Below are 57,671 nucleotides of genomic sequence, written 5' to 3'. Positions count from 1 at the left end.
ACGACCGTAGCTCCAACTATGTTGATGGGGATCGAGGATACGGATGTCGCCCTGACATGGGCGTCGTTCGGGATCTCGGATAATGCGTCTACCGTCCGGATTTCTGGTAATCAGGATGGCACCGGCATCATCAAATATCTTGATTCGACAGGGCAATACAAGGTGCTGGGCCAGAACGAAACCAAAATTTTCAGCAAGGTTGATATCGACAGCGGTAAGGTGAAATTTGACCCAGCTGACAATATGTCTGGGGCGGACATCTATGGCCCTGGCCAAGGTTTGGGCAACAAAGGCAACGACCTTACGACAATCAGATTCGATGTGTTGCAGGGCGCTGATGCGATTGCTACCGGCAAGAGTGTTGTGGTGGATCTGACTCCGGTGGCCGACAAGCCGTTGTTGTCGTTGTCCGGTTTCCAGAGTTTGGCTGCGATCAATTTTGAAGATGTCAAACTGGGTTCGGCAACCTGGAGCGACAACATTGACCTGAACACCGTACAAGGCGCAGGAACCATTGGTATCTGGAAAACGGCTGATGGTGGAAACCGTATCGAGGTTGGCAAAGAATCGGTTTATGTGGGTGGTGGTAGCAGTAACAATCAGGTGATGGAGATCGAAGGAAAATCGGGAGTGAAGACGCTTTATGCTGACTTCAACTGTGAAGGGGGGCGTTTCTACCAGTTGGGGTTCGATATTGCTGCGCGTACCAGTTCGATATCTTCCAGTGCGTTGACGGTCAAGTTCGTTCAGCTGGATGTCAATGGTGTGCCGGTTGGCGGTACTGAGCGCGTGTTGTACAACTTTAATCCGACAGATGACAGTTGGAAGCTGAATCAACTCGTGGGTCTGCCAGTAGACACCACAGCAAAATACCGCCTGATATTCGAGTCGAATGATTCTGATTCGTACGGTGCAATTCTGGATAACATCAAGTTCCAGGCGGTGGACAATAAAGGTTACGAAGACTCATTCATCAAGCTCAGTGCCATCAACTCCGCCCTCGTGGACATTGACGGTTCCGAAACCCTGACGGTCGAGATTAGTGGTCTGCCGAAGGATGCCGTGTTGAAAGATGCGGCTAACCACAGTATTACCGTGGATGCTACTGGTAAGGCTTTGGTTAGTGGCTGGAGTCTGTCGACATTGCAATTGAAGGTGAATGACCCGGGTAACTACAATCTGGTGGTCAAAGCAACGGCAACCGAAGTGACCTCCACTGGCAAGGTGTTGGATACCGTTTACAGTGAGGTTTTCCTGCCGGTTCAGGTACTGGCTGCCAACGTGGCCCCGGTGATTACTGCTGCGTCGGTTGCCGTCTCCGAAGAAGGCTTGGCCAGTGGCTTAGTGGATACCACCGACTTCCGTGGTCAAAGTACGAATCTGGATAGTACAAATGACATCTCGGTTTCTGGCAAGTTGGCAATCAGTGATGCTAATGGCGATACCATCCAATCAGTTAAACTGGTCGCGCCGACAGAGAGCTTCACTTCCGGTGGTAGCCCGATCAAGTGGAGTGTCTCGACTGATGGCCTGATGTTGACTGGTAAGGTGGGTGATAACGGCCCGACTGCCGTGACGGTCACCATCGACAAGCAGGGCAATTACAACGTCAATCTGTTCAAGCCGCTGGATCATGTCAATGCAGACAATGTGGAAGGGCGCTTGGCGATCAATGTCGGTGTGGAGGTCAGCGATGGTAAGCTAACCGGAACCGGCACGTTGACCATCCAGGTTGAGGATGATCGTCCGGTAGTGGTCACACCTCAGACGGCGCATATAGAGGGTGCCGGTATTCAGACCAATCTGATGTTGATCGTCGATGTATCAGGTTCTATGACTTGGGGTTCTGGTGTACCAGGCAAGAGCCGCCTAGATATTGCCAAGGAGTCACTCCTGACATTGCTGAGCCAATATGACTCGTTGGGAACAACAATGGTGCGTATTGTTCTGTTTAATGACTCGGCAAAGACCCTTGGCGATGGTTGGTTGAGCGTATCGGATGCCAAGAAGCAAATATGGGATCTGCAGATAAAGGACAACCAAGGAACTGAGTATGATGATGGTATCAACAAGGCGATGGATGCCTTCCTGACACAAGGTAAACTCACCGGTAGCGGTGTCCAGAACGTTAGTTACTTTATCTCTGATGGTGACCCTGCATCTGGTCATGGCGTACCGGAGCAATCTTGGGTGGCGTTTACCAAGCAGCATGACATTAAGGCGTATGCGTTGGGGATGGGCTCTGATATCAAGGATCCGAACTCACTCCACTTGGCTGCCTATGATGGTGTGAGTGAGAAGAATACCGATGCCATCGTCGTGACAGATATGAGCAAGCTGGAGCAGGTCATCAGTGGCACGGCTCAGCGCAGCGTCAGCGGAGATCTCTTTGGTCAGGTTGGTACGGGGACTGGTGCCGATGGCGGTGCCATCCGCACTGTGCGTATCGATGGTCACATCTACGCCATCGAGAATGGGCGTCTTGTCAGCGGTGCCGATCAGGGGGGCAGTTATGATGCGCGGAGCCAGCAGTTGGTGATTACCCTTGGCAATGGCGACAAGTTGACAATTGGTTTGGTGACTGGTGAATACCTTTACCAAACCTCTCAACATGGAGCCCAGAGCAAGAGTATTGGCTTCGAGCTTGTAGATGCTGATGGAGACAGAGCAACAGGCTCTTTGAACCTGACAATAGAGCCATCCGATAACGGAAGAACTTTCGTTGGCAACGATGGTGATGATCATCTGACAGTGCTAAATGCCAGCCAAGTGCATATTGCCTTGGGTGGTGTGCATGGTGGTGGTCCTCAGGTCACGCTCGAACAGAATATTGACACTCGTTCAGGGGTCACCCTCTACGGAGGTAAGGGCTACGATCATCTTACCGGTGGTCTTGGCGACGATATTCTGAGTGGTGGCACCAATGGTCATGGTTCTTCTGGCCCGATCAACGTAGATGGCAAGCTCTACTACGGGGATGTACTGACAGGAGGGGATGGAGCCGATACCTTCCAGTGGCAACAGGGTGATGCCCTGGAGCAGGGTTCCAACAATGCCACAATGACCCCTGATCACGCCATCGACTATATTACCGATTTCAAAGTGGAGCATACGTCAGGCTGGCAACAGAGCAGCAACAGTTGGAATGACTTCAAGAATGTGGACATCGCCCACTCTGACAAGCTGGATCTCTCCGATATGCTGGATCACAGCGGCAGCAATTTGGAGGGGGATCTGAGCAAGCTGCTTTCGGCCTTCGAAGCTCACGATGGTGTGCATCTGCAGGTGAAGTCAGCGGGGAATAATCAGGTCAGTCAGGAGATTGTCTTGCTTGGCAGTACCTTCGAGTCCATAACCGGAGATATTAGCAATCATGTTTCTGGTTCTCCGGAATCAGCATCCCAGCAGGTAATCAACTATATGTTGCAAAACCACTTGCTTGATATCGATAAGTAAGCCCAATTCGGGGCAGTAAAAAAGCGGCAGAGCAATCTGCCGCTTTTTTTATCTTTGCAGGGAAGCGAAATCAGTTGCCGAGGGTGGCAAACAGACTCTGCTCCAGAGAACCGCGGGAGACGCAGACCGGTTTGATGGAAGGGGCCGCTACCCGCTCGCCTGAGGATTCAACGAAGAACAGCTCGGTGTTGCCCTTGACGTTGACGGTCGCCACGCTGCTATTGCCGCTTTGGGTGATGATCAGGTTGATCTGCAAGTTCGGGTTGCCCAGTGCAACTTTGGAACCCATGGTACCGCAATCGAGCCACTCCAGCCCATCGGCTGAGTGGTTGACGTTGGCGGTCATCAGGCCGGCACCACGCTGGCTATTTTCGATGGTGAGGCCGTGATCAGTGAACCACTTCTCGGCACGTGCCCACACCAGATCTACCGGGATCGCCATCTCCTGAGTGTTGTTGGTAGCCTTGGCAATCGGCGGGTTGTAGCGATACTCTTCACCGCCGTTATTGTCACCCGCACAACCAGCCAGCAGCAGCGCCAGCGCACTTCCCATTATTTTTTTCATTGTGTCTCTCTCGTCCATATCACCTGGCCATAGGCCAACCGGCACCTATTATCGCCGGAGCGACAACCTCTGTCAGCAAGCATCCTGAAACGGATGTCATGGGAGGGGATCGGGGCGCTTTACAAAATAGGTTTGCTATCATAGATTTGCTCGAAATTCCTCCATAAGCGCCGCCGTGACCCACATGCTCACTCCAGATCTGCTGCAGCAGATCATCGACCAATTGCCTATGAGTATCTTTTGTCGGGATAGCCATGGGCGCTATCTGTTCGCCAATCGGATGTTTGTGCTTGAGGCGCAAATGGAATCCTCTGCCGAGGTGGTCGGCAAGACGGATGCGGATATGCCTTGGGGAGATGTCTTTCGCGGCGAGGATGAGCAGGTGCTGGCAGGTAGAGTTCCCTTGCTCTATCAGCAGTTGCACTGCAAGAGTGGCGGCAATACCTGTTGGGTCGAGATCCACAAGGTGCCGCTTTATAACACCCAGGGTGAGGCATATGCGGTGTTTGGGGTGGTCAACGAGATTGCCCAGCGTAAAAACCTCGAACAGACAGTCAAACAGCAGCAGCTACTGCAGCGTTTTTTGCTCGATGCCATTCCTGATCTGATCCGTTTTGATGATCACGACGGTGTGTTGCTGGAGTGCAATCAGGCGTTCCTCGACTTTATCGGTCAGGGGGTGGATGAGGTGCTTGGTCGGCAGCTGCCGTTCCGGCTGGCAGCGCCGCAGGGGATGGGTAATGGCGAGTGTTGTCTGCTGGATGCCAGAGGGCAGGGGCGACACATGGAGATCACCCGGGTCGATGTGCCTGATGGTGATGGCCACTCCCTCGGGGTTTTGACGCTGGGCCGCGATATCACCGGCCTGCGCACCACTCAGGCCCAGTTGCAACAGGAGCAGCACTACGACAGCCTGACCGGGCTGCTCAAACTCTCCCGTTTCTTGCAGACCTGCCGTCATCTGGGGGGACGCAACGCCACCCTGGTGCTGGTCGATCTGCACCATTTTCGCGAGATCAATGATCGCTTCGGGATCCGGATTGCCGATCGCCTGCTCAGCCAGGTAGCCAAGCGGTTGCAGCAGTTGGTTCCGCCGCGCTCCCTGCTTTGCCGGGTGGCTGCCGATGATTTCAGTCTGTTACTGCCAGACTTGAATGAACCGCTTCAAGACTGGAGCCAGCATCTGCAGCAGCAGTTGATGGAGCACTATCAGGTGGAAGAGCATCGTATCCAGATCCCGGTATTTTTGGGGCTGGCGCAGGGGAAGGCAAGCGATGCCGAACGGTTGCTCAGCCATGCCGAGGCGGCGCTGGCCCAGGGCAAGCGGCAGCAGCAGTACTGCACTTTGTTTGATCCCGCGCTGCATGCCCGGCTCAAGCGGCGTCAGCTGATCACCGCCCAGTTGCCGCTGGCCATCAAGTCCGCCCAGTTGGTTGCCGTCTATCAGCCCATCATCTGTACTCGCACTCACCGGCTGCATGGTGCCGAGTTGCTTTGCCGCTGGCCTCATCCAGAGCTTGGGATGATCTCCCCCGAGGAGTTTATTCCGCTGGCGGAAGAGATGGGGGTGATTGGTCAGCTGGGTCAGCTGATGCTGGAGCAGGGTTGTGCCCAGTTGGCGCAGTGGCAAAACATCCAGCCAGAGATGGTGCTCTCCATCAATCTCTCTCCTTTGCAGTTTCGCGATCCGGCGCTTTGTGAGCGGGTATCCGCTTGTATCGCCCTGCATGGGCTCAAGGCTAGTCAGCTGGAGCTGGAGATCACCGAGGGGGTATTGATGGAAAATGCCGACGAGATTGAGACCAATCTCGACAACCTGATCGCCGCGGGTTTTCAGCTGGCCATCGATGATTTCGGTACCGGTTACTGCTCGCTGGCCTATCTGCCACGTTTGCAGGTGGCGACTCTCAAGCTGGATCGCAGCTTCACGCAGGGGCTGGCGAGCAATACGGCGACCACCGCCATCGTGCGTTCGGTGATCGGTCTGGGCCACGAGTTGGGTATCTGCATCACTGCCGAAGGGGTGGAGACGCCAGAGCAGCAGCAGTGGCTGACCGAGGCGGGCTGTGATCGGTTGCAGGGCTATCTGTTTAGCCGCCCGCTGCCACCTGCCGAGTTTGCAGCCAGTTATCTGGAGTGAGAGGTTCGCCGCGCTGAGGTGCGCAACCGAGGAGTGCAACCTCAAGGGTGAAAAACAATGAGGCCACCGATAAGGTGGCCTCATTGTTTATTGCAGCAGCGGATCAATCCTGGAAGTAGGTGCCCCAGCCATCGTAATCCACCCCGTATTTTTCGAGGATAGGTAGCATCTTGGCGATATCGGCAACGATAGCATCGACATTCAGCTTGCACTCGATGGTGGCGTCGAAGCAGAAGATAGTTGCGCCGTCATCCAGCTCCATCTCTTCGGCATCAGTCACTTCAAAACCCGCCTTGAACAGGTCAACCGCGGCTTTTTCCAGACGGTCGAAGTCCTGGCAGGCGAAGTGGTGCTCAATTTCGTAATCTGCTTCAGGATTGCTACCATCGGCCAGCAGTTCGTTAACGATCTCGGCGGCTTCGTCGCGCCACTCTTGCATATTCAGACTCATGTTGCCTCCAGGCGGTATCATTGCGGCAAAGCATACTCGCAGAGTGGATTTGGCTCAATGCGGCTGAGCGACGGAGCTGCTATTTTCCATGAGATTGGCAGCGTATATATGCCGAGCAACCACAGCTAAGGCTGTGAAATGATAAGGTTTTGGTGAATAAATGGCCTTGACGTTCAGTTGTTGAGCGAACGCATTTTTTATCGTGGCATCTTGTTGACACCGTACCGCAGAAAGGGTTTAATGCGCGCCGTTGCCCAGATAGCTCAGTCGGTAGAGCAGGGGATTGAAAATCCCCGTGTCGGCGGTTCGATTCCGTCTCTGGGCACCAAATTCCTCCTTAGTTCAGTCGGTAGAACGGCGGACTGTTAATCCGTATGTCACTGGTTCAAGTCCAGTAGGAGGAGCCAAATTCGAAAAGCCCGCTCAATCGAGCGGGCTTTTTTTCATCTGTTAATTCCCGTTGCAGGCAGCTAAAAACAGGGTCGCCCCGCAGGTGGCGCTGAACAGCAACATACCTGTTTGCAACATGCTGCCTGGGCATGCTTTTTTCTCTCTCTTTCTGGCCCTGACCCACTTTGGCTTCATCACATTCCCTTATCCGTTTTATGGCCTGAACACCTGAACTCCTGTTCAGGCAGGCCATCTTTGTTGAATGGCTGCATGGCGTCAATATCTCCCGAGAACAATTAATTCAGCAGCCGCGAACCGCAGTTTGTCAGGCCCCATATTGGTGTTTAAACCCTTGTTAATATTTTGAAAAACCGGAGTGACCCCGCTTTTGGCCAAGGTTATGATGGGGTGAGAGATGTTCCCATCCTGACGGAGAGATCCCTGATGAACAGCCCCTTGCGCTATGTACTGGACGGCATCCACTGCGAGCCGCACTTTTTTACCGTCCCCCTTGATCATGATGATCCGGATGGTGACAGCATCACCCTGTTTGCCCGTACCCTTTGTCGCAAAGACAAGCTCGATGAGTCGCTGCCCTGGCTGCTGTTTTTACAAGGGGGGCCTGGGTTTGGCGCGCCGCGTCCGACCGCCAACAGTGGCTGGCTCAAGCGGGCGTTGCAGGAGTTCAGAGTATTGCTGCTCGATCAGCGTGGCACCGGCATGTCGAGCCCCATTCACGCCCATGCGCTGGCCAAGATGACCCCCGTTGAGCAGGCGGATTACCTCAGCCACTTTCGCGCCGACAGCATAGTGCAGGATGCCGAGTTCATTCGACAGGAGCTCAGTCCCAAGCATCGCTGGAGCCTGTTGGGTCAGAGCTTTGGCGGGTTCTGCTGCCTCACCTATCTCTCGCTCTATCCCGACAGTTTGCGGGAGGTCTATATCACCGGCGGTATTGCTCCCATTGGTCGCAGCGCAGAAGAGGTTTATCGCGCTACCTATCAGCGAGTGGCAGACAAGAATTGCGCCTTCTTCGCCCGTTTTCCCCACGCTCAGGCCATCGCTAACCGGCTGGCCAACCATCTCCACCTGCATGATGTACGACTGCCCAACGGTCAGCGGCTGACGGTGGAGCAGTTGCAGCAGCAAGGACTGGATCTGGGGGCCAGCGGTGCGTTTGATGATCTTTACTATCTGCTGGAGGGGGCATTTATGGGTGACAAGCTGAACCCGGCCTTCCTTTATCAGGTGCAGAGCATGCAGCCATTCAATACCAACCCGCTGTTTGCCATCCTGCATGAGGCCATCTACGCCGAAGGAGAGGCAACCCGCTGGGCCGCAGCGCGGGTCAGAGAGGAGTTCCCTACGCTGAACTGGGCGGCGGGCAAGGATTTTGCCTTCACCGGCGAGATGATCTTCCCCTGGATGTTCGAGCAGTTCCGCGAGTTGCTGCCTCTCAAGGAGGCGGCTCATCTGCTGGCCAACAAGGCGGACTGGGGGGCGCTCTATGACCCTGCCCAACTTGCTCGCAACAAGGTACCGGTGGCCTGCGCCGTCTATGCCGAGGATATGTATGTGGAGTTTGACTACAGCCGGGAAACCCTGCGGGGCCTTGGCTGCAGCCGTGCCTGGATCACCAATGAATATGAGCACAACGGCTTGCGTGCCGATGGTGAGGTGGTGCTCGATCGACTGATCGCCCTGAACCGGGATCGCTGAGGCACGGCGCGAATGTGCCAGGCAGGGGCTGCCGTCATGAGATAGCAGCCCTTTGCCATTGGGCGCACACCATCTGCCGGATAGCCACAATCGACGATAAACATGACCGGGGATGAAATGAGAAGAGGCGGCCGATTGGCCGCCTCTTGCGTTATTACAGACCGATGGGCGTTAAGCCTTACAGCTGCTCGATACCTGCGATATGCCAAGGTGCATTATCTTTGGCCAGGTTACGCTCGAGGTGCCATACCTCTTTGATGTCATCCTCGACCTGCTCCTGGCGGTCCATGTAGCGGCCGCTGAAGCGTACGCTCACCTGGGCCCAGTCGCTGCCATAGTCAGCACGTACCAGCTGGGTATCCACATACATCACTTCGGTATGCTGGTCGCCGGTCAGTTCGGCGCGCTCGGCTTTGAGCTGTTCAAACAGCTCTGGGCTCACGTACTCGCGTACTTTTTCCAGATCGTTCTTGTTCCAGGCTTCTTGCAGGGTGCGATAGTGATCGCGGGCCCCGGCCAAAAAGCCGTTCATGTCAAAGCCGGGCGGCAAGCGGAACGGTACATCGCTGTCAGCAAAGCCGGTGGCTTGCGGTGCGCTGTTGCTCTGCTCGAACTGCTGCGGGGCAGCGGATTGCGGTGGTTGATAACCCGCATAGGCTGCCTGCTGCGGCTGTGGCGTCGCGACCTTGCCCCGGCGCAAGGCGCGCAGCAGGAACACTGCACCCAGCGCCAGTGCGGCGATCAGCAGCATATCCATGCCTTGCAGACCTTCAAAGGCACCGCTACCCAGCAGGTAGGCAAACAGACCACCAGCCAACAGGCCACCCAGCAGGCCACCCATCATGCCGCTCTTTTTCGGCGGAGTCTGGGCGCCCAGGGCCGGATTCTTGTTGTCGACCGGTTTAGCCGCTGGTTGGGCCGGCGCAGTTTTGTAACTTTTACCAAAGGATTTGCCGCCACCAAATTTCTTGGCTTCGGCGTGAGGTGCCCCCAGGCCAATGGCCAGGATCATGGCAAACAGGGTCAGCATCTTTTTCATTTTGACTCTTTTCACTCTCGTCTGTGGGTGGGGCATGCTCTGCTTTGGCAAGCTCAGCAAGGCGCATTGCAGGCTGCCTGTCCCTAAATGTGTCGCAGCCTGTATTGATCAATATCACCATTGGCATGAATTATTCATGAACGAGATCGTTTGTGGTTGGCGTCAACGATAGGGAACACGTAGCATGAAAAACAGACGATTGAGTCGCAAGGCACGCAAAATGCGTAGCAAAATCAAAACTGCTAAAGAGGAACAAGCCCTCATTTGGCCCTTTATGATGGTATGAGCCGCCAGATAGGGCTCGCCGTCTCTGGCTTTCTTTTGTAAAATTCCCGTCCCCTTCCCGCTGCGGTTTTTATGTGTATGGCAGAGCAAGTGACGGCGAAAAAAGACGCCAAGACACAACAGCTGAAAGTTCCTCCCCACTCTTTTGAGGCCGAGCAGTCCGTTCTGGGCGGTTTGATGCTGGATAACGACGCCTGGGATCGGGTCGCAGAGCGGGTGATCGACAAGGATTTCTACAGCCGTCCGCATCGGTTGATCTTCCAGGCCATGACTCGCCTCTCCAATGTGGGCAACCCCATTGATCTCATCACTCTGCAGGAGGAGCTGGAGCGCTCCGAACAGCTGGAGGAGTCAGGTGGCTTCGCCTATCTGGTGGAGATCGCCAAGAACACCCCAAGCGCCGCCAATATCAACGCTTACGCCGAGATCGTGCGTGAGCGGGCGGTAGTGCGGGAGATGATCTCGGTCGCCAACGAGATAGTCGAAGCGGGCTACGAGCCTCAAGGGCGCACTTCAGGTGACCTGCTCGATCTGGCAGAGAGCAAGGTATTCAAGATTGCCGAGCAGCGCACCAGCGCCAATGAAGGGCCCCAGCCCCTCAAGGTCATTCTCGAGCAGACCGTCGACAAGATTGAAGAGCTGTTCAAGACCCCCCACAACGGCGTGACCGGGGTGTCGAGCGGTTACGGCGATCTCGACAAGATGACCGCCGGTTTGCAACGTTCGGATTTGATTATCGTGGCGGCCCGTCCCTCCATGGGCAAGACCACTTTTGCCATGAACCTGTGCGAACATGCAGCCCTCACCGCCGACAAACCAGTGCTTATCTTCTCGCTGGAGATGCCCTCCGAGCAGATCATCATGCGTATGCTCGCCTCGGTCGGTCGTATCGATCAGACCAAGGTGCGGACCGGTCAACTCGATGATGAGGATTGGGGGCGGCTCTCTTCCACCATGGGCTTGCTGCTGGAGAAGGGCAAGATGTATATCGATGATGCCTCCGGCCTGACGCCGACCGATGTGCGCTCCCGCGCCCGCCGGATTGCCCGTGAGCACGGTGGCCTCTCGATGATCATGATCGACTACTTGCAGCTGATGCGAGTCCCTGCATTGTCTGATAACCGGACCCTGGAGATCGGCGAGATCTCTCGCTCCCTCAAGGCCTTGGCGAAAGAGCTGCAGTGCCCGGTGGTGGCGCTCTCCCAGCTGAACCGAAGCCTGGAACAGCGGGCCGACAAGCGTCCGGTCAACTCGGATCTTCGTGAATCGGGCTCCATCGAGCAGGATGCGGATTTGATCATGTTTATCTATCGTGATGAGGTCTATCACGATGACAGCCCGGACAAGGGGATTGCCGAGATCATCATCGGCAAGCAGCGTAATGGCCCTATCGGGCGGGTGCGGCTCACCTTCCAGGGTCAGTTCTCCCGCTTCGACAACTATGCCGGCCCGGCGTTTGATGACGACTATTGATGTAAACCCAAGGTGATGGCGGCTTAGCCATCACTACAACTGCCCTGACCGATAGCCCTAGCAGATAGTGGCCGACCGTCAGGGCTTGTTTTCCCGGTTCGACAATTATGCCGGTCCGGCCTTCGACGACGATAAGTGAGTGGCGGTCTTCGGCCCGATGAGGGGGAGACCATTTGTGCCCTCGTAAGGGAAAACCATGAAAGCGGCTACTGCCCAAATCAACACTGCGGCCTTGCGCCACAACCTCGCCGTGGTCAAGCGCCACGCTCCCGCTTGCAAGATCATCGCTGTGGTCAAGGCCAACGCCTATGGCCACGGACTGCTACCGGTCGCCCGCACCCTGGTGGATGCGGATGCCTATGCGGTGGCCCGGATCGAAGAGGCGCTGATGCTGCGCTCCTGCGCCGTGGTCAAGCCCATCGTGCTGCTGGAGGGCTTCTTCTCCGCCGACGATCTGCCGGTGCTGGCGGCCAACAACCTGCAGACTGCGGTCCACACCTGGGAGCAGCTCGAAGCGCTGGAGCAGGTCGAGTTGCCAGCCCCCGTGGTGGCCTGGCTCAAGCTCGACACCGGCATGCACCGGCTCGGGGTGCGTGCCGACGAGATGCCCGCCTTTATCGAGCGACTCGGCAAGTGCAAGAACGTGGTGCAGCCGTTCAACATCATGACCCACTTCAGCCGCTCCGATGAGCTGGAGCAGCCCACCACCCGCGAGCAGATCGATCTCTTCAGCCGTCTGACCACCCCGCTGGCGGGCGAGCGGGCCATGGCCAACTCGGCGGGCATTCTGGCCTGGCCGGACTCCCACTGTGACTGGGTGCGCCCCGGCGTCATCCTCTATGGCGTCTCGCCCTTCCCCAACACGGTGGCGGCCGATTACGATCTGCAGCCGGTGATGACCCTCAAGACACAACTGATTGCAGTGAGGGATCACAAGGCGGGCGAGCCGGTGGGCTATGGCGCTAACTGGGTGTCCGAGCGCGATACCCGACTCGGGGTGATCGCCATCGGCTACGGTGACGGCTATCCGCGCATGGCGCCCAACGGCACTTCTGTGCTGATCAACGGCCGCATCGTGCCGTTAGTCGGACGTGTCTCCATGGATATGAGCACCGTCGATCTTGGGCCCGGCGCTACCGACAAAGCGGGTGACGAGGCGGTGCTGTGGGGCGAGGGGCTGCCGGTGGAGCGGGTGGCCGACGAGATTGGCACCATCCCCTACGAGCTCATCACCAAGCTCACCTCCCGCGTCTTTATGGAATACGTCTGATGTGGCAGCAGTGCCTGTTGACCCTGAAGCCCCGTTCGCGGGGCTTTCATCTGGTGACCGACGAGTTGTTAGCCAAGCTGCCGATGCTGGCGGATTACCGGATCGGCATGGTCCATCTGCTACTGCAACACACCTCCGCCTCGCTCACCCTCAACGAGAATTGCGACCCCAGTGTGCGCAGCGATATGGAGGCCCATCTGCACCGGCTGGCGCCGGAGGATGCCCCCTACTATCGCCACACCTATGAGGGGCCGGATGACATGCCCGCCCACATCAAATCCTCCCTGCTCGGGGTGAGTCTGCTGCTGCCGGTCCGTGACGGTCAGCTGGCGCTCGGCACCTGGCAGGGGATCTGGCTTGGCGAGCATCGCGTCGATGGCGGTGCCCGCAAGGTGCTGGTGACCCTGCAGGGTGAGTAATCAGGCTGCAACTAGCCGAAATACGATGATAAAAAAGAGGGATGGTGCTGAGCCATCCCTCTGTCGTTTCTATGTTGTTGTGAGCTATCCGCTTGCCAGTGGCACGGCGCTCTGCGTGGCTTAACCGACCTTGAACGGCGTCAGCTCGGCCAGCGGGCTCGCGTCCATAAAGGCTTGCGGTTCCTGGCCATGTTTGAAGATCTTGAAGTCCTGATCGCGGGCGCTCCAGTACTCAACGGTGTCGCCGCTGATCTGAAGCAGGCTCGCTTCGCGCAGAGCCACCACGTATTCGCTCTGGTTGATGGCGCAGAATTCGGCCAGACGCTCGTCGCGGGTTTCGCCCATGTGGCCGCTGATGCTGGCATCCAGATAGTGCGGGTTGATCTGCAGCGGGAACAGGCCCAGCGCTGGCAGCACGGCGGCGTTGCAGACCGGCATGTCGTTGGTGGTGCGGATGCTCGGGGTCGCCACGTTGCAACCGGCGCTCCAGCCCACATAGGGGACGCCACGTTCGCGCACGGCGCGCTGGATCGGCACGATCAGGCCATTTTCATGCAGCAGCTGATTCAGGCGCCAGGTGTTGCCACCGCTGATAAAGATGGCGTCGGCCTGATTGATGGCATCGACCGGATCATCGAAGTGGTGAATGCTGATGGTCTCGATCCCGAGGCTCTCGGTGAGATCGTTGGCGCGGGCATCCCAGTCGCTGCGGATCACCGCATAGGGAATGAGCAGAATGCGCTTGACCGGTTTGCGGGCCAGCAGGTTCTGCACCCGGTCGCGGGCCCAGCCGAGCAGCCCCGGAAATTCGTTGGCTTTACCATTGCTAAGCAGAAGCAGTTCCATCAGATACGTCCTCAAAAGTGAAAGCGGAGGAGGGAGGGCCACCGGATCCGCGGTGCGGCCGGATGGCAAGAGGAGGCATGCTACCACCATTGGCGCGGCGGTTCTGTGATCGGGGGGCCCATTCAACGGCTATGGATGGATAACTCAATGCCAAGTGGTGGATTAATGAGCCGCGGTCAACTCGCCAGCCAGCACCAATAAAAAGACCCCGCCGCAGCGGGGTCATGTCAGGGGTAAAGCAACTTGCCCATCAGGAGGCCGTTGCTTCCACCACCTTGTAGGAGGGCTGCTGGCGCAGCTTCCACAGCTCGCTCCATTTGCGCAGGGCGGAGAGCAGGATCAGCATCCCCAGCACCAGCATGATGAGGGAAATGATGCCGTTCATCGGGTTGTAACCCTTGGCCGCGGCGTTGAAGTAGACGTTGCTCATCATCCAGTAACCGGCGTAGTTGACGGTGACGAACAGGTAGGCCAGCGGGATCAGGCAGGTCAGCATGTAGCGGCGCTTGCTGGCCAGTCGCAAGATGATGGTGGCACCGATAATCAGGCCGACCGAGGCCATCAGCTGGTTCGATACCCCGAACAGCGCCCACACCGAGCCGATATCGCCGGACATCAGCAGATAACCCCACATCACGCAGGCGAGCACGCTGGCCCCGATGGCGCCCGGCATCCAGTCGATGCGTTTGAGGGGCGGGTAGAACTCGCCGAAGAAGTCCTGAATGAGGTAGCGGGAGACCCGGGTACCGGAGTCGACAGCAGTCAGGATGAACACAGCTTCGAACATCACCACGAACTGGAAGAAGTAGGAGGCGAGGTTACTGAACCAGGGCACCTTGGTGAAGATGTAGGACATGCCCACCGCCAGAGTGACGGCTCCGCCGGTGCGACCGTTAAGATCCATGCCGATCTCCTGGGAGAGGAAGGGCAAGTCCACCACCTGCATCCCCAGTTTGGCGAAGGCCTCCGGGGTGGCGTTGATGGCGAAGTAGTCAGCCGGGTGCAAGGCAGTGGCGGCGATCAGCGCCATCACGCCCACTACGCACTCGGCCAGCATGGCACCGAAGGCGACCGGCAGAATGTCGTTCCACTTGTCCACCAGTTTCGGGGTAGTGCCTGAGCCGATAAAGGCGTGGAAGCCGGAGATGGCGCCACAGGCGATGGTGATGGAGATGAAGGGCCAGACCGGGCCGCCCAATACCGGGCCGCCGCCGTGGACAAACTGGGTCATGGCGGGGAACTGGATCTCCGGGTTGATGCAGATAACGCCGATCACCAGCGCGCCGAACACGCCGATCTTCATAAAGCTGGAGATGTAGCCGCGCGGGGTGAGCAGCAGCCAGACCGGCAGCGCAGTGGCGAAGAAGGCGTAGATCGGTAGCGCCAGACTGATGGTCTCGGCACGCAGGGTCAGCCAGGCACCGAAGGCGCTCTCCTGCACGTAGGGGCCGAAGAAGACACAGGCCAGCACGGCGGCAAATCCGACCCAGGAGGCGGCTTGCAGGTTGCCGGTCAGCTTGTGCCAAATTCCCACCACCATAGAGATGGGTATGGTCATAAACACCGCGAACACGCCCCAGGCGTTACGCTCCAGAGCGTGTACCACCACCATGGAGAGACCCGCCATGGTGATGGTGATGATGAACAGCATCGCCAGACCCGTGCACCAGCCGGCGATGGGGCCAAGCTCAGCCTTCGCCACCTCGGAGAGGGACTTGCCCTGATGCTTCATGGAGGCGAACAGCACGACTGTGTCGTGCACCGCGCCGCCGATGACGCAGCCGATCAGCAGCCAGAGAAAGCTCGGCAGGTAGCCGTACTGGGCGGCCAATACCGGACCCACCAGCGGGCCGGCGGCGGCGATGGCGGCGAAGTGTTGACCGAAGTTGACCCACTTGTTGGTCGGCACGTAGTTTTTGCCATCTTCCAGCTGGTGGGAGGGGGTGACCAGTTTGTCGTCAGCCTGCAGCACCTTGCGCACAAAGAACACGCCGTAGAGGCGATATGCAATGGCGAGGATGCAGAGGGCCGCAATGACAAAGGTGATTGCGTGTTGCATGGGGGAGTTTCCTTTTCCTGTGGCCAGTCTGGCCGGGCTCAGGCTGCACTCTACTCATGCGGTGGGGAAAGGGGAGCGAAGAAAAGGTCAGTGGCCGGGTTCTGCCCGCGAGTGGCAGAAAAGTGACCCCGAGTGGTTTGGCGGGGGTGCCGACGGCCGTGGTAAACGGGTGAGTGGTAGCTGACAGAGCGGGGTGAAGCGTCCCGCTCCATCAGGGAATATCGAGCAGCTCCTTGAGGGGTTTGAGGTAGCGGCGACTCACAGGCACCTTGTGGCCGCCCTGAGTCACCACCTCTGCCAGTCCGCCTTCCAGCAGCAGGATTTCGCGGATCTGGCCCGGGTTGAGCAAGTACTGGCGGTGACAGCGCACGAAGCCGGTCTTCTCTTCCAGCGTGCGCAGGGTCAGCTCTGTGGTGCCCTGCTGCTGGCCGCTGATCACCCGGTTGCCGGTGAGATCGCTGTGGATGAACTCCACCTCGCCAAGGGGCAGCAGCAGAATGCGGTTGTGGCCGGTGCAGGGGATGCTGCGCAGGGGCTGGGCGATGCGGGTCGGATCCGGCAGTGGCTGGCCAGCTAATTTCCCTCCTTTAGAGGAGAAGGGCGAAAGCAGCCGCTTGATGCGCTCCAGCGCCCGGTTCATCCGCTCTGCCGTGACCGGTTTGAGCAGGTAGTCGAGGGCGTTCTCCTCAAAGGCGCGCAGGGCAAATTCGTCGTAGGCGGTGATGAAGACGATGTGGGGGCGCAAGTCCGGATCCAGCATGCTCACCAGCTCCAGCCCGTTGATGCGCGGCATCTGGATGTCGAGAAACAGCAGGTCGGGTTTGAGGCGGTGGATGGCGGGTAGCGCCTCCATGGCGTGGGCACACTCTCCCAGCAGGCGGATATTGCCCGCCTGCTCCAGCAGCAGGCGCAGCTCCTCGCGGGCGAGGGGTTCATCGTCAACGATCAGGGCGGTCAGCATGGGCTCTCCTGCAGGGGAAGGGTGATCCTCACCCGGGTTGATTGATGGGGGTCGCAGTCGATGGCGACGCCGTACTCGGCGCCGTAACGGGCCTTGATGCGCCGATCCACTATGTTCATGCCAAGGCCGCTCCCCTCCTGTTTCGTCTGATAAAGCCCGGCGTTGTCGCACACCTCCAGCACCACCCGCTGGGCCTCAACCCGGGCGGTCAGGGTCAGCAGGCCGGGCTCGAACATCTGGGAGATGCCGTGCTTGACCGCGTTCTCGACGATGGGTTGCAGGGAGAAGGTGGGCAGCTGGTACTCCAGTAGCGACTCGGGAATGGCGATCTGCACGCTCAGGTGCTCGGCGAAACGGGCCTGCTCGATGTGCAGATAGGCGTTCACATGCTCCAGCTCGTCGGCCAGGGTTACCTCATCCCCTTGCCGCTTGAGGTTCTTGCGAAAGAAGGTGGAGAGGTTGTGCACCAGGGTACGGGCATCCTCAGGGTCGCGCCGGATCACCGCCGACAGGGTATTGAGGGCGTTGAACAGAAAGTGCGGGTTGATCTGCGCCTGCAACAGCTTGATCTCCGACTGGGCCAGCAGCCGCTTCTGCTCGTTGTATTTGCCCGCCAGGATCTGGCCCGAGAGCAGCCGGGCAATCCCCTCTCCCAGGGTGCGGTTGATGGAGGAGAAGAACTTGCGCTTGGGTTCGTAGAGCTTGATGGTGCCCACCACGGATCCCTCTTCCCCCCGCAGCGGAATGACCAGCGAGGAGCCGAGCTTGCAGCCGGGGTGGAGGGTGCAGCTGTAGGGGATGAGGTTGCCGTCGGCATAGACCACCTCGTTGTGCTGGATTGCCTTGAAGGTGTGCTGGGAGTTGATGGCGGTGCCCGGCAGGTGGTGATCCTCGCCGATGCCGATAAAGGCGAGCAGCTTCTCCCGATCGGTGATGGCCACGGCGCCGACACCGGTTTCCTCGTAGAGAATGCGCGCCATCTGCTGGCACGCCTCCTGAGTGAACCCCTTGTCCAGCACCCGCATCGCCCGCTCGGCGATCTTGAGGGCGCGGGCGGAGAAGGCGACCGAGTACTTCTCCAGCATGGCACGGTGATCGAGGATCATCCGCATGAACATGGCGGCCCCCAGGGTATTGGCCACTAGCATGGGGGCGATGATGTTCTCGATAAGGTGGATGGCGTCGTCAAACGGGCGGGCCACCAGCAGGATGATCCCCATCTGCATCAGCTCGGCAACCAGCGCCACTGACCCCACTACCCAGGGGCTGAACAGCAGATCGAGCCGGTGGCGGGCGACGAAGTGGCGGTGTACCAGCCCGCCGAGCAGCCCCTCGGCGATGGTGGAGAAGGTGCAGGCCAGCGCGGTAAAGCCCCCCAGCGAATAGCGATGGATGCCGCCGGTGAGCCCCACCAGCAGCCCCACGGCCGGGCCGCCAACTATGCCCCCCAGCACGGCACCGATGGCGCGGGTATTGGCGATGGAGTCCTCGACCCTCAGGCCAAAGTAGGTACCCATGACGCAGAAGCCGGAGAAGATGAGGTAGCAGAGGATCTTGTGGGGCCAGCTCAGGGTCACCTGAGTGAGCGGCATGAACAGCGGCGTCTTGGAGAGCAGCCAGGCGATCACCAGATAGACGCAGAGCTGCTGGAACAGCGAGATCACCAGAGTGAATTGTTCAAATGCCACGGCTCATTGCCCCGGTAATGGTTGGTCATTTAATGGACGCGGAGTATTAGCAAACCCCATACCCCCTTGCAAGGCAGGGTTATCGGAATGGTGGCGTAGCGCACGATTTGCAGAATCATCTGACGCAGTGGTGGGCGCTAACTGTCTGGTTAATCAGTATGGCGGCTGCGAGGGGCCTGTTGCGGCAACAAAAAGGGGGCCAAGAGGCCCCCGAATTGGCAGTCAGCACATGGCTCAATCGAGTTTGAAATCGATCCAGACCAGACGGTGATCCGAGCTGACCCCCTTGGCGATGCCGAGTTTCGCATCATAGACCAAGTGATAACCGGCCTCGAAGCTGGCAGGCCAGAAGATGCCACTCTTGACCGCGTTGAGGTTGGCGGAGGGGATCACGTGATCCAGCTGCAAGCCGCTGCTGCTGGTGATCCGCTCCGGGTTCGGACGATTGTTGTTACGTGAACAGAGTTGCGGCTGAGTGGCCAGGCACTCGGGACCCCCTTCGCTCACCGGGATCAAGGTGCCATTGGTGACGGCCTGGTTCATCAGGGCGTTGTCCTGCAGCGCCTGGATGGCGGTCAGATCGCCGTCGCCGGTTTGCGGGTCGGCGTTGAGATCGCCCGCGATAACGAACTTGGCGTTTTTGGTCAGTCCACCTTTGGTGCCTTTGTCATCGGTCATGTAGCCAAGACCCTTGACGTAATCGTTCCAGAAGGCGATCTCGGCGCGGTTGTGCTTGACGTTGTGGCGGGCCGCATTGCCGAAGATCGGGGGGGTTGGGTGGGAGATCAGGAAGTGAATAACCTCTTCACCCTTGTCGGTTTTGATCAGCACCGGCACATCGGCGTGGTTCTTGGAGGAGAGCGGGAACTGCTGCCAGGCCGCATCGTCATACCAGGCATCGCCACACTGGCGGCTGGCAGGGATCTTGGCCTTGGGGTTATTGCAGTCATCGATGATGGGGTTCTGCTCGCCCGGCATATCCTTCCACTTGAAGTTCTGGAAGGTACGGATCTGCTTGGTGTCGATAGGATATTTGGACATCACCGCAAAGGCGTACTGGCCGTGGTAGTTGCCAAAGCCCCAGGCATCGTCGCCAGTGGTCTTGTTGTCGAGATTGAGATCATAACCGCTTTGCAGGCCGGTGTTGGTGGCGAAGTTCTGCATCACCGGATAGCTGATGGCAGTCACTTCACTGTGCTGGGCGTGGGCCAGATAGTTGTCGTTGAAGGCTTTCAGATCGGCGGTGCTCTCGCCTTTGCCGTCGTTGTCGAACTCGTTGAGCAGGAACACATCCGGGCGGGTGCGCTGGATGATCTCCGCCACGTTGCGGATCTGCTGCACGTTCTTGGCTTTGGTTTCCGTGGCGCCGCTCAGGCTCCCTTCGGCGAGGCGGGCCAGCAGGGCATCCTGCTCGGTGCGGGTCAGTGCCAGCTCACCGGTCAGCATACCGGCGGCAGTGCGGTCAAAAGAGAGGTTAAAGGTGGCGAAACGTACCATGGGATCAGCAGCCTTTGAGTCGTTGTCGCTGTTGCAGCCAGCCAGCATCCCGAGAGAGATGGCGGCAGCCAGTAGGGTCTTGTTGAGGTTTTTCATTGTAATTATTCCGTAGCATCAATTGAGTCGAGCCTTCTGTGAGGCGGCGGTATTGTAGTTTTTACTCAATCGCACTTGGATTTATCCATCGATTAAATGTGATTCTCATCACACTAAATTTTACGCAATCACAATTTTTTTATGTCGCAGATGAGCTTAAAAAATCAAATGAAAACGTTTTTCTGGTTGTTCAATCGAAAAGCGTCACACCACCATCGGCAGGCCGCTTTCGGGGTGGTGGATCACTTGGGCCGGATAGTCATAGAGACGGGCAATCAGCTCAGGGGTCAGCACCTCGGCAGGTGTCCCATCGGCCATCAGTTTGCCCCGCTCCAGCATCACCAGCCGATCGGCATAACGCGCCGCCAGATTGAGGTCGTGCAGCACCACCAGCACCGCAGTATTGCGGCTGGCGAGGGCGCGCGCCATGGTGAGCAGCTGATGCTGGTATTTCAGATCCAGCGCCGAGGTGGGCTCGTCGAGCAGCAGCAGGCGCGGTTGCTCGGCCTGCTCGGTCAGGGAGGGAGCCTGCCAGATCTGTGCCAGCACCCGGGCAAACTGCACCCGCTGCCGCTCGCCACCAGAGAGCCCAGGATAGAGTCGTTTGGCCAGATGCTCGACCCCGGCATGGGTCATGGCCGCCGCCACTATCTCGTCACGTCGGGCTGCCGGTTCACTGTGGGGCAAGCGCCCCATGGCCACCACCTCTTCGCAGAGAAAGGGGAAGTTGAGCGAGGAGCTTTGCGGCAATACCCCGAGCCGGTGGGCCAACTGGCCGCTGTCCCACTGCTGGCGATCCGCGCCAAACAGGGTGATGGAACCCTCATATTCCAGCTCGCCGGTCAGGCACTTGAGCAGCGAGCTCTTGCCCGCCCCGTTGGGGCCGAGCAGAGCGGTGAGGGTGCCGCTCTCGAGATTGAGATCGAGCCCATCCAGGATCTGGCGCTGGCCACGGCGCAGGCTGAGCCGGCTGCAGCTCAACAGGGGGGCGGAGAGTGAGGATGAGAAGAGTGGTTGCATAACAGTCCGTATCACAGGGCGCGGCGGCCTTTTACCAGCAGCCAGATGAAGAAGGGGGCGCCGAGCAGGGCAGTGATGATGCCCACCGGCAGCTCGGCCGGGGCCAGCAGGGTGCGCGCCAGCATGTCGGCCGCCAGCAGCAGGGCAGCGCCAAGCAGGGCCGAGAGCGGCAGCAACCTGACGTGGTTGGGGCCCGCCAGCAGGCGCACCAGATGGGGCACTACCAGCCCGACGAAGCCGATCATCCCCGATACCGCCACCGCCACCCCGACGCCCGCTGCGGTGAGCAGAATGAGGCGACGTTTGAGGGATTGCACATTGACCCCCAGATGACGGGCCTCCCCTTCACCCAGTAGCAGGGCGTTGAGGGGATTGGCATCGCGCATAAAGAGCCACAGCAGGGCCGCCAAGGTGAGCAGGGCCAGCGCCACATCGGCCGGTTTGCCTGCCGCCAGCGTCCCCATTTGCCACAGGCTCAGGTTGCGCAGCATCTGATCGTCCGCCAGATAGGTGAGCAGGCCGATCACCGCGCCGGAGAGCGCCGTGATGGCCACACCAGCCAGCAGCATGACGGTGACCGAGGTGCCCCCCTCGCGGGTGCCGAGCAGATAGACCAAGGTGGTGGTGAGCGCACCGCCGAGAAAGGCGAGCAGCGGCAGCAGGCCAACCCCGATGGTGGCTTGCAACTGCTGGCCATATTGTGGGGCAAGAGGGGCCAGCAGCACGATGGCGAGCGCCGCACCGAGCGCCGCGCCGCCGGAGACCCCGATGATGCCAGGGTCAGCCAGTGGGTTGCGAAACAGTCCCTGCATCACGGCGCCACAGAGCCCGAGGATCCCGCCCACTGCGATGCAGAGCAGGGTACGTGGCAGGCGGATTTCCTGCACGATCAGCAGCTTGTGTGACTCAATCCCGCTCTCCTGCCCGGCAAACAGCGCCCGCAGACTCTCGCCCAGAGTGAGCGTCATGGGGCCGGTTGCCAGCGAACCGAGCAGCAACAGCGCCAGTGCGGCCGTGGTGAAGGCCAGCAGCCAGGAGAGGGGCAAGCGCATCATGACCCCTGCTTGATCCACTGGGCGATCTGGTTCGCCTGTTGCAGGGAGTTGAGGCTCAGGCCCCCTTGCAGGGCGTGACCGTCGATGGCGTGAATGGCATTGCGCTTGCCAGCCGGGGTAGCGGCCAGTGCGGGTACTTCTGCCAGCACCTTGGCCGGATCGGCATATTGCTGCCAGTCACGACCGCTGACCAGCACCAGATCGGGCTGCATCTCGATGAGGGATTCGGCGGATACCGGCTTGTAGTTGCGCAATTCGGCGACCGGATTGATGCCACCTGCCAGCGAGACAAGCGCACTGGCGGTGGTGTCCCCCCCGGCGATGCTGGTGGGTTGCCCCTTGTGCAGCAGCAGGAAGGCGACCTTGAGCGGTTTGTTCTGTTTCGCTTGCGCCGCCAGCTGATCGGTCTGGGCCTGGATCTCTGCCTTCAGGCGATCGCCAGCCGCTTTGTCGCCCAGCAGGCTGGCGAGGGTGTCGATACGCTGGTTGAGGTTGGCCAGAGTCGGTGCGGTATCCAGCACCTCCACCTTGACCCCGGCACGGCGCAGCTGATCCAGGGTCGGGGCCGGGCCCATCTCGTCGCTGCCTACCAGTCGGGTGGGGGAGAGACTCAGGATCCCTTCGGCGGCCAGTGCCCGGTGATAGCCCACCTTGGGCAGCCCTTTTGGCAAGGGGCTGCTGACATCGGTAGCGATCAGGCTGGACTCACCACCAAGGGCCAGAATGAGTTCTGTGGTGGCCGGGCCGATACTGACGATACGCTCTTTCTCTCCGTCGGCGGCAACGGCAGAGAAGGGGTGCAGTGAACTGCAGAGCAGGGTGATGGCGAGGGCAAAACGACGGCCCATGCTAACCTCCGAAAAGGGTGAATGTAACGGGTGTGCCGCCGAGAATATCAAGGCTTTGAATAAATTGCACTGATAATGATAGCAATTATCAATTGCATTGGTGTCAGTGCTTTATTAGAGTAGCGACCATGATAAAGAGCGGGACAAAGGTGTCTCGTCGAGGGAGAAAACATGAGCATTGCACAACGCATTCACGCGCTGCTGGAGCAGGATCCCGGCGCCCATCCTTCTACGCTGGCCGCTCAGCTCAGCGTGAGTGAGTGGGAGGTGGTTCGCCATCTGCCCGCCGAGCTGGTGACCCTGTTGCCTGCCGAGCGAGCTCAACCGCTGCTGGAAGATCTGGCCGATTGGGGTCATGTCACCACCATCGTTGAATCTGATGGTTCCATCTTCGAGGTAAAAGCCCCCTTCCCGAAAGGCAAGGATGCGCGCGGCTACTACAACCTGATGGGCCGTGACGGCGAGCTGCATGGCCACCTCAAGCTCGACAACCTGGCGGGGATTGCGCTGGTCAGCAAATTGTTCATGGGCAAGGAGGGGCACTCCTTCCAGTTCTTCGGTCACTCTGGTCGCTGCATCTTTAAGATCTATCTGGGTCGTGACGAGAAGCGCCAGCTGCTGGCCGATCAGGTCACCCGTTTCATGGCCCTGCGCCAACAGTTTCAAGAGGAAGTCAAAGCATGAGTGAACGTCAGGAACGTCTGCAGAACCGTCTGCAACCGGAGATCCGCGAGTTTCGTGACAGCTGTCGTACCCTGCAGCTCGCCACTGTCGATAGCGAAGGCAACCCCAACGCCAGTTACGCTCCCTTCGTGCTGCAAGAGGATGGCTACTATGTGCTGATCTCCGAGATCGCCCGCCACGCCCGCAATCTGCAACAGGTGCCCCGGGTATCCCTGATGCTTATCGAGGATGAGAGCGGTGCTCGTGAACTGTTCGCCCGCAAGCGGCTGACTTTTGATGCGGTAGCTGAAGTGGTCGCCCGTGACGATGCTCGCTGGAGCAAGGCGGTGGCGGCACTGGAAGGGCGTTTTGGCGAGATCATCAAGGGTCTCTCCAACCTCAAGGATTTCAAACTGTTCCGCCTCCAGCCGGAGCAGGGGCTGTTCGTCAAAGGCTTTGGTCAGGCATTTGCGGTCTCCGGTGACGAGCTGGTGGATTTCGTCCATCTGGTGGAAGGGCACAAGCGCATCGACACCGGTGCCGAGCTCACCAGTCCGGCCGATGCACCGGTCTGACGATCTCCTGTCGATCACGACACCAGCCATAACAAAACGGGCAGCCACTTGGCTGCCCGTTTTTATTGCGCTATCTCGTCGTCTGGCTTGCTCAATCTTGCCAGGAGGCCTTGTTGGGAAAGGTGCGGCGATCCGCATCAATTGCCGTCTCGTTGCACTCGCCCCGAACTTTCCATGAGCTCTGGCTCAGCACTATGTACCCTTCCCGGCAATATTGTTTGCTCGCCAGGGTCTCGGTCAGCAAGTTCTCTTGTAGCGCCTCCCGTTGTTCCAGCAATCGCTGGCTCTGGACCGCAGATAGGCCGCGCGGCAAAGTATCGTTGGGCGCGGCTTCAAAGGTAAACCGCTTGCTTCCCTCCTCGTTGATGTGAGTCAGAAACAGTGGCTCGGGGCCATCATAGGCTTGCCCCGGCAGGCTGCTGCAACCATTGAGCAGCGGAAACAGCAACAACAGGCTAGCGGGCAACAAACGCACGACAGACTCCAGTGAAAAATGCAGCAAGATTAGTAGATTAACATGGCTGCAGGGCAGGAGTGACTGCCAGCAGCTCGGCGCTGCTCAGCAGGGTCACACTGCGCCCTTGTGGCAGGCTGAGGTGGCGCCACATCCAGTTATGGTGCTCGATGATCTTATCCGCGCTCAGGTGTGGGCGATCGGCGGTGGTGTGGCCATCGCTCAATACCAGCACCTCGAAGCCATGGGTAGCAGCACTGCGTACTGTGGTATCGACACAAAAATCGGTATTACAGCCGCAGATAATGAGTCGGTCCACTGACTGCTCCGCTAGCAGGAAAGTCAACTCGGTATCCAGAAAGCTGTCGCATGCCTCCTTGCGAACCCGGCTATCTCCTTTGGCGGGTTGCAGGGCAGGGTGAAGCTGCCACTCCGGGGTGCCCGGCGTCAGCTCGCCACCGGGTTGATCGTCATGCTGGATGTAGATGACCCGGCCATGCTGCTGCCGGATATGGGCCGCCGCCTGATTGATATTGGCCAGTACTTGCGCTTGTTGATGATGGGTTGTTTTCAAAACCCCTTGCTGCACATCGATGATCAGTAATACATCCATATTTTACCCGCCGTATCCTGGAAAATTAGGGTTGTAGCCATTGGCTACAGTCACGACTGCGGGATTGATGCAGCGCACTCATATCTTGCTTCATTTCTGCATCGCTTTGCCAGCGCGGTGGCAGCGGCATCAGGCTAACCCGCACATCGGTTGCGCGATCTGCAACAGAGGTCTCATCTATCCGGGGAACCACCAGCGCGACTTTGAGTGACGGATTACGACTGGCGATGCGACTGGCCAGTCCAAGCCCCCCTTCGACATGGAAGTTGCCTGCAATGTGCATGATCTGCTGGCCCGGGTGCGTGGCGAGGTAATCCACCATGCTCTCTGCCATGGTGTCGTCCCAACTGGTCTGGGCGGCGAAGCGGCGGGCGTTGCTGTCGGCATCGCCGTGATGCATAGAGGCCATGAACTTCTGGCGATAGGGGTCATCCCCCAGGGTCAGCTGGCGGGCCAGCTGGCTGCGGCGAGTGACCGGCAGCTTGTCGAGCCACTCAGGCCCCTCCTGACCGACACAGCTCACCAGCGGCTTGGGGGCGTTGGCGGCGATCACCGGCATTCGGTGTGCCTTGGCAAATTCCACCAGCGGGCGGTAGTCGCTGGGGTAGTTGGGCCACGCGTTGCCTTCACGGATCAATGCCGCTTCGCCAATCTTGTTGGCGAGATAGGCATCCAGCGTGCCCTGATCGGCGCGGCTGAACTGCTCCATGGACAGTGCCAGCTGCCGCCCGTTTTGTTGACTGATGGTATGAAGTTCGGTCAATAACCGTGATTGCAGCAGGTGCACACCGGGGTGGCTGTGCAGCTCCCCCACCAGGATGATATCGGCGTCGGCAATAGGCGAGATCGCTTGTGTCAGGGTCAGATCCTCTTGGCGGTCATTGCTCAGCCGGTAGTCATAGAGCGTCTGTAGCTGTGAGGGAACGGTCGGTTGGGTGTGGGTAGCGCAGGCGGTCAGCAACAGCGGCAGGGCAAGCAGGGGAAGTCGTCTAATCATGGGATCTCACTGCTGATATGTCCGGATGCAGTGCATCGCGGGGGGCTAAAAAAGAATATAGGGGCAATACACGGCGACAGTGTAAAACCAATTCAGCTTAAAGCAAAATGAGAATGATTTCGTTTCTTGTTGATCTTTGTCGAGAGCTGGGTAATATGCGCTCTGTTTGATAACAGTTCTCAATAAGGATTCGCTTTGACCCATCAAAATGCACTCTCTCTGGTCGCCCTCGTCGTGGCTGCCAGCCTCTCTTCCCAAGCCTTTGCTGCCAGTCACAAGGCAGATGAAGTCATGGTCGTCAGCGGCTCACGGATGGAGCAAAAACTGGAAGATGTATCCGGCCCTATATCGGTGATCACCGCCAAGCAGATTGAAGAGCAGGTCGTCACCAATGTCGCCGACCTGTTCCGCTACGAGCCCGGTGTCACCGTGCTCGGCGGTCAGGGGGATGCCCAGACCTTCGTCATCCGTGGTATGGGGGAAAACCGGGTCAAGGTAGTGCGCGACGGGGTTCGCCAGAACGATGCCTACAGCAAGGGCGGGGTCGGCCAGAGCTACTTTGATACTGACATGATCAAGCAGATAGAAGTGGCCAAGGGGCCAGCTTCTGCCGCCTACGGCTCCGATGCGCTGGGGGGCGTTATCGCCATCACCACCAAGGATGCCAGCGACTTCCTCAAGGGCAAAGACAGCTATCTGGATGTGACCAGTGGTTACGCCTCCAGCAGCCACCAGAAGATGGCGGGCTTTACCGGCGCCCTGCGCACCGGCGAGGTGGAGAATCTGCTGCGCTATACTTGGCGCGATGGCGGTGTGACCCAGAATTACGACTCCAGCAAGAGCGACTTTGATATCGGCACCCACGCCCTGCTGCTCAAGAGCAAGTGGAACCTCTCTGATGAGCAGTTCCTCAAGCTGACCGTCGACTACCTGACCGATGGCGAGGAGCCGGATGCAGTCAAGCTCAACAAGGTCGGTACCGGCACCGCCCGCGTGTTCGATCAGCCCATCACCGACAAGCAGACCGACAATCTGTCGCTGGTGCTGGATCACGGTATCACGCTCAATCAAAGCTGGGCCGATCGGATGGATACCAAGGTCTACTTAGCTCGCACCAAGCAGACGCTGGATCAGTATGCTTCGTCCAAATATCCGGTTAACCCGAGCAACCCCTATGTGACCAAAAACTCGCTGGATCACAACATGTTCGATCAGAAGAACATCGGCGCCCAGCTGCAGTTCCACAAGGCAGTGGCTAACCACCGTCTGGCCTGGGGCGCTGAATACGAGCACACCGGCAACGAACGTACCCGCTACAAGGGGCCGACCACCCCCGGTGATTTTGCTGGCTATAACGAGCTGAGTTTCCCGGCTACCACCAGCGAGCGTAGCGCCCTGTGGGCTTTTGACGAGATCAAGTTTGGCGAGCGCTGGGTGTTGACCCCAGGGGCCCGTTATGACTACTACCGGATGACCCCGGACAACGATCCTGCCTACACCGGTGACCAGCTGCACAAGTTCTCGGAAGGGGAGCTGTCACCCAAGCTGGGTCTGGTGTTCAAGGCGCACGAGGCGGCCAACCTGTTCGCCCAGTACAGCCACGGCTTCAAGACACCGATGTACGACAGCGCCTTCTCTACCCTGAACCATCAGGCCTATGGCTACCGTATCGAGCCCAACCCGAATCTCAATCCGGAGAGCAGCGACGGCATCGATCTCGGCGTACGTGGCAACAGCAACGGCTTCAGCTATGAAGTAGCCAGCTTCTACAACAAGTTCGATGATTTCATCGAGATGGTGGAAGTGGGTCAACAAGGGCGCACCGCCGTCTACCAGTACCAGAACCTGAGCAAGGCGACTACCAAAGGGGTTGAGGCCAAGGCGGATTACTGGCTCAACGACATCGTCAATGTCTGGGGCAACCTGGCTTACATTGAAGGCAAGGATGGGGATGGCAACTACATCAACAGCCTGAGCCCGCTCAACGGTTCTGTCGGTGTGCGTCTGGAACAGTCCCAGTGGAACTTCAACACAGCCCTGCGCTTTGCCGACGACATGGACAAGGTACGCAAGGATGCCAAGGGCAACGAGTATGTGAAGGCGGCCGGTTGGGGCGTGGTGGATATGTACGCCCAGTTCAACCCGATGACCGATCTGCAGCTCAACGTCGGGGTCTTCAACTTGTTTGACAAGGAGTACACCAGCTACGAGCGCATCGCCGGTCGGGCCGAAGGATCTGATACCAGCGCCATGACCGAGCCGGGCCGCAACCTGAGCGCACGGGTCAAATACGTATTCTAAAGAGACAACACGCGCAGTGATTGAGGGCTGTTGCCCGAACCGGATCCTCGCCCTGACAGGCGGGGATTTTTTATACATGTGGCTAGGCGTGAGGTGACCCGCCCACCCCATGTTATTCATTGGCTTCGCCTTTTTCTTTGTGTTGGCGAGATATTATGCTATTTGATTCATTGTTAATGACATTTAGTAATTCTTTACAATGGGTGCGCCTCGCTTTTGACTTCGACATCGAACTATTTTCTCGACACCGCCGATGCACTTGAGCTGATTACCCGCTTCAATGAGGCCTCTGACGAGCAGACCATAGTGACTCTGTTGCGAACCCTGAGCCAGCAGATGGGATTTGACCATTTCCGGCTGGGATTCATCTTTCCCAGTTCTATTCAGCGCCCTGACGCGCGAATTTTCAATGGTTGTCCCGCACACTGGGCCCAGACATATCACGAAAAAAGGCTTTTTAGTGTTGACCCGTTGGTACGTAAAGGGATGGCCCAGAGCACTCCAATCCTGTGGGCAGATCTGATCGTAGAGTGTTGCAACCAACAAGATGTAGTGGGGTTGGAAGTGATGATGCTAGCTCGAGAAGCAGGGCTACGTGATGGCATCACAATTCCTTGGCATGGGCCCAATGGTCATGTGGGCTTACTGTCACTTATAACGAATTCGCTTCGCTCCGAACATCAATGGTTAAGTGCGATACCCTTTCTGAGCTGGCTGGCGACTCATATTTTCGAAGCTGTCGCACGAGTATGTCTGTCTGATACATCACCTCGTGAACCTCTGAGCTTGCGGGAACTCGAGGTATGTCAGTGGGCGGCAGAAGGGAAGCAAGTTAGCGATATTGCTAAAATTTTGGGCATTGCCCCTCGGACGGTGACCTTTCACCTTGAGCGTATCGTGGATAAGTTTGGGGCGAGCAGTAAGAATCAGGCCATTTCATTGGCACTTAAGCAAGGTCTGGTCAGGCTGAACATCGATGCGGCACACGTGAGAAATGTTGACTGACGTAGATTTTTACTGTCTTGAGCAATTTCTTGCTCTTTGAGTAGATTAAAAATCTGTTTACGCAATATTTGCCAGTTAATTTGCGCTGTTTGTGCGTATTTTTGCTCGAAAATTCATGGTGAAGAAAATTGTTTGTTGTAAGTTATTGATAATAAAGGGGGTTTGATGTTGGCATGGTCGCTGCTTAAGGTTGGTTGAGTGCTATCTCGTTTAACCAACCTATTTAGGAGCATACACATGCCAACTCCATGTTATATCAGCATCGAAGGTAAAACTCAGGGCAACATCACTGCCGGTGCCTTCACTTCCGATTCCGTCGGCAACATCTTCGTACAAGGTCACGAAGACGAGATGCTGGTACAAGAGTTCCAGCACGTTGTCACCGTGCCGACTGACCCGCAATCCGGTCAGCCTGCTGGTCAGCGTGTCCACAAGCCGTTCAAGTTCACCGTTGCGCTGAACAAAGCCGTACCGTTGATGTACAACTCCCTGGCTTCCGGCGAAATGCTGCCGAAAGTGACCCTGAAGTGGTACCGCACCTCTGTTGAGGGCAAGCAGGAGCACTTCTTCTCTACCGTGCTGACCGATGCCACCATCGTCGATATCGACTGCCAGATGCCCCACTGCCAAGATCCGGCGAAATCTGACTTCACCCAGCTGATCCAGGTCTCCATGGCTTACCGCAAGATTGACTGGGAGCACACCGTTGCCGGTACTTCCGGTGCGGACGACTGGCGCGCCCCCATCGAGGCATAAGCCTTGCTTCGGTACTTTGGTATTCCTTGTAAGTAGTAATGTGTCTTTGAGCCGGTTGTTCAACCGGCTTCTTGTACTGTGCATTTTCTCCAGCCTGGCCAATGGGTTGGCTGGAGCTTTTCTGTTTTGCCATCTCCCTGCTGGTGAGCGCGGAGGGATGGCAAAGCACTAAAGGGTGTCCTGTGATGCAGACCCGAACCGCTCGTAACCTGTTAACCCCTTTATCTTTGGTGGCCATTGCGACACCGGAGAGGGCGGTAGCGTGGCTGCGCGGCGAGGGATTGTATGGGCGCGAGAGTAGGCAAGGGCTCAGGCACAGCTTGGCCGTGACAAGAGGGGAAAGCCATGGCTAATCAAACCGGATTGCAATTTACCGTCAAGGTGGGGGCGCTGCCCGAGAGCACCTTCGTGGTGGCCAGTTTCCTGCTGGATGAGGGATTGAACCGGCCGTTCAACCTGCAGCTGGAGTTGGCAAGTAGCCAGCCCGATGTCGACTTTGGCGCCGTACTGGACCAGCCCTGCGAGCTGATGGTTTGGTACAACGGCGAGCTGCAACGGCGCGTCTGCGGGGTAGTGAGCGAGTTTGCCCAAGGGGACAGCGGCTTTCGCCGTACCCGTTACAGCCTTGAGGTCAAACCTGCGCTGTGGCGACTGGGACTGCGCCAAAACTCCCGTATCTTTCAGGCCCAGAAGCCCGATGAAATCCTCAGCATCTTGTTGCAAGAACACGGCATCACCGATTATGCCTTTGCTCTGAAAAACGAGCACGGCCAGCGCGAATACTGCGTGCAGTATCGCGAGACCGACCTCGACTTTGTGAACCGCCTTGCTGCAGAAGAGGGGCTCTTCTACTTCCACGAGTTTGAAGCAGGCAAACATCGCATAGTTTTTGCCGACGATGCGGCTGCGCTGACCCAAGGCCCCGAGCTCTTTTTCAACCTTGGCAACCGCTCGCTGGAACAGGGCGCCTATGTTCGCCAGTTCCACTACCGCGAGGCGGTGCGCCCCTCGGATGTGGAGCTGAAAGACTACAGCTTCAAGACCCCGGCCTATGGCCTCTCCCAGAAGAAAATGGGCGCAGAGCTCGACCATCAACGAGATACCTACCAGCATTTTGACTATCCGGGCCGCTACAAGCAGGACGGCAGCGGCAAGGCGTTTGCCCAGCATCGGCTCGATGCCCTGCGCAATGACGCTGTGGCGGGCAGTGGCAAGTCCAACAGCGCTGCTTTACTACCGGGCCAGCACTTTTCATTGACTGAACACCCGAACGGCAGCCTCAACACCGACTGGCAAATCGTCCATATCCGCCACACCGGAGAGCAACCGCAGGCGCTGGAAGAAGATGGCGGCAGCGGCCCGACTGTTTACCACAACGAATTTGGCGTAGTGAAAGCGAGCACCACCTGGCGTGCCCGCATCGGCAGCCCCGAGGCACCCCACAAGCCAATGGTCGACGGCCCGCAAATCGCCAGCGTGGTGGGTCCCGAGGGGGAGGAGATTTACTGCGATGAGCATGGCCGGGTGAAGCTGCAGTTCCCGTGGGACCGCTACGGCTCGAGCAACGACCAGAGCTCCTGCTGGGTGCGGGTGAGTCAGGGCTGGGCCGGTGGCCAATACGGCATGATGGCCATCCCCCGCATTGGTCATGAGGTTATCGTCTCATTTCTGGAAGGTGACCCCGACCAGCCTATCGTGACTGGTCGCACCTATCACGCCACCAACCGGCCACCTTACGACCTGCCAGCCAACAAGACCCGCACTGTGCTGCGTACCGAAACCCACAAAGGTGAAGGTTTCAACGAGCTGCGTTTCGAAGACCAGGCGGGTCAGGAAGAGATTTACATCCACGGTCAGAAAGACCTGAACGTGCTTATCGAAAACGATGCGGCGTGGCATATCAAGCATGACGAGCATCGTGATATCGACAACGAGCGGGTGACCCGCATCAGAAAGGTGCCGGGTAAGGATGGCGCGCCGCCCAGTCTCGGCAATGACCACCTGGCGGTCGAAGGCGAGAAACGGGATCATATCAAGGCGGACTATTCGCTGACGGTCGATACCTCCATGCATCAGAAACTGGGTCAATCCCTGTTGGTGGAAGCGGGTGAAGAGGTGCATATCAAGGTGGGCGACAAGCTGGTGTTGGAGGCTGGCTCCGAGATCACCCTCAAAGGCGGCGGCAGCTTTGTGAAAGTTGACCCAAGCGGCATCAAACTGGTCGGCCCCGCCATCAAGCTCAATGCCGGTGGCAGCCCTGGCTCAGGTTCTGGCTGGGCGGGTCAGGTTCCCGTTACTCCCAAAGGGGTTGAGGTGATCAAAGCCCCGGAACTGGTTGAACTGGTTAAGGCGATTGCCACCGAGAAGGCGATGGAGGCGCTCTTGAAAGAAGAGAAGCCCACTGCGTTCTACCTCTTTTCAGAATAAGGAGAAAGCATGAAGTTTGCATTTCCCATCCTCACTGCCAAAGGGGAAGAGTTCAAGGATGTCAAAGCCCTGACTGCACTTATTAATGGCGAGAAATCCGGTCATTATCTCCTTGGCAATCACAACAAGTGGCATGGCGGCATTCATATTAGCGACAAGAGTGCCCCATGGTGCAAGGATAAGTACCCCGTCAGAGCCATTGCCGATGGCAAGGTGGTGGCATTCCGGATGATGAAGGATTACCTGACCTCTGAATTTCAGGGGGAGTCCTTACGTTATTCCAACTGCTTCTGCTTGGTACAGCACGAATATTGTGAGATCAATGCAGAAACTAAAGCGAAAAACGAGTTCACCTTTTATTCGCTCTATATGCACCTGCTGCCTTGGGATAAGTACCAAAGCGCCGAGAAACTGGTGCTAAAAAAGGGTTGGAATGCGCGCAATTCCGTACCCCATGCCAATCCCGATGCCGAGCAGCAGCGAGTTGATGCCGCCTTGCCTCGTTTCACGTTGCCCAAGGATACCGAACTGGAGATGGACAGCAGCACGCCATCCCAAAAGGGGAGTGTCGGGGGCAAGGAGTATGATTTCATCAAGGTGACCATCAAGAGCAAGCTCTCCAATGCCCAGATGAAGGAGGCCGAGAAGGCGGGAGTATTGGTCAGTGAGGGAAGCTCGGTCTGGATCGCCAATAGCCCGGATGCAGTGACCTATATCAAGCCCAATTTGCCGACCTGGCTCTACGACCAGATTGACGCTGAATTACTGACCAATATGGCCGGTCGAGCAGACCCGATTTCGGATGACAAAAGTGGTCGTTTGATGGCTGGTAACAAAAGTGTTTCTCTGCCAGCCGGCACCAAGTTGCAGTATGATGCCCACCAACTCGAATTCCATTGGATTGGTGAAAAAGCACGCAAGATGGCCAGATGCAAATATGTGATGCCGAGTGGGGATGGCGTTCCGGGTAGTTGTGGTATCGCCTGGGTGTGCGTCGAAGATGAATTTATCAAGGCAAAAATGCTCCCCCCCCTCACATCTCGGTGAGTTATATGTTTTGCCATCTCCCGTGGCCATTGCCGCAGGTGAGACCATAGGTTACCTCGGTCTGGTGGAAACGCCGGGCTCCCTGACTGGGGGCAAGAAGAGCAAGCATCAAGTCCATCTTGAGATGTTCACCCAGGATCCTCGTCTTGATGATGTGCTGGCTAACAAGGCGGGAACGAAAGGTGGCGCTACCTATGCCAAAGTACCTGCCGATTTAATCCTTCATGAGAAGAAAAGTGAGGAAGGTAAATCCAGGTGGGTAGCGACCAAGGACAAATGCCAGGAAGCGCTGGTTGAATCGCCCAAGCTGGAAAAGGATGCTGCAAAGCAGGAGTGGATCAGTGTATCGTCAGGAAAATATGTCAAGAAAGAGCAAGTCGAGTTATTGAGTCAGCATGATTGGCTGAAGATCGGTTTTAAAAAGGTCGATGGTTCAGGCTCCGACGGCTATCTGGATCCCGATGCACCTCCAACCTTTTTTACCGATCTGGTCAAGAGCTTTGATACCGATGGCAATGGCGAACTTAGCAGTGAAGAGATACAGGCGGCCCTGCAAAACAGCAGCAATGCAGACCAACTTCACAAGCTTATCGTCAAGCACCCCAGCGAATGGTATGAAAAATCGTCAGCCAGTAGTTATCAATGGCTGGATAAACTTATGACCAAAATTGGTCTGCCTGATTTTGACCAGTTGGTGGATCATGAAAAACAGCGCATCGATAAGCTGGAGTGGATGCAGAGTGCTGCCAAGTTAACGCTTGAAAAAGAGATCTGGCATGTTTATCCAATGGCCATGTTAAGAAATTGTGTCAGTAATAAACCTATAATTTTCCCGTTAAAAGTAAAACCAGAGAATGATATAGGTAAAAAATGGGAAAATAAATGCTGGGCTGCGGATGAGAGAAATAATGCGGCGACATTTAGTTACCCAAGAAATAATGGTCGTAAACATGCAGCTCGAGATCTTTATACGAATCCTTTCGAAGAGGTTGTCGCTGTATCTAATGGGGAGGTTTTACAGGTAGCGAGCTTCTATTGCCAGACTCATGAAATAACTATTCTACATAGAACCAATGATGGCCGAGAGTTTATTATGCGTTATGGTGAGCTAGCTCCCGATAACATAAAAGTATCCGTCGGTGATATTGTTATTCAGGGGCAGTCTTTAGGTTACACGGGGAAATTATTACAAAATGGGATACCTCTCGTTAAAATCAATGGCTCGATAGTATTTATGCTACATGTTGAAGTCTATTCTTGTCAGTCTGGTAGCGATCTTAAAAAGCCGTTGACCAATAGAGGCGTTCGCCCTTATCAACGCCGCGAAGATCTTGTAGATGCAATAGATATATTAAAAGAGGGCTATCATAATACTTTCGGGAGTGTGGAAAGAGAAAATACTGCCCGTAGACCTGCTGCAGAGTGGAAAACCTCTGCTCAAGGCATCGCTTTCATCAAAGCTTGGGAAAGTGTGGAAATTAAAAATGGTAAGCATATTCCTTATAATGACTCTGAAGACTATTGCACTATTGGATATGGGCACTTGATAGAAAAGAAACGTTGTGAAGACATTTCTGTCCCTAGCCGTTTCGTGCATGGGATTGATGACAAAACTGCTCTTGAAATTTTTAGTGGAGATCTAAGTGAATTTGAAAATTCGGTAGCTAGAGATGTAAAAATTGATTTATCACAGAATGAATTTGATGCGTTTGTTAGTCTGCTTTTCAATACAGGTGCAAATTTTCTTTCACCTATTCTTGGTAAGGCACCAAAACTACGACAACATATAGCCGACAGAAATTATGAGGGAATTGCTAAAGAGTTTCTTGATATTACCAATGGCGGAGAAAAGGGTTTAGTAAAGCGGCGAAAAGCAGAAAATAACATGTTTTTAAATAATGTGTATGATTCTACACATTAATGCTCCAGGGGGTATTTGATGCATTTTAATATATGGCTGGTCTCATTTTTAATGTTTCTTTCCTTTGCTGGTCATGCAGAGGAATATTTTTTCAAGAAAGTTGCAGATAAAAATATTACATCAGAAGAAACCGGTAACTTGACCTTATCTGAGAGTAAAGATATTGCTTTAAAGGAAGCTATGCTACATAGCAAGATCATGTTGGATGATGGTGTTATTTCTATTCCTGGTGTATGCAAAGTTAATGTGCGATCTGATCTGCCTAAGAAAAGAGGGCAGTCTGATTTAGATAGTATTCACCATGTAAAAGAAAATACAGGAGATGATGGGGAATATAAAAAGGTACAAGATAGCGAAATTGATTTTATCACTCGCGCTGAGTCACTCCCCGGTGGTGAGAGTGAATGTGACTTCTTATACCACTTTGCCATAAAAATAGGAACTGATCTTATTTTTTATAATAATGGATGGAGTGTTATTTATACATCCAGTGATAAACACATCTCCACAGCTGTCTCTGATAAAGAAAAATACAACATTGGTGATATAGTTTGTACTGTTATTAGGGGGGGGGATTATGAAAGGAATGATCACTGCGTATATAATGGAACTCTATATTCTGCATACGAACAATTTTATGTAAATAGCTCAGGCAATGATAATGGGTGGAGCTCTCTTCTTCCTAGCTATAAAGAGGTTATTTCTCGGAGTCATAGTGAAAAATCGAATGAGTTTACAATTATGTCTTCAAAAGATACGGGAAAATCGGGTGTTATATCTATTACATATACAATACCGGCAAAGAACTCTATTAAGTTGCTTAGTTCCATGGCGGGGGGGGAAACGCAAGTTAGCTTTAAAGAGAATGGTGATATAGTCAATATAGAAATAAATAGTTTTCCAGATTGAAATTAATGCTACATACAATGCACTCATTTGAATGCATTGGTGATGTTTTACTTCCCTATAAAATCCCCAACACCGGCTTAAGGCCGGTGTTGTTATGTCCAAGATCATGCAACAGCGGCAGTATCACTATCTTTCTTGGTTTTTCTCTCTGAGAACCAAAAATCTGGGACACCCACCTTCCTGAGCAAGGCGTTGTTTGGCCTGTTATCACCGCAGTCGCTTTTTAAAGATCAGGGATGACAGCTGGGGGAGGCAACTCCCCCAGCGAGATGGCCTCCCTCTATGCCTTTATCGAGAAGATCAACAGTCTCAAGAGCGGCACCTTCCTGATTGGTCGCAACCGCATATGGCACGGTGGCATCCACCTCACTGAGAAAGGGGGCTGGCACCCGAGCGGCGCTGTGCGCGCGATTGCTGACGGGGAGATCGTGGCCTACCGACTGGCGACCAAACCAGCCAAGGCGACCCGTAGCACCGAAGAGGGCAAGCCTGAGGGAAAGATTGACTTGTATACCTCCCCTTCGTTTTGTCTGGTACGTCATTGCTACGAAGCCGGTGAGCAGAGCAAGAATCGCCTGACCTTCTACATCCTCTACATGCACATCGCCTGTGAGAACAGCTACAACAGTCCCGAGGCTGCGCGAGTAACGGTCAAGGGGACAGGTGTGTCCACCTATAAACCGGTGGTAGAGGGAACTCCTCCCAAGCTGATACGTCGGCTGTCTGGCGATAAACCAATCTATGCGAAAAGGGGTGCTGAAGTGAAGTTGGTCGACCAGGAAGTGAAGAACCTGCTTAACCACAAAGATGAGCCCCACGATTACTATCTGGTGCACTACGTTGATGACCCAGACAGCCTGTTCCATATTGCGGCAAGCCAATTACAGCAGGCATTTCCACAGAAGCCGACATGGATGACGCCACCGGAAGGCAAGCCTGCTCGCTATAAGATCCCTGGTAATACATGGCTACGTAAAAGCGCTGACACCACAGCCGAGAGCTTGGGGTTGCCTGCAGGTAGTGAGGTTGTGATATCTGGTGAGCCGCCACAGATGGTGAACCTCAATGGCGGCACGACAGAGTTTCGTAAAGTACAGGTGTTCAAGACGGGTAGCGGCACAGTCAAAGATAGCGCCAGTCAGGTGATGACCAATGCTGGCAAAGGTGCCGTTGGCTGGCTGGCAAAAAGCAAGATGGGTGCCAGACTGGCCGCTGAACCGAGTACCCCAGTCGAATTCAAAGACGATGCGCCGGTTGTTAACCGCAGCGCAAATCCGATACCGGTGCAGGCCGGAGAGATCATCGGTCATTGGGGTGAGCATGAGCTAGCCACTGCCGGTGCCAGCGGTTTCGAGAAAGACGCAGACAGCAAAGCCGTGCACTTTGAGGTGTTTGTGGCAGAGAGCGACAAACAGGCGCTTGAAGATTGCATCAATAACAAGGCGCGGGTCACCGGTGGCCAAGGTTACCTGCTGGTAAAAAAAGAGGTGACCACCTATCGCCTCATCAACGATAGCCAGCATGGTTTTAACGATGTGGCCGTCTATGGGCCACTGGTCTTACCGTTGGCGGTGAAAGAGTCTGATATTGTCACTCACGGTGCCAACAACTTTGTGAAGGTGCGTGAGCGAACTGCGGCTGACGGGGAGTTGGCAGGCGAGTTTGTGTTGCAGGGCGGAGATGTTGAAGTAGTCAGTCAGCATGACTGGCACAAGCTGGGCGTCAAGCTGGTCGATGGCAGCAGTGACCCAGATGGATTTTTAGACAAGGCTGATACCGAAGGCAAAGAAGGAGGTGAGTTTTTCAGCACCCTCTATGACAAGCTGGTGACAGACAGGGATAACGATGGCACCCTGAGCGGCAATGATATCAAGGCCGCGCTGGCCGATGAGGAACTGGCGGGCAAGTTGTGCATGTTGTTTATCAAGCACAAAAGCGAATGGGTAAAGCCGGGAGATTGGCCGCGTCTCAAGCAGGAGTTGGCTGAGCAGCAGAAGCTCTATGAATATGCGACGCAGGTACACAACAATATGGCGTGGATGGAAGATGCCAGCGCGATATTGCGTGATACCCAACCTTGGTTTATTCATCCTGCTGGGATGATGGGGTTGGTGGCTGATCCTGTCTCTGATGATGAAATGGATGAAAAATGGCTCATAGTTACTAAGGGGCAGCTTACATTTGACGCAGAAGGAAATGATGTTGAAAATAGTATGTTCTTCTCAAGAAAAATCCATTGGCCAGGTAATAGTGAATCTGGTGTAACCATTGGTCGTGGATATGATATTGGAAGTCGCTCAAAAGAAGAAGTATACCGTGATTTATCTGACTCTGGGGTTCCTGATAATATCGCCTCATTAATATCTGATGGTGCAGGAATCAAAGGGGGGGCTGCATCTAATTTTGTTTCGGCAAATAAAAGTTCGACCTTAATAAATAGGAAGTCACAACATCGTTTATTTGAAAAAATATATCCTGATTATGTTCTCAGGGCAAAATCAAACTATGAGCGCTGGACTACAGCTCAAAGTATTAATGATGCTAATATCCCAGGTGTATCTATATCTGATAAAACCAATTGGGAAAGTTTAGACGATAAGGTTAAAGATGTTATTGTTGATTTAGTTTATCAGGGGTTTACGAAAGGCCCCAAGCCCATGATCTATGGCATGTTAAATGATAGAAGAAAATACGCCGATTACATCAAAAACAACCCCACCTTGAACCAATATGAGCCAGGGCGTAAAAGAGCTAAATACCTAATTGGAGAATAACTGTGAGAAGATTATCTTTTGTCCTATTTTTTATATCATTGAATGTTTTTTCAAACACCGATAGTAACTGTGATATCTCTGTGCCAGCTACCAATCTTGCTGCTTGTTATGAAAGTAAATCAAAACAAGCTGATACTGAGTTAAACAAAACATATAATAATTTAAAGTCTGCATTGTTATCTAATGGTTATGATAAACCATCTAAAGAAAAATACTGGAGTCAACTGGTTCAATCCCAAAGGTATTGGATTAAGATCAGAGATGCTCAGTGTAACGCAAGGGGTGCTTTCTTTGAAGACAGTTCTATCGCTCAACTGATAGAAATTAAAAAATGCCTTATGAATGTAACAAAGGAAAGAGTGTTTTTTTTGAATAATGAGATTCAATTCATTCATGATTTACCTTGACAGGCAAGGCTAATGGCTAAGGAAGGCGCTGCATCAGCTTTGTGCCCATCAGATGGCTGTATAGTATATCAGCTCTTTTTTTAAAAAAAAACAGCATATTAGGCAAGAAATATAGAAGGAAGCGGCCTATCCAAGCCGCTTCTCTTATTTTGTCGGTAGTTCTCCAGTAACAAATTCAGTCTAGGCATCCATTATGGGGAAACATTGATCCAGTAAGTCCGTGCGGTGGAAAAATCTGGGATACCCAATATTTTTGACCCTGCTAGATGTACAACCATTTACTCAGCAGAAGACTGGTAAAAAGTGGTATGGACGGCTTTGTCGAGATTGGCGAAAATTTGTTGAACAGCGAGTTGTAACTCTAGAGTAAGTGAAATGAAAAAATGTTTAGCCTTGATTTTTATTATGCTGTCTTCTGTCTTCTGTCTGCCATGCTGAAGATGTCGGAGTAGACTATCGATGCTTTGTTAGTCCCGATGGTAAAATTAAAATGCGAATGATGTGGACCTCCACTGTGGGTTGGGTTGGAGGATATGTTCAATATGGGAAAAATAAAGATAAAATAACTATAGTTCAAGTGAATTCTGAAGAAGAGACGAATGACGAAGGTCGACCATATGCTGTTAATAGTGACTGGGTTGAAATAATTGATGGCAAAGTTAATGGGCGGTATCACTTTGGTTACCAAGCTGCTAACTTTGACAATGTTTTTTATATAAATGCTAAAGGAAAGAAGTTTGATTTCTCTCAGGCATTGGAAAATTACGAGGATTGTTTTTGATTGCCGTGGTTGTGAAATAGTGAGTGTATAGATATAGTTATCACCTGACACCGGCTTAACGCCGGTGTTTTTTATTGTTATAAAAATTTTAGTTGCAGGGTAGCCTGAAGATGTGCTGTATCCAGATGATTTTTCGTTGTGAGGATGGATTTAAATTTGAATGCGAGATGCAGATCCAGGTAATGAGAAAAAGTAATTAAGGCACAAAAAAGAAACCCGCCATGGGCGGGTGGAAGGATTGCAACACTAACCAGGAGGAGGTGTTACCAGGTAGACCCTGCTTCTTCGGTAATAGTTCAATTTTATTGAGGTTTTTTCGATTTTTCTGTGGGGCCCCCATCGGGATCTGCGGGGGCGGATGGGTTATCATTCTGCTCCCGTCATCCGGTTGCAGAGGATCTATGCCCGCGTTCTCCTGGTTAGCGCTCTTTTTCGGCGCCTTCTATTTCGTCTACGGCGCTTACTTGCCGTTCTGGTCGCTCTGGCTGGAGGGGGTGGGCGTCAGCGCCGAGATGATTGGTCTTCTGTTGGGGGCTGGGATGGCGATCCGCTTTGCCGGCAACCTGATGGTGATGGGGCAGATCAAGGGGGCTGGCCATCTGCTGCCGGTTACCCGATTGCTCTCCCTGCTCAGTCTGCTGGCGTTTCTCGGCTTCTACCTCAGTCATAACCTTTGGTGGCTGGTGGGCTTGACCCTGCTGGCGAACTTTATCTATCCGACCCTGATGCCGGTGGGGGAGGCGCTGGCGACCCGCATGGTGGTGCAGGCTCATCTCGATTACGGCAAGGTGCGGCTGTGCGGTTCGTTTGCCTTTATCGTCGCCTCGACGCTGGTGGGGGCGCTGGTGGGGAATTTTGGCAGCGAGTGGATTTTGCACACCATGGTGGCGGGGCTGGTACTGATGCTGCTGCTCAGCTGGCTGCCGCTCTATCCGGCGCCACAGGATAGCCAGGGCGAGCGGGCCAAGGCCTCTTTGCTGGTAACCCTGCGCAGCGCACCGGTGCGCCGTTTCCTGCTGCTGACCGCTCTGCTGCAGGGGAGCCACGCCGCCTATTACGGCTTCAGTGCCATCTACTGGAAGGCGCAGGGATATAGCGGCACCATCATCGGTTATCTGTGGGCGCTAGGGGTAGTGGCGGAGATCTGCATGTTCGCCGCCGACAAGCGGTTCTTGCAGCGCTTTGGCGCTCAGAGCCTCTTTATCGCCGGTGCCATCGGTTGTGTGGTGCGCTGGGTATTGTTGGGGGCCTCGACCGAGCTGTGGGTGCTGGTGCTGGGGCAACTGCTGCACGCGGTCACGTTCGGCATGAGCCATCTGGGGGCGGTGCGTTTCATGACTCGCCAGCTGCCCGCCGAGCAGTTGATCCCGACCCAGGCACTCTATGCGGCCCTGGGCCTCGGCATGACGGTGGCGGCCCTGATGGCAGTCTGCGGCGTACTGTTCGAGCCCCTCGGCGGCGGCATCTTCTTCCTGATGGTGCTGGTGGTGTTGCCGGTGTTCTTCCTGCGGCTGCGCCCCTTTGCGCCCTCTGCGCAGGAGAGTGCTCCGGCCTGATACCGGGCTATCTGAATCATCACCTAGCAACAGGGAGAGCCACGGCTCTCCCTTTTTCGTTGCTGCGGTTAGCGGTGTTACTGTGGTTCGCCAAGATAGTAGCGGCTGAGGCGGCGCCAGGTATCCGAGCCGATGGTGCCGGCAAGCAGCTCATTGGAGGCGGCATCAAAGCGGCCATCCGGCAGCCAGCCCAATTGGGGCAATAGTTGCGCCAGCGTGGCGTCATTGTGTTGCAGCTCCCGATCCAGCGCTTCCCAGAAGGCGCTCCCCTTGACGTAAAAGAGCGGGTAGTAGGAGCGATCGCCCGCCATCACCTCGCGAGCTGCCCGATAGAGGCCGCTCTCGTTATGGGGTAGCTGTTTGCCTCGCTCGGCCAGCTCGTTGACCGCCGTGACCTGATGCAGCCGAAAGCGGCGCAGCGCCTTGATGGCGAGGTATTCGGCGAGGCTCTCTTCGACCCAGGTGGGCTGTGGAGCAGCGCGGCGAGCGCTGAGGATGTGCACCGCCTCGTGGGCCGAGGTGCGTAGCAGGCGCAGGGGCGCCTGTGGCGTCGGCTTGCCATTCATGGTGGGGTAGTTTGCGACAAACACCTGATCCCCGGCGGCTCCACCGAGGGAGTGGGTCGCCACATCTCGCCCGAGCCACACCAGTTGCCACGGGTGAGTGGGCGGATCCACATCGAGCTGGAAGGCCAGATAGTCGATGATCTCATTCAGTTGCTGCTGCATGGCTGGCAGATCGAGCTGATTGGCGGTCTCATCATGGCTCAGCACCAGCCGCGGAGCTGACTTGTTGACAGGCACAGTGGCCAGACCAAATGGCAGGATCAGCGGCGGCTGGTTGACACTCGGTAGCGGTTGGCAGGAGCCATCCGGCAGACAGATCTCCCCTCGGCGGCTCCCCAGCTGGCGCACCAGATTGCCCCACTCGGTCAATAACCACTGGTTGGGGGCAAACAGAAGCGACTGTTGGGCCGAGGCATCCGCTCCCTGTGCCGGAACTGGTGTGAGAGTGATCTGCCAGCCGATCTCCTTGCAAGAGAAGGGCTGGTTGAGGGCAACCGGCTGATTGTCTGCAAGGCAGACCAGCGCGGGGGAAACCGGCGTTGCACTGCCCGGCAACTGGCGGGCGGGGAGTAGGGTAAAAGGGGGATCACCCTGCATGGTGAGGTGAACTTGCAACAGATTGGCGCTGGCGCCCTGTTCGATAAGGTAGCGGGGGCCGCTCGTGCCATCGGCGGCGCAGGCCCACAGTGGCAGCAGCCACAGGGCAAACAGGGTGAGATGACGACTCATAAGGGGGTTAGCGCTCCTGCTCGTAGCCCAGCAGATCGCCGGGCTGGCATTTGAGTTCACGGCAGATGGCCTCCAGGGTGGAGAAGCGCACCGCTTTGGCGTGGCCATTTTTGAGGATCGAGAGGTTGGCCTCGGTGATGTCGATGCGCTGGGCCAGCTCGCGGGCTGTCATCTTGCGTTCGGCCAGCAGGGCATCGAGCCGGATGATGATGGACATAGGCTCCCCTTACACCGTCAGTTGCTGTTCGTCGGCCAGCAGTTTGGCCTCGCGCATCACCAGTGCCAGCGCCAGTACGATGAGTCCCGCTAGCAGCAGCCGGAAATCGGACGAGCTGATAGAGACGGAGCCATGTATCTCGGGGCCGCTCATGGTGAGGACGGTATCGAGCAAGGGGGTCTGGATCAGCTCGACCAGGAAGGATACACAGAGCAGCACACCGATCTGCCGATAGCGGCGGATCTGCTCGAAGGTGAAGAGCAGACCGGCGCGGTAGCCACGAAACAGCTGACGCAGTTGCCACAGCATCAGCATGAAGACCAGATCCGGCAGCAACTGCACCAGGGTGCCGAGCAGCCGGTTGGCGGTGCGCAGCGGATAGTCGGCCATGGTAAGGGGGGGCTGCGGGATGAGGTCGAGGGATGGCGTTTCACCATTGGCCAGCGGCACGCCGTTGAGAATGTGCGAGCCGCTGCTGTGGATGATCTGGTTGAGCTCCTCTTGCAGCAGGTCATTGCCGCCCAACAGGTGGGACCAGGTCTCCATCAGGGTAATGGTGGGGGTGGCGAGCAGGGCAAACAGCAGCAGCCACTCGATCAGAACGCTCAGGCGTTCAAGTTTGGTCGTTCTCATCATGAACCTCATGGTGGGCGCCATCCCGCTGGCGGAATGGTTTTAAGTTTATTGTTTATCAATATGCAGATGGGCGAATGTTTATCGTTTTACGATATACAGTCAAGGCAAAACTTATTGAAAAACGATAATTTCAATCTGTCCGAAGGGGATGACTTTTGGCTGCTGCCTCTCTAGACTGGCGAGGTTGTATACAAAAACTCAACATGGACAAGGAGTTATCGATGCACCAGGGATGGCTGCTGATCGGATTGTCGCTCACCTATCTGGGGCTGCTGTTTCTGATCGCCTTCGTGGCAGACAAGCACAAACGGCACCGTCTCAAGGGGCAACCGCTGCTCTACAGTCTGTCGCTGGCGGTCTACTGCACCTCCTGGACCTTCTTCGGCACCGTGGGGCAGGCGAGTGAATCCCCCTGGTCGCCGGTGCCCATCTACCTTGGCCCCATGCTGGTCTTTCTGTTTGGCTGGCGGCTGCTGGCTCGCCTCATTCTGGTGGCCAAGCGCGAGCACATCACCTCCATCGCCGACTTTATCGCTGCCCGTTACGGCAAATCCCAGCGGCTCGCCATGGTGATCTCTCTCATCGCCATCATGGGGATCCTCCCCTATCTGGTGTTGCAGCTCAAAGCCATCGTCACCGGGCTGGATCTGCTGATGGTCAATAGCGGTGGCATCAGCCCGACCAGCAACACCAGCGAGCTGGCGCTCGGGGTCACTCTGCTGTTGGCGCTGTTCAGCATCCTGTTCGGTACTCGCCATCTCGATGCCACCGAGCACCACAGGGGGATGGTGGTGGCCATCGCCTTCGAATCGGTGGTGAAGCTGCTGGCCTTTATCGCGGTGGGGGGCTTTGCCCTATGGCTGATTTTGAGCAAACCCGGCGTTGCCCACGAGCAGGTGACCCGCGACTTCTTTACGCAGGTGATGGCGGTGAGCCCCGGCAACCTGCTGGAGCTCGCCATCTATACGGTACTGGCGATGTGCGCCGTCATCTGCCTGCCGCGCCAGTTTCATGTGACTGTGGTGGAGAACAATCAGGGGCAGGATCTCCACTGGGCGCGCTGGATCTTCCCGCTCTACCTGTTCGTGATGGGGCTCTTTATCTGGCCACTGGCGCTGGCGGGCAAGCTGTGGCTGGGGGCTGAGGTGGCTTCTGACACCTATGTGATCAGCCTGCCGATGGCCCTCGGTTTTGATGGTATGGCGATGCTGGCCTTTCTCGGCGGCACCTCGGCGGCCACCGGCATGGTGATCGTCTGCACCATAGCGCTGGCGATCATGGTGAGCAACGATCTGGTGCTGCCGGTGCTGCTGCGCCGTTTTTGGCGGCAGGGGCGCGACGAGCGGCTGGTGCGGCTGCTGCTGCAGGTGCGCCGTGGCGCCATCCTGCTGATCTTGCTGGCGGCCTGGGGGCTCTACCTCTGGCTCGGTGATCTCACCAGTCTCTCCCGCATCGGCTATCTCTCGTTTGGCGCAGTGGCCCAGTTTGCGCCGGCCCTGCTGCTCGGTCTCTACTGGCGCCACGGCAATCGCAAGGGGGTCTATCTTGGTCTCTTCCTCGGGGTGAGTCTCTGGTTCGTGACCCTGCTGGTGGAGAGCGGGTTGCTGGCCGGTTCACCGCTGGCCGAGCTGCTGGCACCGCCGGACTGGCCCGCGTTTCGCGATCTTAGCCTGGGCGCCTGGTGCATCTTCCTGAGTCTCGTGCTCAACCTGCTCGGCTACGTGGTGGGTTCCCTGCTGTCGCGCCCGGCGGTGAGCGAGCGGCTGCAAGCGGCCAACTTCGTCGGCAAGCCGAGCCGTGATACCGCCGCCCTCTATCAGGCGCGGGTCTCGGTCAAGGAGCTGGAGATGCTGGCGGCTCGCTTCGTCGGTTCGAGCCGGGTTAAGCGCGCCTTTGGCCGCTTCGCCGGTGAGCGGGGCGGCACCTTGGCGCCCCAGATGCAGGCTTCGGCCGAGCTGATCGCCCACACCGAGCGGCTGCTGGCAGGGGTATTTGGCACCTCGTCGGCGCGGTTGGTGCTCGCCTCGGCCCTGCAGGGGCGCAACATGCAACTGGAGGAGATTGCCACCATTGTCGATGAGGCCTCCGACGTGTTTCGCTTCAACCGCGGCCTGCTGCAGGGGGCGATCGAGCATATCGGGCAGGGGATCTCTGTGGTGGATCGGGAGCTCAGGCTGGTGGCCTGGAATCGCCGCTACATCGAGCTGTTCCACTATCCTCCGGGGCTTATTCAGGCGGGGCGCTCCATCGAGCAGATCATCCGCTACAACGCCGAGCAGGGGCTCTGTGGCCCCGGCGATATCGAGGACCATGTGGCACGGCGGGTCGCCTTTATGAAGCGCGGCAGCGCCCATATCTCGGCGCGAGAGCGCCCGGACGGGCGGGTTATCGAGATGCAGGGCAACCCTATGCCCGCCGGTGGTTTCGTCATGACCTTTACCGACATCACCCCGTTTCGCGATGCGGAACGGGTGCTGCGCGAAGCGAACGAACATCTGGAGGCGCGGGTGGCCGAGCGCACCCACGAGCTCTCCGAACTCAACCGCCAGCTGCTGCTGGTGAACCAGCAGGTGGAGCGGGCCAACCACTCCAAGAGCCGTTTTCTGGCGGCGGTCAGCCACGATCTGACTCAGCCTCTCAATGCCGCCAAGCTGTTTACCTCCTCCCTGTTGGAGATGCTGCCAGCATCTGGTGATCAGGCCCGCATCGCCCGCCATATCGACGATGCATTGGGGGCGACCGAAGATCTCATCACCGATCTGCTCGATATCTCGCGGCTCGAAGCGGGCAAGTTCAAGGCCAAAAAGCTCGATTTTGCCTTGCGCGATCTGTTCGACAACCTCAAGGCGGAGTTTGGCGTGCTGGCGCAGGCGGGGGGAATCCACTTCTCGGTGGTGGAGAGCAAGCATGCAGTACACAGCGATGTGCGGCTGCTGCGGCGGGTGCTGCAGAACTTCCTCACCAATGCGTTTCGCTACAACCCGGCTGGCCGGGTGCTGCTCGGTTGTCGCCGGTTTGGGGAGAAGATCCGCATCGAGGTGTGGGACAACGGCCCCGGCATCCCGCAGGATAAGCAGGAGGCAATTTTCGACGAGTTCTCCCGCCTCGATCACTCCCGCACCGCCAAGGAGCAGGGGCTGGGTCTGGGTCTCGCCATCGCCCGCGGCATCTCGCAGGTGCTCGGTCATCAGCTCACCCTGCAGAGCTGGCCGGGCAAGGGGTCGGTCTTTGCGGTGACCCTTAATCTGGCGACCCGACAGGTCACAGCTCATCAGCTGGCGGCGCCGGTAGTGCGCGACAGCCAGCTGGAAGGGGTGACCGTGCTCTGCATCGACAACGAGCGGGACATTCTGACCGCCATGAGCACCCTGCTTAGCCGTTGGGGCTGCGAGGTGCGCTGCGCTGTCGATCTGGCCGAAGCCGAGGCGCAGGTGGCAGACGGGTTTGTGCCCAAGCTGGTGCTCTCTGACTATCACCTCGACGATTGCAAGACCGGGCTGGAGGCGCTGGCTGCCCTGCAACGGGTGTGTGGCGACGAGCTGGGAGGCATCATCATCAGTGCCGATCGCAAGAGCGAGTTGCAGGCGCAGATCCGCGAGCGGGGGTATGGCTACATCAGCAAGCCGGTCAAACCGCTCAAACTGCGGGCGCTGATGAACAGCCTGCTGCTGCGATAGCCGCATCCGGGGCGGCAAGCCGTGAACCGGTTCACAAAACCGCACAAATATGGTGACAACCATCGTCATGGTGGTTCGTCATACATGGCCCCGGATTGGCGATGATCCCTTCACTATTTCGTGTGATAACGACCGATAGCCATTCTGGTCAGCCACTTGTTGTGAAAGTCGACAGTAGCGCACCTGATCCGCTCACTCTATAGTCGGGATGCGATTATTTTTATCGCGAATGAAGTAGCTAAAGGGCAAACCGATCGCGAGATCGGGACGCAAAGCTTCCGGTCCAGGGATGAGCCGTACTTGAGATAGCGGGGCCACCACAGGTTGTTGTGCACCTTTGCCAAGAGGCCGCACTGCTTCTGGGTTACCTGTCAGGGCGTCGCCCTTTTCGTTGCCTACATAACGAAATAGGGAAATATAACAATGCTAAGTCCAAAGCCTACCATGCTGGCCCTCGCGGTCGGTCTCTGTTGTGCCACTTCCGTTTATGCTGCGCCCCCCGGCAAGCCTGCCATTGCCGCGGGCCCCACCAAGTTTGCCATTGTGGAGGTCGATCAAGCCGCCAGCGCCTACAACAATCTGGTCAAGCGGAAGGATGCCGCTGACGTCGAAGTGAGCTGGAACCTCTGGAGTGGCGATATTGGCCAGACCGCCAAGGTGCTGTTTGATGGCAAGGAGATGTGGTCCGGCCCCTCTGCCGCTGCAGGAACGGCTAAATTCAAGGTGAAGAAAGGGGGGCGCTACCAGGCTCAGATAGCCCTCTGCAACGCCGATGGATGTACCCTCTCCGACAAGAAGGAGATAGTGGTCGCCGATACCGACGGCAGCCATCTGGCGCCACTCAAGGCCGCGCTGCAGGAGAACAACAAGCCCTACGCCAACAAGTCCGGCAAGGTGGTAGGGACTTACTATGTGGAGTGGGGAGTCTATGGCCGCAAGTTTACCGTAGACAAGATCCCTGCCCAGAACCTGACCCATATCCTCTATGGTTTCACCCCCATCTGTGGCGGGGATGGCCTCAACGACAGCCTCAAAGAGATCGAAGGGAGCTTCCAGGCGCTGCAGAAAGCGTGTGCCGGTCGCGCCGACTTCAAGGTGGCGATGCACGATCCCTGGGCTGCCGTCCAGATGTCGCAAGGCAATCTCTCCGCTTGGGATGAGCCCTACAACGGCAACTTTGGCAACCTGATGGCCCTGAAACAGGCTTATCCGAACCTCAAGATCCTCCCCTCGGTCGGCGGCTGGACCCTCTCCGACCCCTTCTATTTCCTCGGTGACAAAACCAAGCGTGATGTGTTCGTCGGCTCGGTGAAGGAGTTCCTGCAGACCTGGAAATTCTTCGACGGCGTGGATATCGACTGGGAGTACCCGGGCGGACAGGGCGCCAACCCGAAGCTGGGTAGCCCGAGCGATGGTGCCACCTATGTGACCCTGATGAAGGAGCTGCGGGCCATGCTCGACGAGCTGGAGGCCGAGACCGGTCGCCAGTATGAGCTCACCTCGGCCATCGGGGCAGGTGGCGACAAGATCCAGGATGTGGACTACAAGGCAGCCCAGCCCTACATGGATCACATCTTCATGATGACCTACGACTACAACGGTGGCTGGAGCAACACAGAGCTGGGTCACCAGACCAACCTCTATGCGGCGAGCTGGGATCCCAATACCAAGTACACCACCGACAAGGCGGTCAATCAGCTGCTGGCGCAGGGGGTAGATCCTGGCAAGCTGGTGGTCGGTGCCGCCATGTATGGTCGTGGCTGGACCGGGGTGAGCGGCTATCAGGGTAACAACCCCTTCACCGGCAAGGCGACCGGCAAGGTGAAAGGAACCTGGGAAGACGGGGTAGTGGATTACCGCGACATCGTCAACAACCGGATGGGGGCTGGCTGGGAGCAGGGCTATGACGAAGTGGCCGAGGGGCCCTATCTGTTCAAGGCGGCCACTGGCGATCTCATCACCTATGACAATGAGCGTTCGGTCAAGGCCAAGGGGCAGTATGTGCTGGCCAACCAGCTCGGTGGTCTTTTCTCCTGGGAGATTGATGCCGACAACGGTGACATCCTCAATGCCATGCATGAAGGGCTGGGCCACGGCAGTGGCATCACGCCACCTGTCAACAAGCCGCCATTGGCCAACGCGGGCAGTGACCTCAAGGTGACCGGTCCGACCGAGGTGACGCTGGATGGTTCGGCCTCCCACGATCCGGAGAACAGCGCTCTCAGTTACAGCTGGAAGCAGATCTCCGGGCCGCAGGCTGGCTTGCTCGACGCCACTCAGGCTAAGGCCCGCGTGGTATTGAACGCCGTGGCGAGCGACATCAATCTGGTGTTTGAGCTGACGGTGACCGATGACCAGCAGTTGAGTGCCAAGGATCAGGTTGTTGTCACCAACAAGGCGCCGCAAGCCAACCTGGCGCCGGTGGTGAGTGTGCCAGCCACAGCCTCTGTCGAGGCGGGCAAGCAGGTGACCATCAAGGCCACCGCCTCCGATCCTAACGGCGATCCGCTAACTTATCAGTGGAACGTGCCCGCAGGCATCACCGCGACAGGCCAGAACAGCGCCACCCTGGTGGTGACCGGCCCGAGCGTGACCAGCGACACCGGTTATGATCTGAGCCTCACCGTCTCCGACGGCGGGCTGGATGCCAGCGCGGCAACCCGTTTGACGGTCAAACCGGCCAGCGGCGGCGGTGGTTGCACGGCGACTGATCCGGATGCGGTCAATTGGCCAGTCTGGAAAGCGGCAACCACCTATAACAGCGGTGACAAGGTGAGCCACAACCAGCTGGTGTGGCAGGCCAAGTACTGGACTCAGGGCAACGAGCCGAGCCGCACCACGGATCAGTGGCTGCTGGTGAGCAAGGTGCAACTGGGTTGGGATGCCAACGTGGCCTACAACGGTGGCGAGATCACCACCCATAACGGCCGTCAGTGGAAGGCGCAGTACTGGACCAAGGGCAATGAGCCCGGTAAACACGATGTCTGGCAGGATGTGGGGGCCGCCAGCTGTAAATAAACAAGAGTTGAATGGTCGCGGGGCATGCCAGTCATGCCCCGTTTTTTTGTCTGGCAATCAGTGCCAGCGCCTCTTTACACCACAGCGTTCTGACATTCAGTTGGCCACAATGCCACTTTTTGGTTGGGGGCGGTCGTTACGGTCCCGGGCGTAAAGTCAAACGAACAATTTTGTCGTATCTGAATGGTCAACCTGGTGGGGAGGGGCTTGCGGGGTCGGTGACAAAAGGGCGGTGAGAAAACCACTATCAATTCGGCATCTCACAAATGACAATTTTGTTAGTTATTGTTTTTTATCGGTTTATTTTATGGCTCGATCCATGCCCAAGCCATGGCCTCTGTTGTTGTGAACAAAGTGTATGTTTCAATCATCTGTTTTTAAACAATTAATCCTTATAAATTAAATGCTTGTGACGTTTTTTTCGTGGGAAAAGGCAATGGTCGGATTTGCTTAACCCCTTGAATACCCATATAGTCAATCAGCGATTATTTATCGCCGAGAATAAAGTTGTGATAAGGGCAAACCGATTGAAAAGTCGGGACGCAAAGCTTCCGGTCTAAGGGACATGTTGACCTAGGATAGCGGGGCCACCACAGTGTTATGCAGACTGCCTTTGCCAAGGGGTGGTCATTTTTGTGTTACCTGTCGTGTTGCGTTGCCCTTTCGTTTTTTCCATAACGTAAAGGAAAGCAATATGCTAAGTCCAAAACCCGCATTGCTGGCCATGGTGGTCAGTACCCTGCTCGCTTCATCTGCTGCTTATGCTGCCGTTCCGGGCAAGCCTGCCATTGGTTGGGGCCCCACCAAGTTTGCCATCGTCGAAGTCAACCCCTCCGCGAGTGCATACAACCAACTGGTGACCCGCAAAGACGCCGCCGATGTCACCGTTACCTGGAACATCTGGAGTGGCGATATTGGCCAGACCGCCAAAGTGCTGCTGGATGGCAAGGAAGTGTGGTCTGGTCCCTCTTCAGCGGCCGGTACCGCCACCTTCAAGGTGAACAAAGGTGGTCGCTATCAGATGCAGGTCGCGCTGTGCAACGGTGATGGCTGCACCCTGTCCGATGCCAAAGAGATCGTGGTTGCCGATACCGATGGCAGCCACCTCGCGCCGCTCAAGCCTGCCCTGCAGGAGCACAACAAGCCCTATGCCAACAAGTCCGGCAAGGTAGTCGGTACCTACTTTGTCGAGTGGGGTGTCTACGGCCGCAACTTTACCGTGGACAAGCTGCCAGCCCAGAACCTGACCCATATCCTCTATGGCTTCACCCCGATTTGCGGCGGTGATGGCATCAACGACAGCCTCAAAGAGATCGAAGGGAGCTTCCAGGCGCTGCAAAAATCCTGTGCCGGTCGCGAAGATTTCAAGGTTGCGATCCACGATCCCTGGGCTGCGATACAAGCACCACAAGGCACGCTGGGTGCTTGGGACGAGCCCTACAAGGGCAACTTCGGTAACCTGATGGCCCTCAAACAGGCCTATCCTGACCTGAAAATTCTCCCGTCTGTTGGTGGTTGGACTCTCTCCGATCCCTTCTTCTTCATGCATGACAAAGCCAAGCGTGATGTGTTCGTTGCCTCGGTCAAAGAGTTTCTGCAGACCTGGAAGTTCTTCGACGGTGTCGATATCGACTATGAATTCCCGGGCGGTGATGGCGCCAACCCCAATCTGGGTGACAAGACCAAGGATGGGGCTACCTATGTGCTGATCATGAAAGAGCTGCGCGCCATGCTCGACGAGCTGGAGGCCGAGACCGGTCGCACCTATGAGCTGACCTCTGCCATCGGTGCCGGTTATGACAAGATTGAAGATGTGGATTACAAGGCTGCCCAGCAGTACATGGATCACCTCTTCGTGATGAGTTACGACTACAACGGTGGCTGGAGCAATAGCCAGCTGGGCCATCAGGCCAACCTCTATCAGGCGACCAATGGCTCGGCCAACAAGCGCTACAACACTGATTCTGCCGTGCAGCAGCTGCTGGCACAGGGGGTCGATTCCGAGAAGCTGGTGATCGGTGCCGCCGCCTATGGCCGTGGCTGGAAAGGGGTGAGCGGCTATCAAGGCAACGATCCTTTCACCGGTACTGCGGCCGGCAAGATCAAGGGAACCTGGGAAGATGGCGTGCTGGACTATCGCCACATCGTCAACAGTCACATGGGGGCAGGCTGGGAGTACAACTACGACGAGACCGCCGAAGCGGCGACCCTGTTCAAGCCCTCCACTGGCGAGCTGATCACCTATGACGACGAGCGTTCAGTCAAGGCGAAAGGCCAATATGTGCTGGCCAACAAGCTGGGTGGCCTCTTCTCCTGGGAGATCGATGCCGACAACGGCGACATCCTCAACGCCATGCACGAAGGTCTCGGCCATGGTGAGGGGATCACCCCGCCAGTCAACAAGCCGCCGGTAGCCAATGCGGGCAGCGATCTGACTGTGACCGGTCCAGCCTCCCTGACCCTGGATGGTTCAGCCTCCCACGATCCGGAAAAAGGCACTCTGACCTACAGCTGGAAGCAGGTCTCCGGCCCGCAAGCCGTGTTGGGTGATACCACGCAAGCCAAGGTGCGAGTCGATCTGAATGCTGTCAGCGCCGATACCGCGCTGGTATTCGAACTGACCGTGACCGATGACCATCAATTGAGTGCCAAGGATCAGGTGGTGGTGACCAACAAGGCACCGCAACCCAACCTGCCTCCGGTGGTCACTCTGCCCGCCAGCTTCAAAGTAGAAGAGGGCAAGCAGGTGAGCATCACCGCCAAGGCATCCGACCCCAATGACGACGAGCTGATCTACCAATGGCAAGTACCAGCCGGTATCTCGGCTACTGGCCAGAACAGCGCCACCCTGGTGGTCACCGGCCCTGCAGTGGATGTTGAAACCGGTTATGACCTCTCTGTGACCGTCTCCGATGGCGCACTCGACGCCAGTGCGGCAACCCGTCTCACCGTTACACCGATCAATGAAGGCGGTGACGGTGGGGAAGGTGGTTCATGCAATACCACCGACCCGGAAGCGGCCAACCTCCCGGCATGGCAGACCAGCAAGGTCTACAACGGCGGTGACAAGGTGAGCCACAACCAGCTGGTATGGCGTGCCAAGTACTGGACCCAGGGCAATGAACCGAGCCGCACTGCGGATCAGTGGTCACTGGAGAGCCAGGTTGAGCTGGGTTGGAACGCCGCGGTTGTCTACAACGGCGGGGAACTGACCAATCACAACGGTCGTCAATGGAAGGCCAAGTGGTGGACTCAAGGTAATGAGCCGGGCAAGCACGATGTCTGGGTTGATGTTGGTGCAGCAAGCTGCCGTTAAGTTGACATCATTATGATTGTGGCGGGGTCTGTTTAGACCCCGTTTTTGTCTGCTAATAAAGTTAAGAGAGCAATAATAATGAAAAAAAATCGCATCACCCTTCTGCTTGCCGGATTGATGCTCAGTGGCCACCTGTGGGCGGCTGAGGCATACAACATTAACAAATCCTATCCGGGCGGTAGCCAGGTCAACTACAACGGCCAGGTATTTGAAGCCAAGTGGTGGGTCAACCCGGGCCAGACCCCCGGCATGGCGGCCGCCGACGAGTGGGATACCCCGTGGAAGCTGATCGGCGAAGGTGAAGTGACCCCGCCGGACAATGGCGACGGTGATGACAAGCCCACTCCGCCAACACCCACACCTACACCGCCGGATGGCAGCACCGCTCCTGTTTATATGAGCCAGGCAGAGCTGGATGCCAAAGAGCAGACGTTGACCGACTTCCCCGGGATGGCCGCGGTCAAGGCATCCATCGCCACCCGCGACAATCTGGTGGTGGAAGCGGTACAAGCGGGCCGAGCCGACAACCCGGATAACGTCAAGCTGGTGGAGAGCCTGCTCAGCGAGAGCCAGTTCAACTACCTGTTCCCCCTGCGTGCCCCCGAGTACAGCTACCGTGGTCTGCTGCAGGCGGCGGCCAAGTTCCCGGCCCTGTGCAGCAACTACAGCGATGGTCGCGATGCCGAGGCTATCTGTCGCAAGACCCTGGCGACCATGTTTGCCCACTTCGCTCAGGAGACCGGTGGCCACGAGAGCTGGCGTCCGGAAGCCGAATGGCGTCAGGCGCTGGTCTATGTCCGTGAGATGGGCTGGACCGAAGCGATGCGTGGCGGCTACAACGCCGAGTGCAGCCCCAGCGTATGGCAGGGTCAGCAGTGGCCATGCGGCACCTTCGATAATGGCGAGTTCAAGAGCTATTTCGGTCGTGGTGCCAAGCAGCTCTCTTACAACTACAACTACGGCCCCTTCTCCGAGGCGATGTTTGGCACGGTGCGCACCCTGCTCGATCAGCCGGAGCTGGTGGCTGACAGCTGGTTGAACCTCGCCAGTGCGGTGTTCTTCTATACCTATCCGCAGCCGCCCAAGCCTTCCATGTTGCACGTCATCGACGGCACCTGGCAGCCGAACGACCATGACAAGCAGAACGGTCTGGTACCCGGTTTCGGGGTGACTACCCAGATCATCAACGGTGGCGTTGAGTGTGGCGGCAATGCCGAGCATGCCCAGTCCCAGAACCGTATCAACTACTACCGCGAGTTTGCCAACTACCTCGCCGTGCCGGTACCGGCTGACGAAGTGCTGGGTTGCAAAGGGATGAAGTACTTTGACAACGAAGGCGCCGGTGCCCTGCCTATCTATTGGGAGCAGGACTGGAGCTATGTGGCCGAGAACCCGAACGGCGGCAAGAGCTATGCGTGCAAGCTGGTGGGTTACCAGACCCGTTTCAGCGCCTTCAAGGAGGGGGATTACACCCGCTGCATCCAGCATTTCTATCCCGAGGTGGTGATTGAAGACAATGGCGGTGGTACCAACCTGCCACCGGTGGCCAGCATCACTGGCCCGGCGCAAGCCGAAGGCGGCAGCAAGGTCACCCTCTCCGCGCAGCATTCCAGCGATCCGGAAGGCAAGCCGCTGGCGTATGCCTGGACCCTGCCTGCCGGCGCCTCCGCTCCGGCACTGGATCAGGTTACGCTGGAGCTGACCCTGCCCCAGCCGGCCACCGATACCAAGCTGGCTATCAAGCTGACGGTGACCGACGAAGGGAGCCTGAGTCGCAGTGCTAACCACGCCCTGCTGGTTAAAGGGGAAGAGGGGGGTGTAACCCCACCGGATGGTGACTACCCGGCCTACAAGGCGGGCACTCCCTATAAAGCGGGCGAGCGCGTGAGCAATGGCGGCGCCAGCTACGAGTGCAAACCGCATCCCTACACCGGCTGGTGTTCCGGTGCAGCCTGGGCTTATGAGCCAGGCAAGGGAACCGCATGGAGCGATGCCTGGATCAAGCTGTGATCCGGCAATGAGCCAATGCAATAAAAGATGGGGCCTGTGGGCCCCATTCTCGTTTGGTGGAGTTCAGGTTTGGCCGAGGACTCTCTCTGGCCGGGACAGGACAGCACCTGGATGGCGCTGCGATAGGATGTGCGTGATGTAGTTTTATTACTGTTATTAGTGAAATACTTTCACGGCTTACTTGCCGTAGCGAAAGTAGTATTCACGGGTGGACGGGGCATAGGCATCTTTCTCTACAATGCCGCTCTTGGTGGTTGCGCCCTTGAGGCGGAACAGGACTGCCAGATTCTCAAACATGGTTTACCTCATCGCTCTGTCATTTATGGTTATGGTGTGTGACCTGGGTCACGGTTTGATCCTATGGCTATCTGTGAGCTGGATCAACTTTTTATGTTGTAAATTTACGAAAATCATAGAAAGGGTTTTCAAGTGCAACATTCTTTATGGAAAGGGTTTCTTGTTCATGGAGAGGGTTGATTGGGGTGATGAGAGCGAGTCTGTTTGCGCGCCCGCCACTAAAGGCAAGGGATCGGAAGCGTTGCATCCGAAAAGGGCCTGCTGCACGGGCTGCACTCTATCGTGGCTTGAGATCGGAGTTTGAGCCGATTTGTGACCTAAAACAGAGAGATAGCATGCTCCTTGCTGGTAAAAACAGCGGACTGCTGCAATTTTGACTAAACGAATCAATGGCAGTTATTTTAGGGTTGACAGCAAAGCTCACGATGCCTATCATCCGCCTCCGTTGCCGGAGATAACTTCGTCAGCGCCGAGGTGAGTTGGGGTTATAGCTCAGCTGGGAGAGCGCTTGCATGGCATGCAAGAGGTCCGCGGTTCGATCCCGCGTAGCTCCACCAATTTTCCTCGAACAATCTGGAATCAAAGGGGTTATAGCTCAGCTGGGAGAGCGCTTGCATGGCATGCAAGAGGTCCGCGGTTCGATCCCGCGTAGCTCCACCAGGTTCCTGATTGAAATGAAGTGCCCAGGGCAGTGCGGTGTGTATCACCCAGGCCGACCTTTGTGGGGTTATAGCTCAGCTGG

General features: G+C 56.7%; 41 protein-coding genes, 4 tRNA genes and 2 riboswitches (1 of these 47 running past the window's edge). Of the genes, 28 read left to right on the top strand and 17 right to left on the bottom strand.

The genetic code is table 11. The features are described from left to right. Window positions 1-3,456, top strand: the 3' portion of a protein-coding gene (locus tag BN1135_RS13140; protein ID WP_042021748.1) for an immunoglobulin-like domain-containing protein. Its footprint begins 1,791 nt before the window's first position; the window shows 3,456 of its 5,247 coding nt (coding positions 1,792-5,247); the start codon falls outside the window, past its left edge; it ends in the stop codon at window positions 3,454-3,456. A 70-nt stretch (window positions 3,457-3,526) separates the two neighbouring features. Here BN1135_RS13140 and BN1135_RS13135 read toward each other — a convergent pair whose 3' ends face one another. Then, window positions 3,527-4,021 (bottom strand): hypothetical protein, encoded by a 495-nt coding sequence (locus tag BN1135_RS13135; RefSeq protein WP_042021746.1) that lies wholly within the window; start codon window positions 4,019-4,021, stop codon window positions 3,527-3,529. A 184-nt stretch (window positions 4,022-4,205) separates the two neighbouring features. Here BN1135_RS13135 and BN1135_RS13130 point away from each other — a divergent pair, with 184 nt between their 5' ends. Beyond that, on the top strand, window positions 4,206-6,161 hold the full coding sequence (locus BN1135_RS13130) for a sensor domain-containing protein (RefSeq protein WP_042021760.1): 1,956 nt from the start codon (window positions 4,206-4,208) through the stop codon (window positions 6,159-6,161). A 103-nt stretch (window positions 6,162-6,264) separates the two neighbouring features. On the opposite strand, the gene rraB is transcribed toward BN1135_RS13130, so the two are convergent. Next, window positions 6,265-6,600 carry a ribonuclease E inhibitor RraB gene (rraB, locus tag BN1135_RS13125; RefSeq protein WP_042021758.1) on the bottom strand — a complete coding sequence of 112 codons (336 nt, stop codon included), beginning with the start codon at window positions 6,598-6,600 and terminating at the stop codon, window positions 6,265-6,267. A 264-nt stretch (window positions 6,601-6,864) separates the two neighbouring features. Here rraB and BN1135_RS13120 point away from each other — a divergent pair. The 3 genes from BN1135_RS13120 to BN1135_RS13110 all read left to right on the top strand — a co-directional run bounded on the left by BN1135_RS13120 (window position 6,865) and on the right by BN1135_RS13110 (window position 8,721). Beyond that, a tRNA-Phe gene (locus BN1135_RS13120) sits at window positions 6,865-6,940 on the top strand. 3 nt (window positions 6,941-6,943) lie between these two features. Next, a tRNA-Asn gene (locus BN1135_RS13115) sits at window positions 6,944-7,019 on the top strand. Window positions 7,020-7,446: 427 nt separating this feature from the next. Further along, window positions 7,447-8,721: an alpha/beta fold hydrolase gene (locus tag BN1135_RS13110; protein ID WP_042021744.1), complete on the top strand. Its 1,275-nt coding sequence runs from the start codon at window positions 7,447-7,449 to the stop codon at window positions 8,719-8,721. Between the two features lie 178 nt (window positions 8,722-8,899). Here the strand turns inward: BN1135_RS13110 and BN1135_RS13105 are convergent, their stop codons facing one another. Further along, window positions 8,900-9,760 carry a Tim44 domain-containing protein gene (locus BN1135_RS13105; RefSeq protein WP_042021742.1) on the bottom strand — a complete coding sequence of 287 codons (861 nt, stop codon included), beginning with the start codon at window positions 9,758-9,760 and terminating at the stop codon, window positions 8,900-8,902. Window positions 9,761-10,123: 363 nt separating this feature from the next. Here BN1135_RS13105 and dnaB point away from each other — a divergent pair, with 363 nt between their 5' ends. From dnaB to BN1135_RS13090, 3 genes are all read left to right on the top strand, one after another. After that, a complete protein-coding gene (gene dnaB / locus BN1135_RS13100; protein ID WP_042021740.1) occupies window positions 10,124-11,518 on the top strand; it encodes a replicative DNA helicase in 1,395 nt (464 codons plus the stop codon). A gap of 196 nt (window positions 11,519-11,714) precedes the next feature. Further along, entirely contained in the window at window positions 11,715-12,788 is a 1,074-nt protein-coding gene (alr, locus tag BN1135_RS13095; protein ID WP_042021738.1) for an alanine racemase, read from the top strand. Beyond that, window positions 12,788-13,207, top strand: coding sequence for a secondary thiamine-phosphate synthase enzyme YjbQ (locus BN1135_RS13090; RefSeq protein WP_042021736.1), 420 nt, complete (start codon window positions 12,788-12,790; stop codon window positions 13,205-13,207). The genes alr and BN1135_RS13090 overlap by 1 nt, the downstream gene beginning before the upstream one ends. 120 nt (window positions 13,208-13,327) lie before the next feature. On the opposite strand, the gene pepE is transcribed toward BN1135_RS13090, so the two are convergent. Further along, on the bottom strand, window positions 13,328-14,053 hold the full coding sequence (gene pepE / locus BN1135_RS13085) for a dipeptidase PepE (protein ID WP_042021734.1): 726 nt from the start codon (window positions 14,051-14,053) through the stop codon (window positions 13,328-13,330). Between the two features lie 250 nt (window positions 14,054-14,303). Continuing rightward, entirely contained in the window at window positions 14,304-16,112 is a 1,809-nt protein-coding gene (locus tag BN1135_RS13080) for a carbon starvation CstA family protein (protein ID WP_033114626.1), read from the bottom strand. Here BN1135_RS13080 and BN1135_RS22180 point away from each other — a divergent pair. Further along, window positions 16,111-16,296: a hypothetical protein gene (locus BN1135_RS22180; RefSeq protein WP_139245189.1), complete on the top strand. Its 186-nt coding sequence runs from the start codon at window positions 16,111-16,113 to the stop codon at window positions 16,294-16,296. The genes BN1135_RS13080 and BN1135_RS22180 overlap by 2 nt on opposite strands. 27 nt (window positions 16,297-16,323) lie before the next feature. Here BN1135_RS22180 and btsR read toward each other — a convergent pair whose 3' ends face one another. From btsR to BN1135_RS13050, 6 genes are all read right to left on the bottom strand, one after another. Further along, on the bottom strand, window positions 16,324-17,073 hold the full coding sequence (btsR, locus tag BN1135_RS13075) for a two-component system response regulator BtsR (protein WP_042021731.1): 750 nt from the start codon (window positions 17,071-17,073) through the stop codon (window positions 16,324-16,326). Further along, window positions 17,067-18,761, bottom strand: a complete 1,695-nt coding sequence (locus BN1135_RS13070) for a sensor histidine kinase (RefSeq protein ID WP_042021730.1) — start codon at window positions 18,759-18,761, stop codon at window positions 17,067-17,069. The genes btsR and BN1135_RS13070 overlap by 7 nt, the downstream gene beginning before the upstream one ends. Before the next feature lie 234 nt (window positions 18,762-18,995). Next, a complete protein-coding gene (locus tag BN1135_RS13065) occupies window positions 18,996-20,354 on the bottom strand; it encodes an endonuclease/exonuclease/phosphatase family protein (RefSeq protein ID WP_042021728.1) in 1,359 nt (452 codons plus the stop codon). A 204-nt stretch (window positions 20,355-20,558) separates the two neighbouring features. After that, on the bottom strand, window positions 20,559-21,374 hold the full coding sequence (locus BN1135_RS13060) for a heme ABC transporter ATP-binding protein (protein WP_042021725.1): 816 nt from the start codon (window positions 21,372-21,374) through the stop codon (window positions 20,559-20,561). 11 nt (window positions 21,375-21,385) lie between these two features. Continuing rightward, window positions 21,386-22,429 carry a FecCD family ABC transporter permease gene (locus BN1135_RS13055; RefSeq protein WP_042021724.1) on the bottom strand — a complete coding sequence of 348 codons (1,044 nt, stop codon included), beginning with the start codon at window positions 22,427-22,429 and terminating at the stop codon, window positions 21,386-21,388. Next, complete coding sequence (locus tag BN1135_RS13050) at window positions 22,426-23,277, bottom strand: heme/hemin ABC transporter substrate-binding protein (protein ID WP_042021722.1); 852 nt, start codon at window positions 23,275-23,277, stop codon at window positions 22,426-22,428. The genes BN1135_RS13055 and BN1135_RS13050 overlap by 4 nt, the downstream gene beginning before the upstream one ends. Window positions 23,278-23,448: 171 nt before the next feature. Between BN1135_RS13050 and hutX the strand changes: the two genes are divergently transcribed. Further along, the gene (hutX, locus tag BN1135_RS13045; protein WP_042021719.1) at window positions 23,449-23,961 is read left to right on the top strand and encodes a heme utilization cystosolic carrier protein HutX; all 513 of its coding nucleotides are present in this window, start codon (window positions 23,449-23,451) and stop codon (window positions 23,959-23,961) included. Then, a complete protein-coding gene (hutZ, locus tag BN1135_RS13040) occupies window positions 23,958-24,515 on the top strand; it encodes a heme utilization protein HutZ (protein WP_042021716.1) in 558 nt (185 codons plus the stop codon). The genes hutX and hutZ overlap by 4 nt, the downstream gene beginning before the upstream one ends. A 91-nt stretch (window positions 24,516-24,606) precedes the next feature. On the opposite strand, the gene BN1135_RS13035 is transcribed toward hutZ, so the two are convergent. From BN1135_RS13035 to BN1135_RS13025, 3 genes are read right to left on the bottom strand one after another with little or no spacing between them, the layout of a single operon-like run. Further along, entirely contained in the window at window positions 24,607-24,990 is a 384-nt protein-coding gene (locus BN1135_RS13035) for a hypothetical protein (RefSeq protein WP_042021714.1), read from the bottom strand. Between the two features lie 37 nt (window positions 24,991-25,027). Then, complete coding sequence (locus BN1135_RS13030) at window positions 25,028-25,582, bottom strand: cysteine hydrolase family protein (protein ID WP_042021712.1); 555 nt, start codon at window positions 25,580-25,582, stop codon at window positions 25,028-25,030. A 25-nt stretch (window positions 25,583-25,607) separates the two neighbouring features. Beyond that, complete coding sequence (locus BN1135_RS13025; protein ID WP_042021710.1) at window positions 25,608-26,579, bottom strand: ChaN family lipoprotein; 972 nt, start codon at window positions 26,577-26,579, stop codon at window positions 25,608-25,610. A 195-nt stretch (window positions 26,580-26,774) separates the two neighbouring features. Here BN1135_RS13025 and BN1135_RS13020 point away from each other — a divergent pair, with 195 nt between their 5' ends. The 11 genes from BN1135_RS13020 to BN1135_RS12975 all read left to right on the top strand — a co-directional run bounded on the left by BN1135_RS13020 (window position 26,775) and on the right by BN1135_RS12975 (window position 42,463). Beyond that, window positions 26,775-28,880: a TonB-dependent hemoglobin/transferrin/lactoferrin family receptor gene (locus BN1135_RS13020; protein WP_042021709.1), complete on the top strand. Its 2,106-nt coding sequence runs from the start codon at window positions 26,775-26,777 to the stop codon at window positions 28,878-28,880. A gap of 216 nt (window positions 28,881-29,096) precedes the next feature. Continuing rightward, on the top strand, window positions 29,097-29,885 hold the full coding sequence (locus BN1135_RS13015; RefSeq protein ID WP_042021708.1) for a LuxR family transcriptional regulator: 789 nt from the start codon (window positions 29,097-29,099) through the stop codon (window positions 29,883-29,885). A gap of 237 nt (window positions 29,886-30,122) precedes the next feature. After that, window positions 30,123-30,641 carry a type VI secretion system effector Hcp1 gene (gene hcp1 / locus BN1135_RS13010; RefSeq protein ID WP_005332563.1) on the top strand — a complete coding sequence of 173 codons (519 nt, stop codon included), beginning with the start codon at window positions 30,123-30,125 and terminating at the stop codon, window positions 30,639-30,641. 345 nt (window positions 30,642-30,986) lie between these two features. Beyond that, window positions 30,987-33,068 (top strand): type VI secretion system Vgr family protein, encoded by a 2,082-nt coding sequence (gene tssI, locus BN1135_RS13005; protein WP_042021707.1) that lies wholly within the window; start codon window positions 30,987-30,989, stop codon window positions 33,066-33,068. Between the two features lie 9 nt (window positions 33,069-33,077). Continuing rightward, window positions 33,078-34,115, top strand: a complete 1,038-nt coding sequence (locus BN1135_RS13000; RefSeq protein WP_042021706.1) for a hypothetical protein — start codon at window positions 33,078-33,080, stop codon at window positions 34,113-34,115. After that, entirely contained in the window at window positions 34,069-36,036 is a 1,968-nt protein-coding gene (locus BN1135_RS21205; protein ID WP_175479112.1) for a glycoside hydrolase family protein, read from the top strand. The genes BN1135_RS13000 and BN1135_RS21205 overlap by 47 nt, the downstream gene beginning before the upstream one ends. A gap of 18 nt (window positions 36,037-36,054) precedes the next feature. Next, on the top strand, window positions 36,055-36,945 hold the full coding sequence (locus BN1135_RS12990; RefSeq protein ID WP_042021703.1) for a hypothetical protein: 891 nt from the start codon (window positions 36,055-36,057) through the stop codon (window positions 36,943-36,945). Window positions 36,946-37,181: 236 nt separating this feature from the next. Continuing rightward, window positions 37,182-39,719: a pesticin C-terminus-like muramidase gene (locus tag BN1135_RS12985; RefSeq protein ID WP_052443842.1), complete on the top strand. Its 2,538-nt coding sequence runs from the start codon at window positions 37,182-37,184 to the stop codon at window positions 39,717-39,719. Window positions 39,720-39,721: 2 nt separating this feature from the next. Beyond that, window positions 39,722-40,126, top strand: coding sequence for a lysozyme inhibitor LprI family protein (locus BN1135_RS21670; protein ID WP_139245188.1), 405 nt, complete (start codon window positions 39,722-39,724; stop codon window positions 40,124-40,126). A gap of 496 nt (window positions 40,127-40,622) precedes the next feature. Beyond that, on the top strand, window positions 40,623-40,907 hold the full coding sequence (locus BN1135_RS12980; protein ID WP_139245187.1) for a hypothetical protein: 285 nt from the start codon (window positions 40,623-40,625) through the stop codon (window positions 40,905-40,907). 401 nt (window positions 40,908-41,308) lie between these two features. Beyond that, window positions 41,309-42,463 carry a 3-phenylpropionate MFS transporter gene (locus BN1135_RS12975; protein WP_042021700.1) on the top strand — a complete coding sequence of 385 codons (1,155 nt, stop codon included), beginning with the start codon at window positions 41,309-41,311 and terminating at the stop codon, window positions 42,461-42,463. Between the two features lie 77 nt (window positions 42,464-42,540). Here BN1135_RS12975 and BN1135_RS12970 read toward each other — a convergent pair whose 3' ends face one another. From BN1135_RS12970 to BN1135_RS12960, 3 genes are read right to left on the bottom strand one after another with little or no spacing between them, the layout of a single operon-like run. After that, complete coding sequence (locus tag BN1135_RS12970; RefSeq protein ID WP_042021699.1) at window positions 42,541-43,758, bottom strand: hypothetical protein; 1,218 nt, start codon at window positions 43,756-43,758, stop codon at window positions 42,541-42,543. A 7-nt stretch (window positions 43,759-43,765) separates the two neighbouring features. Next, entirely contained in the window at window positions 43,766-43,975 is a 210-nt protein-coding gene (locus tag BN1135_RS12965) for a helix-turn-helix domain-containing protein (RefSeq protein WP_033136230.1), read from the bottom strand. 9 nt (window positions 43,976-43,984) lie between these two features. Then, window positions 43,985-44,608, bottom strand: a complete 624-nt coding sequence (locus BN1135_RS12960) for a DUF2975 domain-containing protein (RefSeq protein WP_042021696.1) — start codon at window positions 44,606-44,608, stop codon at window positions 43,985-43,987. 224 nt (window positions 44,609-44,832) lie between these two features. Between BN1135_RS12960 and BN1135_RS12955 the strand changes: the two genes are divergently transcribed. The 6 genes from BN1135_RS12955 to BN1135_RS12925 all read left to right on the top strand — a co-directional run bounded on the left by BN1135_RS12955 (window position 44,833) and on the right by BN1135_RS12925 (window position 57,589). Beyond that, on the top strand, window positions 44,833-48,288 hold the full coding sequence (locus BN1135_RS12955; protein ID WP_042021695.1) for a hybrid sensor histidine kinase/response regulator: 3,456 nt from the start codon (window positions 44,833-44,835) through the stop codon (window positions 48,286-48,288). Between the two features lie 234 nt (window positions 48,289-48,522). Then, window positions 48,523-48,610: riboswitch (cyclic di-GMP riboswitch) on the top strand. Window positions 48,611-48,711: 101 nt separating this feature from the next. Beyond that, entirely contained in the window at window positions 48,712-51,306 is a 2,595-nt protein-coding gene (locus BN1135_RS12950; protein ID WP_042021694.1) for a glycosyl hydrolase family 18 protein, read from the top strand. Between the two features lie 507 nt (window positions 51,307-51,813). Then, window positions 51,814-51,901: riboswitch (cyclic di-GMP riboswitch) on the top strand. 99 nt (window positions 51,902-52,000) lie between these two features. After that, window positions 52,001-54,622 carry a glycosyl hydrolase family 18 protein gene (locus tag BN1135_RS12945; RefSeq protein ID WP_042021693.1) on the top strand — a complete coding sequence of 874 codons (2,622 nt, stop codon included), beginning with the start codon at window positions 52,001-52,003 and terminating at the stop codon, window positions 54,620-54,622. Window positions 54,623-54,700: 78 nt separating this feature from the next. Beyond that, the gene (locus BN1135_RS12940) at window positions 54,701-56,632 is read left to right on the top strand and encodes a glycoside hydrolase family 19 protein (protein WP_042021692.1); all 1,932 of its coding nucleotides are present in this window, start codon (window positions 54,701-54,703) and stop codon (window positions 56,630-56,632) included. Between the two features lie 778 nt (window positions 56,633-57,410). Next, a tRNA-Ala gene (locus tag BN1135_RS12930) sits at window positions 57,411-57,486 on the top strand. 27 nt (window positions 57,487-57,513) lie between these two features. Next, a tRNA-Ala gene (locus BN1135_RS12925) sits at window positions 57,514-57,589 on the top strand. Window positions 57,590-57,671 lie beyond the last annotated feature (82 nt).

Source organism: Aeromonas sobria, from assembly GCF_000820145.1.
Classification (GTDB): Bacteria; Pseudomonadota; Gammaproteobacteria; order Enterobacterales; family Aeromonadaceae; genus Aeromonas; species Aeromonas sobria.
The sequence above is the reverse complement of the archived record's forward strand: the minus strand, read 5'-3'. Positions and strand labels throughout refer to the sequence as shown.

Bases quoted from the DNA above. Each gene is read 5' to 3' on its own strand.
- dnaB (WP_042021740.1), top strand. From the start codon at position 10,124: ATGGCAGAGCAAGTGACGGCGAAAAAAGACGCCAAGACACAACAGCTG.
- BN1135_RS12960 (WP_042021696.1), bottom strand. From the start codon at position 44,608: ATGAGAACGACCAAACTTGAACGCCTGAGCGTTCTGATCGAGTGGCTG.
- BN1135_RS12945 (WP_042021693.1), top strand. From the start codon at position 52,001: ATGCTAAGTCCAAAACCCGCATTGCTGGCCATGGTGGTCAGTACCCTG.
- btsR (WP_042021731.1), bottom strand. From the start codon at position 17,073: ATGCTGACCGCCCTGATCGTTGACGATGAACCCCTCGCCCGCGAGGAG.
- BN1135_RS22180 (WP_139245189.1), top strand. From the start codon at position 16,111: ATGGGGGAGTTTCCTTTTCCTGTGGCCAGTCTGGCCGGGCTCAGGCTG.
- BN1135_RS12970 (WP_042021699.1), bottom strand. From the start codon at position 43,758: ATGAGTCGTCATCTCACCCTGTTTGCCCTGTGGCTGCTGCCACTGTGG.
- BN1135_RS13060 (WP_042021725.1), bottom strand. From the start codon at position 21,374: ATGCAACCACTCTTCTCATCCTCACTCTCCGCCCCCCTGTTGAGCTGC.
- BN1135_RS13130 (WP_042021760.1), top strand. From the start codon at position 4,206: ATGCTCACTCCAGATCTGCTGCAGCAGATCATCGACCAATTGCCTATG.
- hutX (WP_042021719.1), top strand. From the start codon at position 23,449: ATGAGCATTGCACAACGCATTCACGCGCTGCTGGAGCAGGATCCCGGC.
- tssI (WP_042021707.1), top strand. From the start codon at position 30,987: ATGGCTAATCAAACCGGATTGCAATTTACCGTCAAGGTGGGGGCGCTG.
- BN1135_RS12955 (WP_042021695.1), top strand. From the start codon at position 44,833: ATGCACCAGGGATGGCTGCTGATCGGATTGTCGCTCACCTATCTGGGG.
- BN1135_RS13025 (WP_042021710.1), bottom strand. From the start codon at position 26,579: ATGATTAGACGACTTCCCCTGCTTGCCCTGCCGCTGTTGCTGACCGCC.
- BN1135_RS12975 (WP_042021700.1), top strand. From the start codon at position 41,309: ATGCCCGCGTTCTCCTGGTTAGCGCTCTTTTTCGGCGCCTTCTATTTC.
- pepE (WP_042021734.1), bottom strand. From the start codon at position 14,053: ATGGAACTGCTTCTGCTTAGCAATGGTAAAGCCAACGAATTTCCGGGG.
- BN1135_RS13000 (WP_042021706.1), top strand. From the start codon at position 33,078: ATGAAGTTTGCATTTCCCATCCTCACTGCCAAAGGGGAAGAGTTCAAG.
- BN1135_RS12985 (WP_052443842.1), top strand. From the start codon at position 37,182: ATGACAGCTGGGGGAGGCAACTCCCCCAGCGAGATGGCCTCCCTCTAT.
- BN1135_RS12950 (WP_042021694.1), top strand. From the start codon at position 48,712: ATGCTAAGTCCAAAGCCTACCATGCTGGCCCTCGCGGTCGGTCTCTGT.
- BN1135_RS12965 (WP_033136230.1), bottom strand. From the start codon at position 43,975: ATGTCCATCATCATCCGGCTCGATGCCCTGCTGGCCGAACGCAAGATG.
- BN1135_RS13055 (WP_042021724.1), bottom strand. From the start codon at position 22,429: ATGATGCGCTTGCCCCTCTCCTGGCTGCTGGCCTTCACCACGGCCGCA.
- BN1135_RS12940 (WP_042021692.1), top strand. From the start codon at position 54,701: ATGAAAAAAAATCGCATCACCCTTCTGCTTGCCGGATTGATGCTCAGT.
- BN1135_RS13110 (WP_042021744.1), top strand. From the start codon at position 7,447: ATGAACAGCCCCTTGCGCTATGTACTGGACGGCATCCACTGCGAGCCG.
- BN1135_RS12980 (WP_139245187.1), top strand. From the start codon at position 40,623: ATGATGTGGACCTCCACTGTGGGTTGGGTTGGAGGATATGTTCAATAT.
- BN1135_RS13135 (WP_042021746.1), bottom strand. From the start codon at position 4,021: ATGAAAAAAATAATGGGAAGTGCGCTGGCGCTGCTGCTGGCTGGTTGT.
- BN1135_RS21205 (WP_175479112.1), top strand. From the start codon at position 34,069: ATGAATTTATCAAGGCAAAAATGCTCCCCCCCCTCACATCTCGGTGAG.
- BN1135_RS13030 (WP_042021712.1), bottom strand. From the start codon at position 25,582: ATGGATGTATTACTGATCATCGATGTGCAGCAAGGGGTTTTGAAAACA.
- BN1135_RS12990 (WP_042021703.1), top strand. From the start codon at position 36,055: ATGCATTTTAATATATGGCTGGTCTCATTTTTAATGTTTCTTTCCTTT.
- hutZ (WP_042021716.1), top strand. From the start codon at position 23,958: ATGAGTGAACGTCAGGAACGTCTGCAGAACCGTCTGCAACCGGAGATC.
- BN1135_RS13105 (WP_042021742.1), bottom strand. From the start codon at position 9,760: ATGAAAAAGATGCTGACCCTGTTTGCCATGATCCTGGCCATTGGCCTG.
- rraB (WP_042021758.1), bottom strand. From the start codon at position 6,600: ATGCAAGAGTGGCGCGACGAAGCCGCCGAGATCGTTAACGAACTGCTG.
- BN1135_RS13065 (WP_042021728.1), bottom strand. From the start codon at position 20,354: ATGAAAAACCTCAACAAGACCCTACTGGCTGCCGCCATCTCTCTCGGG.
- hcp1 (WP_005332563.1), top strand. From the start codon at position 30,123: ATGCCAACTCCATGTTATATCAGCATCGAAGGTAAAACTCAGGGCAAC.
- alr (WP_042021738.1), top strand. From the start codon at position 11,715: ATGAAAGCGGCTACTGCCCAAATCAACACTGCGGCCTTGCGCCACAAC.
- BN1135_RS13050 (WP_042021722.1), bottom strand. From the start codon at position 23,277: ATGGGCCGTCGTTTTGCCCTCGCCATCACCCTGCTCTGCAGTTCACTG.
- BN1135_RS13080 (WP_033114626.1), bottom strand. From the start codon at position 16,112: ATGCAACACGCAATCACCTTTGTCATTGCGGCCCTCTGCATCCTCGCC.
- BN1135_RS13090 (WP_042021736.1), top strand. From the start codon at position 12,788: ATGTGGCAGCAGTGCCTGTTGACCCTGAAGCCCCGTTCGCGGGGCTTT.